The organism is Burkholderia sp. Tr-20390 (assembly GCF_017104595.1).
Classification (GTDB): domain Bacteria; phylum Pseudomonadota; class Gammaproteobacteria; order Burkholderiales; family Burkholderiaceae; genus Burkholderia.
The window spans coordinates 1-55492 of record NZ_JAAGPC010000020.1; the positions used below are offsets into that span (position 1 = coordinate 1).

At 64.2% G+C, this 55492-nt stretch carries 54 protein-coding genes and 1 pseudogene (1 of these 55 cut by a window edge); 26 read left to right on the top strand and 29 right to left on the bottom strand.

The features are described 5' to 3' along the window. Together G3N98_RS08410 and G3N98_RS08415 are read left to right on the top strand one after the other, a co-directional pair. The coding region (locus G3N98_RS08410; protein WP_206147893.1) for an FAD-binding oxidoreductase at positions 1-1407 on the top strand (1407 nt) is incomplete at its 5' end. A gap of 32 nt (positions 1408-1439) precedes the next feature. Beyond that, complete coding sequence (locus tag G3N98_RS08415; RefSeq protein ID WP_206147894.1) at positions 1440-1682, top strand: hypothetical protein; 243 nt, start codon at positions 1440-1442, stop codon at positions 1680-1682. 108 nt (positions 1683-1790) lie between these two features. Here the strand turns inward: G3N98_RS08415 and G3N98_RS08420 are convergent, their stop codons facing one another. The 3 genes from G3N98_RS08420 to G3N98_RS08430 are packed head-to-tail and all read right to left on the bottom strand — an operon-like array spanning position 1791 to position 4703. Continuing rightward, the gene (locus tag G3N98_RS08420) at positions 1791-3143 is read right to left on the bottom strand and encodes a TRAP transporter large permease (RefSeq protein ID WP_089429834.1); all 1353 of its coding nucleotides are present in this window, start codon (positions 3141-3143) and stop codon (positions 1791-1793) included. 4 nt (positions 3144-3147) lie between these two features. After that, positions 3148-3720, bottom strand: coding sequence for a TRAP transporter small permease (locus G3N98_RS08425; protein ID WP_089476301.1), 573 nt, complete (start codon positions 3718-3720; stop codon positions 3148-3150). Next, on the bottom strand, positions 3717-4703 hold the full coding sequence (locus G3N98_RS08430; protein WP_206147895.1) for a TRAP transporter substrate-binding protein: 987 nt from the start codon (positions 4701-4703) through the stop codon (positions 3717-3719). Before G3N98_RS08430 ends, G3N98_RS08425 begins: the two co-directional genes overlap by 4 nt. Positions 4704-5714: 1011 nt before the next feature. On the opposite strand from G3N98_RS08430, the gene G3N98_RS08435 reads away from it, so the two are divergent. Then, complete coding sequence (locus G3N98_RS08435; protein WP_089459536.1) at positions 5715-6794, top strand: linear amide C-N hydrolase; 1080 nt, start codon at positions 5715-5717, stop codon at positions 6792-6794. A gap of 459 nt (positions 6795-7253) precedes the next feature. Beyond that, positions 7254-7832, top strand: coding sequence for a DUF4337 domain-containing protein (locus G3N98_RS08440; RefSeq protein ID WP_089464134.1), 579 nt, complete (start codon positions 7254-7256; stop codon positions 7830-7832). Between the two features lie 132 nt (positions 7833-7964). Here G3N98_RS08440 and G3N98_RS08445 read toward each other — a convergent pair whose 3' ends face one another. Then, complete coding sequence (locus tag G3N98_RS08445) at positions 7965-8771, bottom strand: alpha/beta hydrolase (protein WP_206147896.1); 807 nt, start codon at positions 8769-8771, stop codon at positions 7965-7967. Positions 8772-8961: 190 nt separating this feature from the next. Beyond that, positions 8962-10047, bottom strand: coding sequence for a helix-turn-helix transcriptional regulator (locus G3N98_RS08450; protein ID WP_241025811.1), 1086 nt, complete (start codon positions 10045-10047; stop codon positions 8962-8964). A gap of 347 nt (positions 10048-10394) precedes the next feature. Here G3N98_RS08450 and G3N98_RS08455 point away from each other — a divergent pair, with 347 nt between their 5' ends. Beyond that, positions 10395-11570, top strand: a complete 1176-nt coding sequence (locus G3N98_RS08455; RefSeq protein ID WP_241025812.1) for a histidinol-phosphate transaminase — start codon at positions 10395-10397, stop codon at positions 11568-11570. Positions 11571-11633: 63 nt separating this feature from the next. Here the strand turns inward: G3N98_RS08455 and G3N98_RS08460 are convergent, their stop codons facing one another. The 3 genes from G3N98_RS08460 to G3N98_RS08470 form a co-directional block, all read right to left on the bottom strand. Then, entirely contained in the window at positions 11634-11885 is a 252-nt protein-coding gene (locus G3N98_RS08460) for a hypothetical protein (RefSeq protein WP_089429842.1), read from the bottom strand. 291 nt (positions 11886-12176) lie between these two features. Further along, the gene (locus G3N98_RS08465; RefSeq protein WP_206147898.1) at positions 12177-12617 is read right to left on the bottom strand and encodes a hypothetical protein; all 441 of its coding nucleotides are present in this window, start codon (positions 12615-12617) and stop codon (positions 12177-12179) included. A 55-nt stretch (positions 12618-12672) separates the two neighbouring features. Next, complete coding sequence (locus G3N98_RS08470) at positions 12673-13161, bottom strand: RidA family protein (protein ID WP_089433828.1); 489 nt, start codon at positions 13159-13161, stop codon at positions 12673-12675. Between the two features lie 281 nt (positions 13162-13442). On the opposite strand from G3N98_RS08470, the gene G3N98_RS08475 reads away from it, so the two are divergent. Beyond that, complete coding sequence (locus tag G3N98_RS08475) at positions 13443-13742, top strand: H-NS histone family protein (RefSeq protein ID WP_011350136.1); 300 nt, start codon at positions 13443-13445, stop codon at positions 13740-13742. Positions 13743-13903: 161 nt separating this feature from the next. Here the strand turns inward: G3N98_RS08475 and G3N98_RS08480 are convergent, their stop codons facing one another. The 6 genes from G3N98_RS08480 to G3N98_RS08505 all read right to left on the bottom strand — a co-directional run bounded on the left by G3N98_RS08480 (position 13904) and on the right by G3N98_RS08505 (position 18319). Continuing rightward, positions 13904-14236 (bottom strand): cupin domain-containing protein, encoded by a 333-nt coding sequence (locus G3N98_RS08480; RefSeq protein WP_206147899.1) that lies wholly within the window; start codon positions 14234-14236, stop codon positions 13904-13906. 222 nt (positions 14237-14458) lie between these two features. Next, a complete protein-coding gene (gene aroE / locus G3N98_RS08485) occupies positions 14459-15298 on the bottom strand; it encodes a shikimate dehydrogenase (protein WP_206147900.1) in 840 nt (279 codons plus the stop codon). 7 nt (positions 15299-15305) lie between these two features. Continuing rightward, complete coding sequence (locus tag G3N98_RS08490) at positions 15306-16520, bottom strand: CoA transferase (protein WP_206147901.1); 1215 nt, start codon at positions 16518-16520, stop codon at positions 15306-15308. Next, entirely contained in the window at positions 16517-16978 is a 462-nt protein-coding gene (locus G3N98_RS08495; RefSeq protein WP_206147902.1) for a MaoC family dehydratase, read from the bottom strand. The genes G3N98_RS08490 and G3N98_RS08495 overlap by 4 nt, the downstream gene beginning before the upstream one ends. A 1-nt stretch (position 16979) precedes the next feature. Then, positions 16980-17372: a VOC family protein gene (locus G3N98_RS08500; protein ID WP_089433831.1), complete on the bottom strand. Its 393-nt coding sequence runs from the start codon at positions 17370-17372 to the stop codon at positions 16980-16982. Then, complete coding sequence (locus G3N98_RS08505) at positions 17369-18319, bottom strand: 2-dehydropantoate 2-reductase (RefSeq protein ID WP_206147939.1); 951 nt, start codon at positions 18317-18319, stop codon at positions 17369-17371. The genes G3N98_RS08500 and G3N98_RS08505 overlap by 4 nt, the downstream gene beginning before the upstream one ends. 104 nt (positions 18320-18423) lie before the next feature. On the opposite strand from G3N98_RS08505, the gene G3N98_RS08510 reads away from it, so the two are divergent. Both G3N98_RS08510 and G3N98_RS08515 read left to right on the top strand, forming a co-directional pair. After that, positions 18424-19344, top strand: a complete 921-nt coding sequence (locus G3N98_RS08510; RefSeq protein WP_206147903.1) for a LysR family transcriptional regulator — start codon at positions 18424-18426, stop codon at positions 19342-19344. Positions 19345-19699: 355 nt separating this feature from the next. Continuing rightward, positions 19700-20239 (top strand): cytochrome b/b6 domain-containing protein, encoded by a 540-nt coding sequence (locus tag G3N98_RS08515; RefSeq protein ID WP_089429851.1) that lies wholly within the window; start codon positions 19700-19702, stop codon positions 20237-20239. Between the two features lie 257 nt (positions 20240-20496). On the opposite strand, the gene G3N98_RS08520 is transcribed toward G3N98_RS08515, so the two are convergent. Continuing rightward, positions 20497-21663: a porin gene (locus G3N98_RS08520; protein WP_089429852.1), complete on the bottom strand. Its 1167-nt coding sequence runs from the start codon at positions 21661-21663 to the stop codon at positions 20497-20499. A gap of 169 nt (positions 21664-21832) precedes the next feature. On the opposite strand from G3N98_RS08520, the gene G3N98_RS08525 reads away from it, so the two are divergent. From G3N98_RS08525 to G3N98_RS39725, 3 genes and pseudogenes are all read left to right on the top strand, one after another. After that, complete coding sequence (locus G3N98_RS08525; protein WP_206147904.1) at positions 21833-22249, top strand: hypothetical protein; 417 nt, start codon at positions 21833-21835, stop codon at positions 22247-22249. Positions 22250-23270: 1021 nt separating this feature from the next. Then, the gene (locus tag G3N98_RS08530; protein ID WP_206147905.1) at positions 23271-25490 is read left to right on the top strand and encodes a hypothetical protein; all 2220 of its coding nucleotides are present in this window, start codon (positions 23271-23273) and stop codon (positions 25488-25490) included. A 111-nt stretch (positions 25491-25601) separates the two neighbouring features. Further along, positions 25602-25763: pseudogene (locus tag G3N98_RS39725) on the top strand (fumarylacetoacetase); the annotation flags it as partial. A 203-nt stretch (positions 25764-25966) separates the two neighbouring features. Here G3N98_RS39725 and G3N98_RS08535 read toward each other — a convergent pair. Continuing rightward, positions 25967-27058: a porin gene (locus tag G3N98_RS08535; protein WP_206147906.1), complete on the bottom strand. Its 1092-nt coding sequence runs from the start codon at positions 27056-27058 to the stop codon at positions 25967-25969. A gap of 369 nt (positions 27059-27427) precedes the next feature. After that, positions 27428-28141 carry a hypothetical protein gene (locus G3N98_RS08540; RefSeq protein WP_346779079.1) on the bottom strand — a complete coding sequence of 238 codons (714 nt, stop codon included), beginning with the start codon at positions 28139-28141 and terminating at the stop codon, positions 27428-27430. A gap of 253 nt (positions 28142-28394) precedes the next feature. Between G3N98_RS08540 and G3N98_RS08545 the strand changes: the two genes are divergently transcribed. After that, positions 28395-28919: a TetR/AcrR family transcriptional regulator gene (locus tag G3N98_RS08545; RefSeq protein ID WP_346779080.1), complete on the top strand. Its 525-nt coding sequence runs from the start codon at positions 28395-28397 to the stop codon at positions 28917-28919. 238 nt (positions 28920-29157) lie between these two features. Here G3N98_RS08545 and G3N98_RS08550 read toward each other — a convergent pair whose 3' ends face one another. Then, on the bottom strand, positions 29158-30561 hold the full coding sequence (locus tag G3N98_RS08550) for an MFS transporter (protein WP_206147909.1): 1404 nt from the start codon (positions 30559-30561) through the stop codon (positions 29158-29160). A gap of 96 nt (positions 30562-30657) precedes the next feature. On the opposite strand from G3N98_RS08550, the gene G3N98_RS08555 reads away from it, so the two are divergent. Next, a complete protein-coding gene (locus tag G3N98_RS08555) occupies positions 30658-31530 on the top strand; it encodes a LysR family transcriptional regulator (protein ID WP_206147910.1) in 873 nt (290 codons plus the stop codon). 127 nt (positions 31531-31657) lie between these two features. On the opposite strand, the gene G3N98_RS08560 is transcribed toward G3N98_RS08555, so the two are convergent. Then, complete coding sequence (locus tag G3N98_RS08560; protein ID WP_206147911.1) at positions 31658-32581, bottom strand: LysR family transcriptional regulator; 924 nt, start codon at positions 32579-32581, stop codon at positions 31658-31660. A gap of 67 nt (positions 32582-32648) precedes the next feature. Between G3N98_RS08560 and G3N98_RS08565 the strand changes: the two genes are divergently transcribed. Next, on the top strand, positions 32649-33266 hold the full coding sequence (locus tag G3N98_RS08565) for a LysE family transporter (RefSeq protein ID WP_089476533.1): 618 nt from the start codon (positions 32649-32651) through the stop codon (positions 33264-33266). Positions 33267-33361: 95 nt separating this feature from the next. On the opposite strand, the gene G3N98_RS08570 is transcribed toward G3N98_RS08565, so the two are convergent. Further along, positions 33362-33994, bottom strand: a complete 633-nt coding sequence (locus G3N98_RS08570) for an NAD(P)H-dependent oxidoreductase (RefSeq protein ID WP_089476316.1) — start codon at positions 33992-33994, stop codon at positions 33362-33364. Positions 33995-34126: 132 nt separating this feature from the next. Here G3N98_RS08570 and G3N98_RS08575 point away from each other — a divergent pair, with 132 nt between their 5' ends. Beyond that, positions 34127-35005 (top strand): LysR substrate-binding domain-containing protein, encoded by an 879-nt coding sequence (locus G3N98_RS08575; RefSeq protein WP_206147912.1) that lies wholly within the window; start codon positions 34127-34129, stop codon positions 35003-35005. Between the two features lie 119 nt (positions 35006-35124). Here G3N98_RS08575 and G3N98_RS08580 read toward each other — a convergent pair whose 3' ends face one another. Further along, positions 35125-36600 carry a coniferyl aldehyde dehydrogenase gene (locus G3N98_RS08580; RefSeq protein ID WP_206147913.1) on the bottom strand — a complete coding sequence of 492 codons (1476 nt, stop codon included), beginning with the start codon at positions 36598-36600 and terminating at the stop codon, positions 35125-35127. 99 nt (positions 36601-36699) lie between these two features. Here G3N98_RS08580 and G3N98_RS08585 point away from each other — a divergent pair, with 99 nt between their 5' ends. Continuing rightward, entirely contained in the window at positions 36700-37353 is a 654-nt protein-coding gene (locus G3N98_RS08585; protein WP_206147914.1) for a TetR/AcrR family transcriptional regulator, read from the top strand. Positions 37354-37484: 131 nt separating this feature from the next. Beyond that, entirely contained in the window at positions 37485-38168 is a 684-nt protein-coding gene (locus G3N98_RS08590; protein ID WP_206147915.1) for a type 1 glutamine amidotransferase domain-containing protein, read from the top strand. Between the two features lie 23 nt (positions 38169-38191). On the opposite strand, the gene G3N98_RS08595 is transcribed toward G3N98_RS08590, so the two are convergent. The 4 genes from G3N98_RS08595 to G3N98_RS08610 form a co-directional block, all read right to left on the bottom strand. Further along, positions 38192-38683 carry a MerR family transcriptional regulator gene (locus tag G3N98_RS08595; protein WP_206147916.1) on the bottom strand — a complete coding sequence of 164 codons (492 nt, stop codon included), beginning with the start codon at positions 38681-38683 and terminating at the stop codon, positions 38192-38194. 129 nt (positions 38684-38812) lie between these two features. Then, complete coding sequence (locus G3N98_RS08600) at positions 38813-40057, bottom strand: saccharopine dehydrogenase NADP-binding domain-containing protein (RefSeq protein WP_206147917.1); 1245 nt, start codon at positions 40055-40057, stop codon at positions 38813-38815. A gap of 43 nt (positions 40058-40100) precedes the next feature. Further along, positions 40101-41018, bottom strand: coding sequence for an acetoacetate decarboxylase (locus G3N98_RS08605; protein WP_206147918.1), 918 nt, complete (start codon positions 41016-41018; stop codon positions 40101-40103). Positions 41019-41194: 176 nt separating this feature from the next. Then, complete coding sequence (locus tag G3N98_RS08610) at positions 41195-41644, bottom strand: MerR family transcriptional regulator (RefSeq protein ID WP_175238974.1); 450 nt, start codon at positions 41642-41644, stop codon at positions 41195-41197. Between the two features lie 168 nt (positions 41645-41812). On the opposite strand from G3N98_RS08610, the gene G3N98_RS08615 reads away from it, so the two are divergent. After that, positions 41813-42643, top strand: coding sequence for an alpha/beta hydrolase (locus G3N98_RS08615; protein ID WP_089464154.1), 831 nt, complete (start codon positions 41813-41815; stop codon positions 42641-42643). A gap of 74 nt (positions 42644-42717) precedes the next feature. Here G3N98_RS08615 and G3N98_RS08620 read toward each other — a convergent pair whose 3' ends face one another. Beyond that, on the bottom strand, positions 42718-43380 hold the full coding sequence (locus G3N98_RS08620) for a glutathione S-transferase family protein (RefSeq protein WP_206147919.1): 663 nt from the start codon (positions 43378-43380) through the stop codon (positions 42718-42720). A 123-nt stretch (positions 43381-43503) separates the two neighbouring features. Between G3N98_RS08620 and G3N98_RS08625 the strand changes: the two genes are divergently transcribed. Both G3N98_RS08625 and G3N98_RS08630 read left to right on the top strand, forming a co-directional pair. Next, positions 43504-44484, top strand: a complete 981-nt coding sequence (locus G3N98_RS08625; RefSeq protein WP_206147920.1) for a YafY family protein — start codon at positions 43504-43506, stop codon at positions 44482-44484. 329 nt (positions 44485-44813) lie between these two features. Continuing rightward, entirely contained in the window at positions 44814-45521 is a 708-nt protein-coding gene (locus tag G3N98_RS08630) for an Imm50 family immunity protein (protein WP_089476325.1), read from the top strand. A 17-nt stretch (positions 45522-45538) separates the two neighbouring features. Here the strand turns inward: G3N98_RS08630 and G3N98_RS08635 are convergent, their stop codons facing one another. Then, on the bottom strand, positions 45539-46183 hold the full coding sequence (locus tag G3N98_RS08635) for an HD domain-containing protein (protein WP_206147921.1): 645 nt from the start codon (positions 46181-46183) through the stop codon (positions 45539-45541). A 168-nt stretch (positions 46184-46351) separates the two neighbouring features. Here G3N98_RS08635 and G3N98_RS08640 point away from each other — a divergent pair, with 168 nt between their 5' ends. Then, positions 46352-46759 (top strand): DUF3224 domain-containing protein, encoded by a 408-nt coding sequence (locus G3N98_RS08640; RefSeq protein WP_206147922.1) that lies wholly within the window; start codon positions 46352-46354, stop codon positions 46757-46759. Positions 46760-46964: 205 nt separating this feature from the next. On the opposite strand, the gene G3N98_RS08645 is transcribed toward G3N98_RS08640, so the two are convergent. Further along, entirely contained in the window at positions 46965-48203 is a 1239-nt protein-coding gene (locus G3N98_RS08645) for an SfnB family sulfur acquisition oxidoreductase (protein WP_174975318.1), read from the bottom strand. A gap of 292 nt (positions 48204-48495) precedes the next feature. On the opposite strand from G3N98_RS08645, the gene G3N98_RS08650 reads away from it, so the two are divergent. Continuing rightward, entirely contained in the window at positions 48496-49773 is a 1278-nt protein-coding gene (locus tag G3N98_RS08650) for an acyl-CoA dehydrogenase family protein (RefSeq protein WP_206147923.1), read from the top strand. Further along, complete coding sequence (locus G3N98_RS08655; protein ID WP_206147924.1) at positions 49770-51164, top strand: LLM class flavin-dependent oxidoreductase; 1395 nt, start codon at positions 49770-49772, stop codon at positions 51162-51164. The genes G3N98_RS08650 and G3N98_RS08655 overlap by 4 nt, the downstream gene beginning before the upstream one ends. A gap of 262 nt (positions 51165-51426) precedes the next feature. On the opposite strand, the gene G3N98_RS08660 is transcribed toward G3N98_RS08655, so the two are convergent. After that, the gene (locus tag G3N98_RS08660; RefSeq protein ID WP_206147925.1) at positions 51427-52854 is read right to left on the bottom strand and encodes an MFS transporter; all 1428 of its coding nucleotides are present in this window, start codon (positions 52852-52854) and stop codon (positions 51427-51429) included. 347 nt (positions 52855-53201) lie between these two features. On the opposite strand from G3N98_RS08660, the gene G3N98_RS08665 reads away from it, so the two are divergent. The 3 genes in view from G3N98_RS08665 to G3N98_RS08675 are tightly spaced (at most 11 nt apart) and all read left to right on the top strand, a layout consistent with a single transcriptional unit that may run on beyond the window. Next, a complete protein-coding gene (locus G3N98_RS08665; RefSeq protein ID WP_206147926.1) occupies positions 53202-54194 on the top strand; it encodes an aliphatic sulfonate ABC transporter substrate-binding protein in 993 nt (330 codons plus the stop codon). 11 nt (positions 54195-54205) lie between these two features. Beyond that, a complete protein-coding gene (locus G3N98_RS08670; protein ID WP_206147927.1) occupies positions 54206-55060 on the top strand; it encodes an ABC transporter permease in 855 nt (284 codons plus the stop codon). Beyond that, positions 55057-55492 carry the 5' portion of an ABC transporter ATP-binding protein gene (locus tag G3N98_RS08675; protein WP_206147928.1) on the top strand. The gene runs 386 nt beyond the window's last position, so only the first 436 of its 822 coding nucleotides appear in the window; the start codon lies at positions 55057-55059; its stop codon lies off the right edge, out of view. Before G3N98_RS08670 ends, G3N98_RS08675 begins: the two co-directional genes overlap by 4 nt.

Genomic DNA, 55492 nt, shown 5'->3' on the forward strand with positions numbered 1-55492 from the left:
TCCGACCGCGCCGCGCAGCGGCACGCGCTCGCCGCGACGCTCGGTGACGGCTGGCACGACGGGGCCTCTTCCGACGAGTGTTCATCGTATGTAACGGATGTGACGCTCCACGGCGGTATCGCGCTCGGCGTCGCACGGCCGGGCTCGACCGCCGACACGAGCGCGCTCGCCCGAGTCGCCGTCGCGCACCGCATCGCGATGGTCGCGCAAGGCGCGCGCACCGGCCTCGTCGGCGCCGCCGTGCCCGATCGCAGCGGTACGCAATGCGTGGTGTCGTTCGACCGGATGCGCGCGGTGCGTGCGTTCGACGCGGCGAATCGCAGCATCACGGTCGAGGCCGGCGTGCGGTTGTCGGACATCAACCGCATGGCGGCCGAAGCCGGCCTCTGCCTGCCGATCGACCTCGGCAGCGATCCCACGGCCGGCGGCCTCGTCGGCGCGAACGCGGGCGGCAGCCGCCTGATCAAGTATGGCGACGTGCGCCGCAACGTGCTCGGCGTCGAAGTCGTGCTCGCCGACGCGGCGGGCACCGTGATCGACGCGCTCGCGCCGCTACGCAAGCGCAACGCGGGCTTCGATGTCACGCAGTGCTTCATCGGCGCGAACGGCGCCAACGGGCTCGTGACGGCCGTGTCGTTCGCGCTCGCGCCTGTAGAACGATCGTCGTGCGCCGCGTTCGTCGCGTTCGCGTCGTACGACGCGGCGCTCGCCGGCCTGCTCGCGTTCGAGCGCGCGTTCGGCGAGATGCTGTCGGCATTCGAATTCATGTCGGCTGCCGCCGTCGGCTGTGTCGCGAACGCGTATCCGGCGTCGCGTATTCCTTTCGAAGCCGACGCTGCCGCGTGCTATGCACTCGTCGAGATCGCGACCGGCATGCCGGGGCTCGATGCGCTGCTCGAGGAACGCACGATCGCGACGCTCGACGCGCTCGCGGGCGAACACGTGGTGCTCGACGCGGCCTGCGCGCCGGCCGAACGGTTCTGGCGAATCCGCGATGCGCTGCCGGCCGCGGTGGCGCAGGACGGCATGCCGCTGTCGTTCGACGTGTCGTTTCCGCGCGGCGCGCTGGCCGCGTTCGTCGCCGACGCCGAGCAGTGGATCGCGGCCGCGCATCCGTCGCTGCGCTGTCACACGTTCGGGCATTTCGGCGACGGCGGCTGCCATCTCGTCGTGTCGATCCCGCACGCCTGTGCGGACCGCTACGGGCCGCTGCAGCAGGTGGCGCTGCGCGGCACGCTGTACGAGCGCGTCGTGCGGGCCGGCGGCTGCTTCAGCGCCGAGCATGGCGTCGGGCCGGTCAACGTCGCGTACTACCGCAAGCATGTGCCGGTCGCTCAACGGCAAGTCGCCGCCGCCATCCAGCACGCCGTCGACCCGCTGGGTCTGATCGGGCGTGTCCGCTATTGATGCGCCGACAAGCGGCGCCACGGAGAATTCGCATGGTCCTTCGACACCCGCCCGGCCCGGGTACCGTTTCCGAACCGGGTGACGAACCGACGTTCACCGGCATTCCAGCCACGCTGCCCGACTCGGGGGTCGTGGTCAACGTGCGAGGGGTGGCGTACGTGATCAAGCTGCCGCCGCGCGATCATGCGCGCCCGGCGCTGTGGCGCGAGCTTGAAGATTGGCGAGGCGACCGGTCCGCGGGCGGTAACGGCGAGCCGGACGCGCGGCAGGATTGAGCGTTGATGTGCGCTCCGGTGCCTTGAAAGGCCACCGCAGAAACGACCACGGCGCCGGACAACCTCGGTCGTCCGGCGCCGCGTCAAGAGCAGCATGCGATCAGAGAATCAGAACACCGCGTGCCCGCTGATCAGGCTCGGCAGCCAGGTCGAGAAGAACGGCAGGTACGTGACGATGTTGATCGCACTGAAGATCGCGAGGTAGTACGGCCACGCCATCTTCGTGGTCTCGCCGATCGATACGTTGCCGATCGCGCAGCCGACGAACTGCACCGAGCCGATCGGCGGATGCACGAGGCCGAGCGAGCAGTTCAGCAGCAGCATGATCCCGAACTGCACCGGCCCGACGCCGCACGCCATCGCGATCGGCAGGAACAGCGGCGTCGTGATCAGGATGTGCGCGGCCATGTCGACGAACGTGCCGAGGAACACCTGGATGATGTTGATGTACAGCAGCATCAGCCACGGCGCGGCGGTCGACTGCTTCAGCAGCCCTTCGATCGCATCCGGGATCTCCAGGTACGACATCTGGAAGCGCAGCATGTTGGACACCGCGATCAGCAGCAGCACGACGCCCGTCGTGCGCGCCGCATGCGACAGCGCACGGCGCAGCTTCTCGGCCGTCAGCGTCCGGTAGACCACCGCGGTCAGCACGAGCGAATACACGACGGCGATCGCGGCCGCTTCGGTCGCGGTCGCAATCCCCTTCGCGACGCACACGAGGATGATCGCGATCACCATCAGCCCGGGCACCGCGCCGACGAAGCTGCGCAGCACCGCATACCAGCCGGGGAACGCGGGCAGCGCGGACGAACCGTCTTCACGGCGCGGATAGCCGTGACGCACGGCCTGCCAGTACGCGGCGGCCAGCACGAAGCCCATCACCCACAACACCGGCAGCAGCCCCGAGAACAGCAGGTCGCCGATCGACACGCCGCTCACCGGCTGGCCGTGCAGCATCCCGGTGATGCCCTGCGCGGCGAACGCGTAGATGATCATGTTGGTCGACGTCGGCATCAGCGCGCCGGCGAGCGACGCATGCGTCGTCACGTTGACCGCGTACGCGGCGCTGTAGCCTTCGCGCTTCATCAGCGGAATCACCACGCCGCCCATCGCCGACGTATCGGCGGTCGGCGAGCCCGACACACCGCCGAACAGCGTACAGGCGACGACGTTCGCCATCCCGAGGCCGCCGCGGAAGTGGCCGACGGTCGCCTGCGCGAAGCGCAGGATCCGGTCCGCGATGCCGCCATGCAGCATCAGTTCGCCGGAGAAGATGAAGAACGGCACCGCGAGAAACGAGAATGCATTCATTCCCGAGATCATCGCCTGCATCGCGGTCGCGATCGGCAAGCCTTCGACCAGATAGGTCAGCACGCAGGCGATGCCGAGCGCGAACGACACGGGCACGCCCAGCACGAGGAAAATCAGAAAACTGACGGACAGGATCGCGAGTTCCATGGCGTTATTGTCCCGGCGAAGAACGACGAAGCGCGAGCAGGTGCTCGAGCGAGAAGAGGATGATGGCGATCGCCGCGGGCATCGCGATCAGGTAGCGCACGCCTTCGGGCAACCCGATGATCGGGATGCGGTCGCCCATCGTCTCGGCGGCCATGCTGCCGCAGCCGATCATGATCATGATCGCGAACGCGATCAGGCTCAGGTGCTGGATCGCGATGACGACCGTGCGCGCCTTCGGCGACAGCCGGCGCACGAGCGAATCGAGGCCGATATGGCCGCCGTCGCGCACCTTCATCGCCGCCCCGAACATCGCGATCACGATCACGAGCAGCAGCGCGATCGGCTCCACGAAATCCGGCGCGTTCTCGAACACGTAGCGCATCACGACCGCATAGAACACCAGCACCGTCAGCACCGCGAGGCACGCCGACGCGATCACGGCCAGCACGCGGAACAGCACGTCGTTCACGCAGCGCAACAGCGGCGCGGCATGCGGGCGTGGCGCTGTTGCGCCGTCCGGGGCGGCGGCCCCGCCGCCCGCGGTGGTTGCGCCGTTCAGGGAAGTGCGACGTGTCACTTGGTGGCCTCGATCTCGTCGACGATCTGCTTCATCTGCGGCGTCTTCTCATACTTCGTCCACAGCGGCTGCATCGCCTTCACGAACGCCGCGCGGTCGATCTGCGCGGCCGGCAGGATCTTCGCGCCGCCCTTCGTCACCAGCTGCTGCGCGGACGCTTCGCGTGCCGTCCAAAGCTTCTGGTAGTACGGCACCGAATCGGCCGCCGCCTTCCTGATCGCCGCCTGCTCCTGCGGCGACAGCGTGTCCCAGACCTTCTTCGAGAACACCAGCACTTCCGGCGTCATCGCGTGCTGCGTCTCCGAGTAGTCGGGCGCCACTTCGTAGTGCTTGGTTTCCTCGTACGACGGCAGGTTGTTTTCGGCTGCGTCGACGAGACCCGTCTTCAGGCCCGTGTACACCTCGGCGAACGGCATCGGCGTTGGCGTGCCGCCCATCGCCTTGATCTCGTCGACCATCAGGTCAGACGGTTGCACGCGCACCTTCAGCCCTTTCATGTCGGCCGGCGAGCGCACCGGGCGCTTCGCGTAGATCGAGCGCGCGCCGCTCTCGTAGAACGTCAGCGCGATCATCCCCTTCGCGGTGAACGCGTCGAGGATCTTCTGGCCGGCCGGCCCGTACATCGCCTTGCGGAAATGATCGACGTCGCGGAACAGGAACGGGAACGACGGGATCAGCGATTCCGGCACGATCTCGTTGAACGACGCGCCGTTCACGCGCGCCATGTCGATCGCGCCGATCCGCACCTGGTCGACCGTGTCCTTCTCCGAACCGAGCGCGCTGTTGCCGAACACCTTGATCGAATCCTTGCCGCCCGTCTGCTTCGACAGCTCGTCGCCCATGAACTTCACGGCCATGTTGGTCGGGAAGTTGTCGCCGTGCACGTCCGCCGAGCGGAATACGCGCGCCTGGGCGGACATCGCGAAGCCGGCCAGCAGCGCGACGGCCAGGGCGATACGGGAGCGGTTGAATCGGTGCTTCATCTCAGTCTCCTTGATGGTTGTGCTCTTTGTGGCGCGGCGATCCGTCGGTGTGCGCATGCTTCGGCGCCGTGCTCGCTGACCGCTGAGTCATACGTCGTATGACGTGTTGACGCGAATGTACGTCGGTTAATCGTTTAACTCACTTGGTGCATACCCGTAGAGCGGCTGGCGTGGCGGGTTTTGGGTATGTTTCAGGGAATCGTTTTCTCTGTTTAGATGAGTTTGGGCGAAACGTTTTCTGGGAAGGGGGGCGTGTTCGAGCTGGATGGTCGGCTGGCCGTTTCCACCGGCACTGGAAACCAAACTTTCGCTTCGTTTTCAGTTGTCGTAGGATGACTGATCACGAAATTCGCAGGCCGACGCGATGTCAGGAGCGCACGCCGGCCATGCACCGCCGCGAGCGGCACGACCGGAAGAAACGAAAAGGAATCCGGGCAGCGGCGGGCGCCCTCGTCTACCCCGCCGTAGGGCGCCGTAGTACGCGTGACTTGCGCCACGGGTTCGCGACTCTGCGTGCCCAAGTTACTGCGACTGCCCTACGCATTGCCGACAACACCTCGCGATGTCGACGTCCGGAGTCGTACCTAATAGGTCGCATGTTCGCGTAGGGCGCACGGCCAACACCATGCTTTTGCGACTTTCGACCCAGTCGATGTAGCCGGCGTGGCTCGCAACGCCGGGGGCGGCGCACGGCCGGGAAGCGACATTCACTGCGCGATCCAGAATGGCCGTTAGTCGGCGCTGAGGAGCCGATCGCACTCCGCTGAAAGCGATAACGAAATTGCACCGCAAGGAGAGAACGGACAACCCAGCGTGCGCTCCGATCTCACACTTGACTGCAACGGCCCAGTTGACAACTGCATTACCGAAATCCAATACTTCCCTTTCCTCAGACGTTGTCGACGCGATATTGCCGGGTAATCAATGTGCAGCAGGCGTACGCGAGTCGCCTTCGCAGCGAGCGTCCGCGTCGAGCGATCTCCAATCACCAATACAGCGCGAGGAATTGCCATGCGCCGCCTCATTTGCGTCGTTCTGACCTGTCTCGCAGCAGCATCGACGCTCCTTGTCGATCCGGCCGAATCGCTAGCCTGCACACGCGTCGTCTATCTCGGCAACAACGACGACGTCATCACCGCCCGATCGATGGACTGGAAACTCGACGTCGCCACCAATCTTTACATCCTGCCGCGTGGCATCGCTCGCACCGGTGAATCCGGTCCTAACTCCATTAAATGGACCGCCAAATACGGTAGCGTCGTGGCGACGGGTTATGACGTCTCCACCACCGATGGCATGAACGAAAAGGGGCTAGCCGCTGAACTGCTCTGGCTTGTCGAGTCGCAATATCCCCCCTTCGACAAAAACTCGAAACCGGGACTCACTATCGCCGCATGGGCGCAGTACGTGCTGGACAATTTTGCGACCGTCGCGGAAGCCGTCGCTGCGCTCGAGAAAGAGCCGTTCACAATCGTGACCGACAACGTCCCCGGAGAACAGCGCCTCACCACATTGCATCTCGCCATGTCGGACGCGACGGGCGACAGCGCCATCGTCGAGTACATCGGCGGAAAACAGATCATCCATCATGGTCGTCAGTATCAGGTCATGACCAACTCACCGACCTTCGACGAACAGCTTGCACTGAATGAATATTGGAAGCGGATAGGCGGCACCGTCTGGCTGCCCGGCACCAATCGCTCTGCCGACCGGTTCGCGCGCGCCTCGTTCTACGTCAACGCTATCCCCAAGAGTGAAGACCCCGCCATTGCACTTGCCAGCGTTTTCAGCGTGATCCGTAACGTGTCGGTGCCGTTCGGGATCACCACCCCGGGGGAGCCGAATATATCGTCCACACGCTGGCGCACTGTTGCCGATCATAAGCGCATGCTTTACTTCTTCGAATCGGCCGTCACGCCGAGTACTTTCTGGGTTGATCTCAACAAGGTCGACTTCTCCGCCGGCGCACCCGTCAAACGTCTCGACCTCGGCAAGGATCAGCGCAATTCATTCGGCGGCGAAGTCTCGAAGGATTTTCAACGCGCACCCGCGTTCCCCTTCCTCGGCCCCGGCGCGAGCAAGTCCCTCTGAGGCGGGGTGTCACGGCTTCATCGTGGACGCATTCTGTAGGCGCGATGACTCGCTCCGGCCGGATGCCTGCCGCCGGCACGTTACACCTCGCGGAGATATCGCCGGCGTTGAGGCGGTAACTTGGCCCTGTGGCGCCCTTTGGGTTCCGTTGGCGGGTAGCCTCTGGAAACGGACATCGAGAGTGGAGGCAACCAACGGCTGCTCTGGGTCGACTGCTGTCGACCCATACTGGGGAAGTGGCAATTCATGCACAATGTCGAACCATCGCCCTTTTGGCGGGAGTCGGCGTTCAAATCGCGTGAGGTTCCGCAGACCATGGTCCGTTCGTTCGCACTTTCGCACGAACGGACTGCCCCAGTTCAGCTGCGACCCAGCGATAGTGCCACCACTTGTGCTACACGCTCCTCACGTGCGTGGGAACCGCGTACAAGCCCTTCAACTCATGCGAACGTTCTTGTCATGCCAGAAGATTTCGAAGTTCACGGCCCGCACGATCATGCAGTAGAGCACCCTGCGGCGCATGAAGAAAGCCACGGAGCGGCGCGCATCGCCGTGACGACTGCTGTCCTCGCCTGCGTCGGCGCGATTTCCGCATATCAGAGCGGGGCGGAAGAGAATTTAGCGTTGCTGCACAAGAACGAGGCCGCGATCCAGAAAACCGAGGCAGCTAACCTGTGGGGCTATTACCAGGCAAAGGGCGAGAAGCAGAATCTAGCCGAGCTCGGAGCGGCGTTGAGCCAGGAAGCGTCGCCGCAAAGAAAGCGTTTCGAAGCAGACGCGGCGCGGTATCGCGAAGAGAAGGAGCCGATCCGCAAGCGCGCCGAAGCGCTCGAGCAAGAAGTCGTGAAGAGCAACGCTGCAAGCGAGGAGCGGCTACACCGGCATCATCGTTGGGCGCAGGCCACTACCATCATCCAGATCTCGATCGCGCTTGCTGCGATTACGATTCTCACGCGGCGGAAATGGATGCAACACCTGTCGATGGGGGCTGCCGCGATCGGCGTCGTACTGACAGGGTTGGCGCTCTTCGGTGTGTAAGCGGCCCGACGAGGGGGCGCTTGTGGGCCATCAACAGTCAATCGATAAAACTATCTAGCTCATCGAAAATCGCTTCATACGCCTCCGGAAATTCTTCGTTGGCGTTTTCGCTGCCCCCGCTCTTGCCGGCCTCTACAATTGATCGATGAAACCCGCGATCATGCTCGTGACTTCCTGTGGCCATTCGAGGGACGGCAAATGCGCGGTCCCTGATATTTGGTGGAACGTCCCGCAGGCTACGTTAGCCGCGACGTAACGACTTCTTTCCTGAATACCGACCAGGTCCAGATCCCCACACGCCACCAACGTCGGCACTGATATTTCGCCTAACCGCCCGTAAGCGATCGGTACATCGGTGTTCGTACCCGTTGGCGGCAAACCGAGCGCAACAACGTTCATCTCATCAAACAATTTGCGAGCTTCACCCGTCACGCGCCCCTCAGGTTGAAGTGGACCATCAAGCCAGAGCGTCCGGCGAATCGCGATGGCCTCTTTAATATCATGCTTCGCTTCAGCCGCCGCGAGACGCGTGACCAACTCTTCAACCCGCGCTGCATGAGTGATTTTCGGCGCACCGGTGACGTTCGGTGCGATAAGAACGAGACCGCGGACATGCGACGGATACCGAAGCGCCGCATCGAGCGCAATGCCTCCGCCTTGAGAACAGGCAACAAGTATCGCAGGGAACCCGCGTGCGACCGACTCCAGAACCGCGATCAAATCTCCAACAGCAGAGTGGTCCTCTGCTTCGGCAACTGTTTCTCCAAATCCGCGTCGATCATAGGCGATAGCTTGGTGGCTAGCGCCAATTTCGCGCATCTGGTGGGCCCACATCCGGCGATCCGCGACGCGAGCGTGCAAAAACACAATCGGTTCTCCGCTACCGATGACTTGCGTCGACAGCGTGGCACGGCCTGAACTCGTTATAAGGCTTTCCATCGCGACCCGTCCTGTGTCCACGAACGTGCATGGTACACGCTGCGCTGCCCTGGAGTTTTCGCCGATGCATGGCCGCTTCGCAAGAAACCGACGACCGCAAGGGGGTCGGCTGCAGTCAACCGCGTACAACGAAATACCACTACGTTGGCGCCGTAGCAAACCGATAGCACGAAATCCGACGCCCGCCCCCTCACGTCTGCATAACCAGCGACGTCAACTGCGCCGCCCGCGCCACCGCCGTCTTCGCATAGATCGATTTGATCTGCGTGCGGATCGTCCCGATCGACACGCCGCGCAACCCGGCGCATTCCTGCGGCGACAGCCCGTCGCAACACAGCAGCACCGCAAGATCAGCCTCGGCCGACGACAGCCCGTAGAACACGCGCAGCCGCTGCGCACGGGCCGACGGCGAACGCAGGTCGGCGGCCGTCATCAGCGTCGCGACGCCCGGCCGCTCGCGCATCAGGCGCGATTGCTCGGGCACCGGCATCAGCGCCAGCGGCAACGGTTCGCCCGATGTGCGCCGTAACAACAGCCCACCGCGCGCGTGCGCTTGCCGCCATTGCGCATCGTCGACGCAGCCTTCCGGCGCGAATCGCCCGTTCACGACCCGCAGCGCCGGTTCCGCCGCGATCAGCTGATCGGCCGCGCGATTCGTGTAGCGCAACTCACGCTGCGCGCCGAGCAGGAACACCGGCACCGGAAGCGCATCGAGCGCCGATTCGGCGGCGGCCACGCGCGCCTCGAGCTCGCCGATCCGCGCCTGGATCTGCAGCGCGCGGCTGATGTGCATCCCCATGTTTTCGATCGCGTGGCGCTGATCGTCGGACAGCCCCTGCGATTCGAGGCCGCCCTGGACGCTGAGGAATGCGCCGGAGCCCTCGCTGCGATGGATGTACAGGCCCGAGATGCTGCCGAGCCCGAAAGGGTGAAGGAATTCCTGATAGAACGCGCTGTGCGCGCGCTGATCCGCGGAAAGGTGCTTGACGTCCTCGAACCAGCGGCCCGCCGGCCAGTCGGCGGCGACCGGCACGACCGGGTCGTACCGATAGAACTCGGTGTTGTAGGTGTGATAACACGCGGCAACCCATGACGCGTCGTCACCCGCCGCCTGCTCGATCGCCGGCACCCGCGCCGCGTCGTCGAAAGACAGCAGCGTGACCATGCGCACGCCGACGCACGATCGCAGCCCGTCCAGCACCGTTTCCCATCGCTGATCGCCCAGCGCCGCAGCGTAGACGTCATCGATCCATGCGGATGGAATCAACCCGTTCATTTGCATCTGGCCACCCCGCGCCGTGCGTTTTTGTCGAACGTCTTCTGCGCATCTTAGTCAATCGGCGCCCACGTTTAAATCACTCGTTCGCGTTTGATCGAAATACCACGTTTGTTACCGCTTATCGTCAGACGTAATGGCCGTTATTCCGGCCCGCACGGTGTCGCCGCCTTTTCATCCGGATCACGGTATGCCATGATGCAGCGCATGACGATTCGAAACACCACGCTCTCGCCGCACCATCACCACGGACGCCCGCTGTTGCGCCGTGGCTCGTTTCGCATCTAGCAATTGCATCGGGTGAATGCCCGATCAAGACGACAACCAAGGCGCCTCCGGCGCCTTTTTTGTTTTTTGCCGCCTTGAAAGCGGACTGCGCCGATCAATCGAACCCGTATGGAGTGTTTTCAATGCAACAGCCCTGGAAAGACATCGCCTTGTCGGATTTACCGCTCCGCGAGGATCTCAAGTTGCGGCACGCGTACGGGGCGCCGCAGCTCGATGTGCCGGTCTGCCTGAACGTCAACGAGAACCCCTATCCGCCGTCGCCCGCGCTCGTCGCGCGCATCGCGACCGCGGTGGCCGACGCCGCGCGCGCGGCGAACCGCTATCCCGACCGCGACTTTGCCGAGCTGCGGGCGCATCTGGCGGCGTATCTGATGCACGACACCGGCGTGGCGGTCGACGCATCGAGCGTTTGGGCGGCCAACGGCTCGAATGAAGTGATCCAGCAGATCCTGCAGGCATTCGGCGGCCCCGGGCGATCGGCGCTGGCCTTTACGCCCGCGTATCCCATGTATGACGAATACTGCCGCACGACTTTCACGCGCCTGCACACATTGCCGCGCACCCGGGATTTCGCGCTGGATCTGGATCAGGCCCTCGACAGCATCCGCGAGCACCAGCCGAGCGTCGTCCTGCTGACGTCGCCGAACAACCCGACCGGCACCGCGCTGCCGGTCGACGATATCCGCGCGATACTCGACGTCGCGCCGGGCGTGGTGGTCGTCGACGAAGCCTATGCGGAATTCCGGCGTCACGGCGTCCCCAGCGCGGTGACGCTGCTGCCGGAGCATCCCCGGCTCATCGTCACCCGCACGTTGAGCAAGGCGTTCAAGTTCGCGGGCGGCCGCGTCGGGTATTGCGCGTGCGCGCCTGCGATCGTCGAAGGGCTGAAGCGGGTTCGATTGCCCTACCACCTGTCCGCGTTCACCCAGGCGGCGGCCTGTGCAGCGCTGGTCGCGCGTGACGAGATGCTGTCGCAAGTCGAGGCGATCAAGGCCGAGCGCGATTCGACCGTCGACTGGCTGCGTGGCCTGGGCCTCACGGTGGCTGATTCCGATGCCAACTTCGTGATGTTCGGCGAGTTTGCTGATCGGCACCGGATCTGGAGCGGCCTCCTGCGTCACGGGGTCCTGATTCGGGAGTCCGGCCCGCCGGCGTATCTTCGCGTGTCGATCGGCACCGGCGCGGAGATGGCCGCGTTTCGTGCGGCGCTGCTTGACGTGATGTCGCCCGAATAAGCGACCGGCCATCCGGTCGACAACGCGATGAGGCCCATGCGTGGGCCGTATCCGACGATGTACTTACTTCATCGTCGCGAACCGCATTTCCATCGTGTGGATCTTCGCGAGCACCGCTTCGCTGAGCTTTCTGACGTGGCGCGGCACATCGGGCGCCGACAGCAGCTCCTCGATTCGCCCGCGCCAGTAGCTTGGATGCCGCACGCGCCCCGCACCCGACATCGACACATCGTCAGCGTTCGTCTCGCTGTCCAGGAGAGCCACCATTCGCTGAATGTGTGAGAGCTCTCGTTCTGCAAAGTCTCGTGCCAGCATATTGATTGAAATTCCCCGAAATACGACAGCAGGCCTTCCGTCATCAACGCGCCATCGTGTTGCGGTGTAAGGCATTCACCGCACACGTCAGTCGCCATCGTACGCAGAAGCTGTGTCAGTAAACCGCGTGGGCATTTGCTGATTTCGATACGGAATGGGGAGCCTGTCCGATTGTTCCGACGACTTCCGGCCCCGATGCCCTGGGGTCAATCGTAGGCTGAGTGTCGGGCGATGGCATCTCCCAAAGTGGGGATGCGGGGCGATATTGGCGGGGCGGTGTTTCCGGTATTTTCAGGTCGTCGGGCGGTGCGCGGAAGGCATGCGGTTGTCGGCCGAAGACAAAACCGCGATCAGTTGACTATCTCGACGACACGCGTCGGGAGTATGGCTGACCGGCAGGCACGAGGCGAGCATGTGCAGTGTGCATGCGGGTAGCGCATAGGCACGCACAGCGTGCGGACGCGAACATGCAGCGCTGCGCCGTGGACCGCGGGCGACCTGCGCGCCCTGCTCAACAAATCGGCGCGCGAGATTGCCTGGACACGGGGCGAGCGACAACACAGCCCATTCGCCCAATTCGCCGCGCACCTTCAAATCGCAGATATCGAACGCCGCCTGACGCTTCGCGAGATCCTCATCGGCGAGCAGGCTGTCGAAGTCCTTTGGCAGTAATTGCGTGCTTTGCTTTCCGTATTGCTGGCGCGTACTTTCACCAGCAGGCGCGTCGTGCATCGGCTATAGGAATGTTTCGCGCAACTACACACTCGCGAGACAAGGTCCGCTGAAATCAGATACCGACATCGCCCTGCTTCAGCCCGAAAATGAAATCGACTTCCACCGACGCCCCTTTGGGCAATTGCAGCACGCCGACCGACGTACGCGTATGAACGCCTGCATCGCCAAGTACCGCGTACAGCATGTCGGATGCGCCGTCGGCGACTTCGCTTTGCATCGTGAAGCCGGGTGCGCTTCGCACATACACGGTGATGCGCGGCACTGTCGCGATCGCGTCGAGCGTGCCGCGGTGCTTCCTGATCAGCGACAGCGCACGCAGCACCGATACGCCGGCGGCCCGGCGACCTTCATCGAGCGAAACGGATTCCCCCACTACGCCCACGAAATGCACCACGTCGCCGATCCGCGGAATCTGGCCGGCAATGTAGGCCGTGTTCCCGTCCACCAGAATGGGCGTGTACTTTCCGCCGATCCTGATTTCCTCGTCCGGATTGAAGCCGAATTCGGCCGCGACCTGCGTCAGCTTATCGTCTCTGTTCATTAGTGAATTCCCCGATACTTCAGAAAAATGTAAAGAATAATTAAGTCTCGTGCGGATGTCTCGACGAAAAAATCCGGCCGCGACCGATCAAAGCGACGTGCGGCCGCCGTTAAAAGTTTCCGGGTAATCCTCTACGCTTTCTCATACATGACACACTTTTCAGGTGTTCGAAGCAGTCATGCATTGCTTTATCGATGACAAATCTCGTAGTCGAAGAGAATTTCCTCAAAACTTTCCGCCGAAACCGCTATCATATGTGTACTCAACCTGAAGAGTGATACATGGCAACGTACAAGGAACTGAAAGCCCAAATGGAAGCTTTGGCCGAGAAAGCCGAAGCTGCACGTGCCGCGGAATTCCAGGCGATCGTCGACGACATCCGCACCAAAGTTGCGGAATTCGGCATTACCGAGAAAGACATTTTCGGTACGCGTCGTGGTCGACCGGCCAAGCAAGCGGCCGCCCCCGTGCAGGCAAAGTATCGCGACCCGAAGACCGGGGCAACCTGGTCGGGCCGCGGTCGCGCGCCCGCATGGATCAAGGACGCGAAGAATCGCAATCGATTCCTGATCCAGGAATAAGATTCTCGACGCGCACCGGCGCGCGCTAGCGCGCCGCCCTGCTATTTGGGCATCGATACCGGCGGTATTTAAAGGCCGCTCCGGTGTGGTGACGGTTTGCGCCATCCGGCGCGTGGTTGCACGCTACGCGCCGGATTTCATGCTGCCCAATATTTCCTGATTCAACGTTCGTAATAAATCGCAAGCCAGACGGATTGCGTTGCTTCGTGCGTCCACGCAACGCGATGACGGCAATGCGGCTCGATCAGCACGTAGTCGCCGGGATGCATTTCATGGCGCGTCGGGCCTTCTTCGAATTCGAGTACGGCTGCGCCCGACAGCAGCATGACCCATTCGGCGCGCGAGTCGTCATACCAAAAGCCATCGGGGCTCGTGTGCCCCATCGACACGATTCGCTCTACGTCCAGACGCTGCCCGGTGACGAGGCGGTCGATTTGTTCATCTTCACCGCGCTCGCCATCGGTGGTGAAAAGATTGCCGGTTTGAAGTTGCATGGGGTGGCCTCGTCGATGATCGTCGGGGGAAAGAATCGCGCGTCGAGTGACGCGGACTTTCACCGCAGTCTAACGATCGCCATTGACGCTGACTCGTTTCATCGGAAACAGCATCATAGCGTTCCACATGCCTGAAATCGGCCGCGGATTCAACCCGTCGACACATCGAATTGATGAACGCGCTCAGCGGATGTATCGAAGTCCCGTATCGCTCGCGGACGTTCACACTCGATCCAGCGGAACGGTAAGCAGGTCGATCACCGCTTGCGTCTCGGGGCGCACGCCGCGCCACCACGCAAAGGCTTCCGCCGCCTGCTCCACCAGCATGCCGACACCATCCGCTACACCGGCGACCCCTGCATTGCGCGCCAGTCGCAAGAACGGCGTGAGGTGCTTGCCATAGGCCAGTTCATAGGCTGTGCCATGCGGGCTGAACACGCCGGGCGGCACGGGCGGCAAATCGCCTGTCAGACTCGCGGACGTCGCGTTGACCACCAGATCGAAGCGCCCCATGCGCTCGAGTTCCCCGTAAGCGCATGCCGTTATCGGCCCATACGAAGCCAATTGCACTGCCAGCGCTTGCGCTTTCTCGACGTGACGATTTGCCACCACCAGTTGTGCGGGGCGCGCGCCCAGGAAGGGAAGCAACGCGCCGCGGGCCGCGCCGCCGGCACCCAGCAGCAACACACGCTTGCCCGCGAACGGCGTGTGAAGATTCACCTCGATATCACGCAGCAGGCCGATGCCGTCGAAGTTGTCTGCGAGAATCCGGCCGCCGTCGAACTTGAACGCGTTCGCCGCGCCTGCGAGCGTCGCGCGCTCGCTGCGCTCATCGGCCATGTCGAATGCCGCAAGCTTGAACGGCGCCGTGATGTTCATGCCCTTGCCGCCGGCCGCGATAAATTTCCGCACCGTTGCCGCGAACGCGTCATCCGGTTCGCACGGCCCCTCGATGGCCGTGTAGTGCATCGCCTGCTGCGTCGCTTCGGCGAAAAGCCCATGAATCAGCGGGGATTTCGTATGGCCGATCGGATTGCCGATCACCGCATAGGTATCGCTCATCGTCGCCTCACTTGTCGAACAGCACGCCATCGGTTTGCATCGCATCGATCTCGGCGGGCGTGAAACCCAGCGATTGCGCGACTTCGGCATTGTGCTGCCCCAGATCGGGGGCAACCTCGCGGATCGTGGTATCGCATGCGGAAAACCGGAACGGCAGATTCGGCAGGCGCAGCGTGCCGTAACGCGGATGCTCCTGTTCGACGATCATGCCGCGTGCCTGAATTTGCGGATCGGCGATCACTTCGTCGATACGTTGCACCTTCGCGCAAGGCACATCGATGCCGTCGAGCAGTTCGAGAATCTGCGTCACCGTGCGCGCGGCGACCCACGGCTCGACCACGCCGAGAATGTCCAGCCGATGCGTATTGCGACCCACGCTATGGTGAAACCGCTCGTCGGTGCCAAAGCCGCGCGGGGCGCCGCTCGCTTCGATCAGCGACGCGAAGCGCTTCCACGCATCGTCCACCTGCGCGGCGATCACGAGATCGCCATCGATCGCGCGAAACACACCATAAAGCGTCGAGCCGGGCATGTCGTGCCCGGTCTGTTCGGGCAGCACATCTGCAAGCGTGTAGCACTGGACCGCATATTCGTGCATCGAGACGAGCGTGTCGTAAAGCGCCATGTCGATGTGCTGCCCGCGCCCGCTTTTCACGCGGCCGAGCAGTGCCGCATTGATGGCCGCGACCGCATGAATGCCCGTGTACATGTCCCCGAGCGAAATACGCAGCAGCGGTGGGCGGTCGCCGGGCGTGCCGACCATCTGCATGATGCCGCTCTTGGCCTCGGCGATCAGTCCGAAACCCGCGCGATGGGCGTCCGGCCCCGTGTGGCCATACGCGGAAATGGAGCAGTAGACCAGCCCTGGATTGCGCGCGGAAAGCGCTTCGTAGCCGAGCCCAAGCTTGTCGAGCGCGCCGGGCCGATAATTCTCCACGAATACGTCGGCCGAATCGCAGAGCCGCTCCATGAAGGCCTTTCCGCGCGGGTCCTTCATGTTCACGCTGACGCCGCGCTTGCCCATATTGAGCTGCAGAAAATAACCGCTCGAGCGATCGTCAAGCACGGTCGCGTGCTGGCGTCCCGCATCGCCGCTGCCCGGTCGCTCGACCTTGATCACTTCCGCGCCCAGCGCCGCGAGGCAGCGCCCCACATACGGACCCGCGAGAAAGTGGCTGTAGTCGACGACACGAATCCCTTCCAGTGGACGCGCCTGTTTCATCGTTCAGCTCCCGGCCGGCGCGGCACCATCAGACGATGCTCACCTCGCTGCACGACTTCGCCGTGCTGATTGATCAGCTCCGACGGAATCGTCACGATGCCCCAATCCGGGCGGCTCTTGCTCGGGCGCATCGCACCGATGCGAAACTTCACATGCAGCACGTCATCGACCTTGATCGGCAGAACGAAGTCCCAGCTCCAGCCCAGCGACATGCCCGGCACAAAGCGATAATCGCTCCGGGTCTTCAGGCCATCGGCAATCGAAAGACCAAACAATCCATGCGCAACGAGGCAGCCAAAGTGGCTCGCGTTCGCATACGCTTCGTCGACGTGCACAGGTGTGTGATCGCCGGTGAGATCGGCGTACGCGAGAATGCGTTCCTTCGTGACGGTGTAGCTCGGGCTCACGCATTCGTCGCCTTCGCGTGCGTCGTCCCAGTATTTTTCGACGATGGTCATGTCATGCCTCCGCGCGCGGATTGATGGCGAGCGCCTGGCCCACGCAGCGCGCGGGTTTCGCCTGAATGAATTCGATGGCGAGACCATCGGGCAATCGCAGCCAGTTCGCACCTTGCGGCATGGGCTGCACGTCGTAGCGGCGGGCGGCGGCGAGCGAGGCTTCCACGTCCTCACACATGATGCCGAGGTGGCCAAGCCTTCCTTCGGGGCCCGAAAAATCCGGCTGGTGGATGAACTGCATGCCGCCGAGCGTCCAGTACTGGCGCGGCGCTTCGGTCGTGCCGTCGACCTCGCGCATCGTCATGCCGAACACCTCCTCGAAAAAGCGGATGTGCCAGTGGATGTCGCGCACGAAGACGGCGACGTGTTCGAGATAGGCTTTCGGTTGGCTCATGCTTGCGCCTCCGCTTTCCGGCGGTCGGCCATCGCGCGCTCGATGCCCTTGATGCACGCAACCAACGTGGCGTTGACGGGCGTCGGCACACCGTAACGCGCGCCCCAGCGCACGACCGAGCCGTTGATGAAGTCGATTTCGGTCATGGAACCTTTTTCGAGGCTTTGCAGCATCGACGTCTTGAACGCAGCGGGCAAGCCCTCGGCGGCAAGCGACCACGCCTGCTCCGGATCGTTCATCGACAGTGTGACGCCTGCCGCCTTCGCGGCCGCGATCGCTTCCGCGACGGCCGCCAGCGAAGTGGCCTTGAGCAGCGGCTCGTCATAAAGCTGGCCGTAAGTCAGCGACGTGATGCCGGTCAGCGCGCCCGTCGCGACATTCACGAGCAGCTTGTCCCACATGGTGCCGACGATGTTGTCGCTCACCTGCGTGTCGAGGCCCGCGTGACTGAATGCGTCGGCAATACGTCGAACGCGATCCGTCACGCGTCCGTCCAGTTCGCCGATGATGGTGTGCTTGCCCACGACGCCCGACTCGATGTGCCCCATGCCGCGCAGTACGCCCCCCACATAGGTCTTGCCCGCGAGCACGCGTTCGCGACCCACGGCGTCGGCAAGAATGTCTTCGTGACCGAGGCCGTTTTGCAGTGACAGCACCAGCGTTTCAGGCCCCACCAGCGCTTGCGCGCCGCGAATCGCCGCATCGGTGTGAAACGATTTGACGAGCACGATCACGACTTCGGCCACCCCCGCTTCGTCCGGCCGGGTGGTCGCGCGGACTTGCACCTGGCGCGTGCCGCTTGCGTCGTCGACGCGCAGGCCGTGGGCGCGCATCGCATTGACATGATCGGGCGAGCGGTCGATCAGCCAGGTCTCATGACCGCCTTCGGTGAGCGTCGCGCCAATCGCGCAGCCCAGCGCGCCGGCACCCAGAATGGCAATTTTCAAGAGCGTCTCCTTAACGTGTGACGTCACGATAGGAGCCGCCGCATCATGTCGCAATACAATGGATACAATGTCGTCATTGCTACACGCAATAACACTGACCTGCGATGATTCCGACCGATCTGCCCGACCTCAAGCTGCTGCAATTGTTCGACCTGCTTTACGACACGCGCAGCGTTACGCGCGTGGCCGAACAACTCGGCCAGAGCCAGCCGACCGTCAGCATCTGGCTCGCGCGGTTGCGCGAGCATTTGCACGATCCCCTTTTTATCCGGACGCCCGGCGGCATGGCGCCCACACCGCAAGCGGATGCGCTGATCGGCCCATGTCGGGAGATTCTCGAATCGTTGCGGCGCTTCTCGGCGTGGGAAATCGCCTTCGATCCAGCGACCGCGCAGAGACGTTTTCGCATCTGCATGACCGATGCGAGTCACGTAACGCTGCTGCCGCGTCTGCTCGCCTACGTGCGCGCGCAAGCGCCACGCGTGCGCCTGGAAGCTGCGCGGATCGACGGCAACACGGAACGCGCGCTCGAATCGGGCGAGGCCGATCTTGCGATCGGATACGTGCCGTGGCTGAGCGGCGGCATCTATCAGCAACAGCTATACGAGCAGGATTGGGTGTGCCTGGCGAATCGCCATCATCCGCGTATTCACAAGCGGCTCGGCGTCAAGGCGTATCGCACCGAAGGCCATGTGGCGATCACGGGAGGAACGGGCACGGCGCTGCTCGAGCAGGCGCTCGTGCGGGAGCGCATTGAACGGCAGGTGGTGCTTGAATTGCCCGGTTTTCTGGGGCTCGGCGCCATTGTGCAGACCACCGATCTGATCACGACCTTGCCGCGCCATATCGGCGAGACGCTGGCTCAGGCCAGCGATCTCTCGGTACATCCCTGCCCCATTCCCGTCGAGGGCTTCGCCGTTCGGCAACACTGGCACGCGCGCTACCATCAGGAGGCCGGCAATCGCTGGCTGCGTTCGGTCGTTGCCCGGCTGTTCGGCATGTCTGGAGCGGACGTTACCGGCTGACGATTTGCCGTTACGGCATCGATGTCTGCGGGTTCATCGCAACGATCGCGCGCACGCTCGCGGCAGGATGGGCGCCGTGACGGAAAGCGATCGTTGGCATGCCCGTCGAACATCAGCGATGGTCGCGCCGGCACAAGCCGCACCTCAGACGTCGCAAGTATTGCGGCCGGTGCAATGCCGCCAAGGGCACTCGATTCCTTTCAACACATATCGATTGCCTTCCACATGAAAGGAATGGCGACCGATCCGTGCCGCGGGAATAAAACCATGCCGGCTCCGGTATATCGGGGCGTCAGGCCGCTCACCACGCCGAGCGAGCCGGTGCACGACGCCCAACCGAACCGGAGAGACCGCAATGTCACACCCCAACCACGTCGCCTACACACGCTTCGCGATCGCCATGCACTGGTCGATCGCCATCTTGATCCTGTTGAACCTGATGATCGGGATCTACATGGATACCTTTCCGCACAACTCGTCTCAGTTCAACGGCATCCTGTTCTATCACGCGTCGATCGGCAGCCTGATCTTCATGCTGACCGTGCCACGCCTCGCGTGGCGTGCGACACATACGCCGCCGCCGCTGCCGGCCAGTGTTCCGGCATGGCAGGCGCGGATCGCCGGTGCACTGCACGGCGTGCTGTACCTGCTGCTGTGTCTCGTGCCGCTGACCGGCTACGTGCACCGCCTCGCTGGCGCCCATCCGGTCAGTTTCTTCGGCATCACGGAATTGCCGGTGCTGGTTGGCCGCGACGAACCGCTGCGACTCCTGACCGATTCGCTGCATCGCGCGCTGGTGCTGACGCTGGGCTTGCTGCTGGTCATGCACGTCGCGGCCGGACTGAAACACAAGTTCGTCGATCGGGACGGTGTCGCGGAGCGGATGGGAATCTGAGCGCGACCTGGCGGTTGATGTTCGCCCGAAACGGCCACCCGAACATCGGGATCCCAAGCAGCCGACATTCGTCGCTGTACGCAATGTGGATGTGGGGTGATCGTCCCGCCATGCAGCAACTTCGTCACTGCCTGCAGAACGAACGATCGACGAGGGGAATTTTCAGCTCACGACACTCGCTCGAGGTGGGGTGCTGCCGGAAGAGTGCTGCTTTGCCGGAGTAGTGCAGCCACTACTCCGGACTTCCACGCCGGCGATCAGAAGCCGTGGTACATGCCGATGTTGACTTGAACCTGGTTGCCGCCCGATGCGGTGTTGCCAAAGTCCGCAACCGACGCCTGAGCGCCCTTGGCATGAACGTACCCGCCCATCGCGTACAGCGCGGTGCTCTTCGACAGCGAGTACGTCGCACCCAGCGACACCTGGTTGATCGACGCCATCGTGCGGCCCTCGGCAGCCAGCGCTGGTGTGGCCGCGGAGCCGTAGACATACGTGTACCCGGTCGCCAGCGACAGCGCCGGCGTTACCTGGTACTGCAGGAGCGCACCCAGCACGTTGAAGTGGATCGACGGCTGGCCAGCATTGCCCTGGTACTGCGCGTTCGAGTAGCGCAAGCCGGCCGTGTACGGACCGATCTGATATTGCGTGGCGACTTGCGCGATGCCCGCGCTCTTGAATGCATTGCCGCCGTTGTAACCCGAACTCGGATAGCCCAGCGCACCACCGAAACTCGGCTGCGCCGTTGCGTTCATCCACCCGTTCTCACCCTGGTTTGCCGCATGGAAATAGCCGCCGGCGACCGTCAGACCGCCCTGAGCGTAGTTCGCCGCCACCGACCACGACTGGCCCGAACCCATCGAACCGGCCACGCCGCCGAACGAGTACGCGCCTTCGGCCTGGAAGCCGTGGATGAGCGGCGAAATGTACTTCACGGCGCTGTTCTGGTTCGTCGTGTTGTCGTTGTTGTCCACGTCGCCCGGGGTCGAGAACGTCGACGCCGAAATGGCGTCGCCCGTCAGGACCTGAACCATTTCCGTCACGGCGTCGAGCTGGCGTCCCAGACGCACGGTACCGTACTGATCGGAAGCGAGGGATACGTATGCCTGGCGGTTGAACAACGAGCGCGTGGAACCGATGGGCCCCTGGCCGCCTATGCCGCCCGTCCCAATGTTGAAGCCGTTTTCGATCTTGAAGATCGCCTTGAGGCCGCCACCGAGATCCTCCGTCCCCCTGAGGCCCCACTTGTTCGAACCTGCGGCACCCCCATCGAGGCCGAACCGCTTGTGGCCATTGATGTTCGACGTGTAGCCGATACCTGCATCGAGCATGCCGTACAGGGTGATCGACGACTGTGCCATTGCTGCCGACGATGCTGCGAAGGCGGCAACAGCGATAACGCTGACCTTGATTTTCTTGTTTTTCATCTGTATTTCACTGTCAGGAGTGGTTGCGGGATTGTTTGAAACGGGTTTTGTTGTATTCGAAGGCAGATGACGGCGCACGGCCTACGCGTCGTCTCAGGTTGCAACAGCCGGCTTCATGTTCTCCAGATCGGCATATTCGTCTCGATCATTTCGTTATCCTCAAAATTTCATGCAGGAAGGCGCCTCGCATCTCGACCTGTCCGGCATTCCATCGATTGGAACCATCGCGGCGTCCCGCCTGGACGAAAGCCGCTGCGTTGCTTTTGTTGTCGCTCGAGCCATGCGGCACCGTGGATGGGTCATGTGCCGATTCCACGAAGCCGAAAAACTCGAGCAGATCACCGCGCTAAGCCGAACGTTTCTCCGATGGCATTTCGAAGAAGTACTCCATTGTCATGGTCCAAGCCCACGCACTACCCGCGACGACAAACGGCCTGGGCATACCCGCCTCGACCGCCAGTCGATCAATCGGCCGGTCAGCCGCTGGCGACGGGCACGAACCGTTTCGCCAAGCGACACCGCAGCCGGGGCGCGCTTTGCAGGTGCGAAAAACCATATCAGGAACATAAATCGTCGTCAAAATTAGTTTGATATAAGTTAATCGCGTCTGATAACCCTTAGCTTTATCGGGATTTCCCTAATAGGAACCGGCGCCAAGGCAAAGCATTGGGGGGATCCGCGCGGCCACTCTGATGCACGCCCAGGAAAAGATCTGGTGTCGCACGAGAGCCCCTACGCAACGACTGCAGACGATCTCTGCCCTGACGTTCGAAGCGCGCGAAATAGGTGCGAGAAGCCGGTATTCTGGTTGGCATCGCGGGGGCCAATGCGTTGGGACCGAAACGCACTCCGCTCTATCGAAGCGTTCGCAGATGTCGAGGCTTCGTTTGGCTCCTGAAGAGTCGAAAAGCCGGATGCATGCTTCTTCGGACACATGTCACTATCGATGCAAGTGGAATCAACCGGCCGAAGTAGCCTATGTTGGCGATCGACTCGACGACGGCTTAGTGTCCGGACGACAGGCGGACCTGGTGGCCGTATTGTTGCAGCGCGGTGCTAGCGATCGTCCGGCCCGCTCCGAACGGCCCCGCAATTCGGTCACGCCGGTCCATGTGCATTTTCCAAATTTTTTTCGGCACCTGCGCGGATGATTACCCGAAAGTCGTTGGATATTGTTCGTATCGTTGCCGCGGTGGCAACAACACTCCAACCTCAGAAAGGGCAAATCATGGCTAAATCACACGCAAAATCTGCTACTCCGTCGACCCAAACGGGGCGGGCTCCGATGTCTCAGGCCGCAGCATCACGTATTCAGAGCGCCACGGCGCGTGCGCATCGCGGCATAGTCCCCGCTGGGTCGTTCTCGGCACGAGCGAGCAGCGCCGCGGCAGCTCATACCCAATCGGAATCGGGTGGCGAGAAGTAAGGCCATGTGCTTTTCCAACCTCTCCCGCGCCAAGGGCTCCCGGCAGCGTCAGCAAGGGTAAAGATCGCGAGGGAATCGCGCGCGCCCCACGGGTACTCCGAGGTAGTGCGCGCGCCTACCGGCGCGACGGCAAATGTAAAGAAGAAAGCGCTGTTCGACGCATACCAACCGAGAATCCAGCATGATCACAAAAAAGAAGACAGCTCAGCCTCCCTTTCCTCGCCTCGGCGAGGTGTACCGTGCGATGGCCGTGGCGCTCGGCACGAAAGACAGCCATCAACGGGTTGACGAACTCGCCAGCCGCGGCGACTTCGACTGGTCCTTGTTTCCATCACTTGCCGAGGAGCTATTTGTCGCGCCGCTGACGAAGTATGTTGACTCAGACTTCGTCGAACTTGTTCGGCCGTGGTTTGAGCACATGCACATCAGCTACGTCGGCATGGTCTCAAGATGCGCGATCGAGAACCTGACGCGCGAGGAGGCCCTGCCAATTCTCATCAAACACTATTTCGTGCCACACGGCCTGAACGTAATCTACGCGATTCAGCGGGAACTGGGCGGTCCAGAACCGATGACGTTCCTTGACCCGGACCGACACCCGGTCGCAGCGGTGATGGAATGGTTAGAGACGGGCGAAACGAATCCACTCGCTCGGCTCGCATACGATCCGACGAAAAGCGACATTGATCGGAACGAAATCGAGAAATGCAGAAAGTGGAGTAAAGGCCTCGACCTACCCGATCCGCAAAGCATCGTCCGGCTAGCCGCGGCGCTGAAGGAACAAGGGAACATGCATGAAGAGAAAATCAAGCATGTCCGCAGATGGCTGTTGCTTGCGCGTGCGGTCTCATATTTTGAACGCGCCTCGGGGATGCCGATCCGGAACATAATGCGACGGCATCTCCTGCTTGGGATGCCGGACGGCGGGATCCTAGAAGCCCTGCAGGCCGCGGTTGTCGCAGGTTTTGATCGTTTTTCGGCATCGGTCGAATTGGGGCAGCGCTTACACGATCAGCTTTTGCGAACATCCTCGAAGAAACCCGGTGAGAAGGAAAAAGCGAAGGCTGACCTCGATCGACTCGAGCAGATGGTTTGCGCGTCTGCGGGAGACGACCGATTGGACTTTCAGGTCGACTGGTTGAAGGCCAGGTGGTACATGCTCTCGGCGGACTTCGAATCAGCGCTTTCTCACTACGAGGCTGCAGTGCGGGGGGCAAGTTATCGAGCCGGAGAAAAACAACGGGTGCTAGTAGAGGAGGTGCTTGCCGTCGCAGCGCACTTGGGAAGGAGGACTGCACTTAAGAGGCATAAGCACAGCGGAGTGGTCTTTGGATTATTTTCGGACCCTCGCGAGGACGTTCTTGAAGACTGGGAGATCGAGCAGTTTCGTCAACAGTTCTGCCTGTTGTTTCCTGCAGCCGGCAGGTTCCCGGAAGCCCCGAGAGAAGAAAAAGTTATTCTTCCATTTTTGGCACTGGATGCTAGTGAGACGAAAAAGCCGGACCTTCGCAATCCAGACCGGATCGTCACGATTCGGGCGGCGGATGGACAGATCAGGCGTTGGACGCAACTTCGACGTTTTGTTTCCGAGAATCAGTACGACTCAGTCGAAAGCCTGCTCAATGCGGGAGCGTCGGTCGATCTCATCGATGAAAGTGGCGTGTCCGCTTTGCTGGTCGCAATCCAGCGTGCAATGACCAGCGCGGACCGACGCGTGTTGAACGCGCTCCTAAGGCGCCCGCATTCGGCTACTACGATCAACAGCGTTACCGCGAAGAAGCGACTCACGCCTCTTTTGTGCGCTGTCGATTTGGGTGAGCCTGTCGTCGTCGAGACACTTTTATCGATGGGTGCAGCGGCCGACTTGAGAGCTGACATCTCCGACCAGACTCCCCTGTACTACGCGCTCTCCAGGGTCGCGATAGTAAAGAACCCGAATGTCCTACGCGCCACGCTGCTGCAGTCTTTCTTAGAATCTCCGGACGAAATGCAACGCGAGGTTTTCCGACGATACAACGTCAGCTTAGCCGGCGTCTTCGGCGATGGAAACGATATTAGGACTCTGCGTGATCAGCCTCGCTACGCGGAGATATTCGAGAGATGTGCAAACGTACAAGTCGGAGAACAGTCAGGGCGGCATACACTGCCCAAGCTACTACGCATCATTGAATCGTTGCTGGTACATAAGGCCGACCCCAACGCACCTCACCGCTATCCCGCGCCTGGCCGAACACCGCTCATGCTCGCCGCGGAGAGCGATTGCAAGGAAGCCTTCGAACTGATGTATCGATTTGGAGGAGAACCGCTCCAGTGCGATGCGATGGGGATGAATTGCCTGAACATTGCTATCGCCTTTGGTTCGGCGAACGTAGCAGCGAGTGTGCGGGCCGCATCGCAATGAGTCGGGGCCTGCGTATCGGGCGTCGAGTCTGAGCTTGACAGATGGTCGGTAAGGTTTGCTGACCAGTCCCGCGAGTTCCTACGGTCGATCGGCTGTTATAGGTTTCGGATTCAACCCGTCGATATCGGCAATGGCGAAAGCCGCGCGTTCCTCGACGACGGCGATACCGTCATTTTCCGGGGCTGGTGCGAACGCGATGGTTTTGCACGAATCGGCTTCGGCACCAACTATGGAATCGTATTGCCGGTGCCGGCCGCAGAAAGCGCTCATTGACCGCCGGTCATTTCGCAATCGACCGCCGAGACGATGCGAGGACCCTATGCGTGGTCCTCGCGCGTCGAAGCACCCCATCAATCGACTCGCGGTGCCCGCACACCGTGCTTGAACGCCGCACCGCATTGCCAGGACGCGTACGTGAAGTCGCCGCCAGCAAACAGCGCTGGCGGCGACTTCACTGCATGTGTTTTTCGGATGCGCTAGAAGAGGTGACGAACACCCACGATGATGCCCACACTGCTGCCGGTCGGCTCATACAGTGCGCCATTCACCGTAAATCCGGTGTGCATCAACCCGTGGTTGTTCACGCATGCGGCGGAGCCATACAAGGTCGTTCGTTTCGACAGAAAGTAGTCGAGCCCGGCAGACGCCAGCAAAGAATGGTTCGCCGAATCGTTGCTGTCCCGCATGTACCAAACGCCCAGGTCGGCGGACAGTGTCGGCGTGATGAGATATTCGCCACCCGCTGCGTACACTTTCTCATTGAAGGAGCCGGCGATCTTGTAGCTTGTGTACGATCCCTTCAGTGTCGCGCTTCCCCACGTATAGCTCGCGCCGATCGTTCGCCCGCTGAATTCGATCGTTGATGGAAATGGCGTGGAAACGCTGGCCGACCCGCCGGGATTGCCACTGAAGAGGGCCGCGTTCACGACCAGGTCTTTCCATTCGTATCTGACGCGTGCCGCGTATTGGCGCCCCGACTGAAATCCGTTTGGATCGCCACCCAGCGCCAGCAATGCACTCGCTTGTATGCCGGCGATCGTCGGGCTCGTATAGGACACGGCGTTCGCGACGAAAATCCCGGTCGCGAAAAAATTGCCCATGTAAATGCCGGCCTGACTCCCGAAGAACGACGCATGCCGCGCGTCCGTGTCGACGATCGCGAGTCCGAACGGCGAATACTGCAGGCCGGCCTTGACGGTACCGAACCGTCCGGACAGACCAACGAAGGCTTGCCGTCCGAAGACATTCCCGTTCGAGTTGCCCAGCGCCCCGTTGTTCGTCGTAAAGCCGCTTTCCAGTATGAAGATTGCCTTCGTACCGGCTCCCAACTCCTCGACACCGGTGATACCGAAGTGCGACCCCGACATCCCGCCATCCGTTGCCGATACCTGATGCGGACCACTGGCACCCGTCCCGGCGTCGACGGTACGACTCGTGTACATCACACCGGAATCCACGACACCATACAGCGTGACATGACTCTGCGCATGCGCTGTTGACGTCAGCCCCAGTACGGCGATCGAGATGGGGATCAGCAGCATCGGACGGAATCTTTGCATCTTTCTCATGTTGTTATGTCTCCTCCATTCATGCAGGACTGCAAAACAACCAACAGGGATCGACCTCCATGCAGCGCTCGGCGTATGGCGATCAAATGAAGTCGGACCGATAGCCGCTTCGGCTTCTGTCCTCAGTGCTGCCAGGCATGCGCGCTGGACCGTCGGCTTTGCTTGAACTCTGCCGAGTCCGGAATCGATGCCGCTCGCGACGCCGCCACGAGACCGGATCGTAAATGGCGAGCGCGCATCGGCCGCAATCGGTTCACGGCATCGATGACGCGATGAAAAGCGTCAGCGTGTTTCCGTTGCTGCACGATGCCGCGCACCAGCAGCCCGCGCCGCCCTTGCCCGCTCGAAGTAAACGAGCCGATGGGATGGTCAGGTATTCACGGAAAGCGCCAGCGGCATCAAGTCGTTGGCTTGCGTCCGCGAGAGGGCGTACAGCTCGAACCAGTTGCACCACTCGACCATCAGGTGGTCCGAGTGGCCGTCAACGAGTTCTTCCGGTGCGGTCGACGGCCAGAAGATCTCGAGCCGCGCATCGAACCCCGGAAGCGTGTCCCTGAATTGATGCAGCAAGTAACCCACGGTCACACCATCGGGTGTCTCGACGCGCCCCATCATGCGATGCGGCATGTCAGGCGCCAGTTCGATCGGGATACCACGCCAGTCATCCAGATGGCGGAGCTTCAGGAGGGCCGGCGATTTTGTATGGCCCGGTACCTCCAGAATGCCGACCCGCCCGTCCGGGAGTGGCAGCGCACCGAGATGCTCAGGGTGAGCGCGGAGCATTGCCGGGCGGTTCGGCCCGCCATACCCGTCCCAGAACCAGGTCACGAATTCAGCACTGGTTCCCACCGCGACATGCGCTTCGGCAACGGACGAACTGAAGCGACCATTCGCACGCAACAACCAATCCTTCTCGTTCGATTCGTGCTCCGCGATCTCCGTCGCAAACAGACCGACCATGCCATCCGCCCCCAGTTTCTCCATGAGCAACGCCATCATGTAGCGAGCCCTTTTCACCTCCATTCTGAGGATGTCCTCGCAGGCCACCTCTTTACCCGACTTGAAAAACGACACTGCTTTCACTTGAACCTCCGTGGCACTTGAACGAGTTGCCATGTTTCCCGACTCGTGCCACTAACGCAAGTAAACTTGCGTTAGTGTTTACCGCATGCCTGTCGGCCGTCGCCCAGGGTCGTGCCCGTGGTCGGGCTGCTGCGACGACGCGGGCGGTCGATGCAACGATGTGTAAAATCCGCTCATGCCAAAGTCAGCCGAACAAGAACCGCCGTCGCCCCGTCGCCGCCTGGGCGGCCGTAGCGCACGCGTCCGTGAAGCGGTGATCTCCGCAACGATTGCCCAATTGCAGGCGTCAGGTTTCGAGGGGCTCAACATCGGCGCCATCGCTGCACTCGCGGGCGTGCATGAGAGTTCGATCTATCGCCGCTGGAAGAGCAAGGAAGGGCTGATGATGGAGGCCGTCTTCGAGCTTTTCGCCGAACACATCGCGATACCGGATCGGGGCTCGCTGCACGCGGATCTCGTCGCGCTGCTGTCGGCAACCGCGCGCTACTTGAGAACGGGCGTGGGCAGGTCTGCCATTCAGTTCGTGCTGGCCACGTACAACGATGCGGCCGTGGCGGGCGAACTGCGCAGGTTGTGGACGAACCGCTTTTCGGCGGTTCAGCAGATTTTCGATCGCGCGGCAAAAATGGGCGAGTGGCCGCAGGGGGCGGACCCGATGCCCCTGCTTCATTGCCTGATCGGCGCCGTTTATCTACGCACGCTGATCCTGCACGAGCGCGTCACGACCGATCAGATTCGAGAACTGACGCACTGGATCCTTCGCGAGCGAGACGCCTGAGCATCGGGAATCTCAAAGGTCAGGCCATCAGGGCCAGGCGAGCGCTTTACGACGCGCTGTCCAGATCGATCGAGCGGGAATCGGCTGCCGAAGGTTCACCCAACGCCCCCGGCACGCCGAAGCCTGCCGCAGCGGTCACGCCGCATTGAATGGCCGAATCGCGTCGTCTACCGTCCTGGTGCAGGACGTAGGGCAGTCGATCGACGCCACGGCAGCCCCGACAACTGCAGAGCCACCCCTAGCGGGCCTTGGTCGATGTTCGCCCCTGAAAAGTCGTCTCCCCCGCCCGCCCCAGATTCCACCAAGCCATCACCGCCCCCACCCCCAACAGCAGAACCGAAACGATCAACGCCCGCTCCATCCCATGGACAAACGCCACGCCCCCTGTCTCACGAACGAAGAAGCCAAACAACGCGACGCCCATCACGCCGCCCACCTGTCGCGCCGTATTCAACAACCCCGACGCCACACCCGACTGCGCGCCGCTCACCGCCGCGAGCGCCGCGTCCGTGATGGTCGGTATCGTCAACGCGATGCCGCCGCCTGCCAGCAGCATCGGTATCGCGAGCAACCCGTTGGATTGCGTAGCGATCGCCGGCCACATCGCCAGATAACCGACCGCTGAAATCGACAACCCGGCCGTCGCCAGCGTGCGCGCACCCAGCCTGCCGGTCAGTCGTCCGGCGACGATGCTCATGACCATCAGCACCCCCATCATCGGCAGAAACGCGACACCCGCGCGCACCGGCGTCATATGCCAGACCGACTGAAACAGCAGGCTCAACGTAAAGACGATGCCGTAGAAGACCAGATTCGCGATCGCACCGATCACGATCGAGCTGCGGACGATCCGATCCTGCCACAACCCGGCCGGCAGCATCGCGTCCGGATTGCGCGCCTCCAGCCGGACGAACGCAATGCCCAACGCGACGCACAACGTGAACGGACTCACGATGACCGGACTGCGCCACCCCAGCGCACTGATCTCGGTCGACGCGAACGTGAGCGCTGCCAGCGCAAACGCACCGGTCAGTTGCGCCGGAAGATCGAGACGCCGGCCGCCCTGCGCTTTCGTGTCGGGCGCAAACCGCCACGTCATCCAGATACCGGCAATGCCGACCGGCACGTTGACCAGGAAAATGCTGCGCCAGCCGACTGCAGCGATGAGCAACCCGCCGGCCAGCGGCCCCGCGGCCAGCGCAATGCCGCCGCCGGCACCCCACCAGCCGATCGCGCGGCTACGCGCTGCCGCGTCGTCGAATGCGAGACGCAGCACGGCCAGCGAGTTCGGCACCAGCAGTGCGGCGCCGATCCCCTGAACGAGACGCCAGGCGATCAACGCGCCGATGGCATGCGCGAGGCCGCAGCCGATCGATGACAGCGTGAAGATCGCGTAGCCGGCAATGAACACGCGCTTTGCACCCAGCCGGTCGCCGAGCGCGCCCGCCATCAGCAGGGTCGCCGCGAACACGAGCGCATACGCGTTGACGACCCATTGCAGGTCGGTGAGCGCAGCGCCAAACGCCGTTCGCAATGCATCGAGCGCAACGTTGACGACGCTGACGTCGATCAGGACGACCGCATAACCGAGGCACGCCGCCGTTTGAACCAGCCGCGGGTGAGGTGTGGATGAGGTCTGCATCGGCAATTCTTCGCATTCGGAGGATTGAAGCGTAGAGGATCGCCTTCTGTGCGAATATTCCGCAAAACAGCACAGCAGCCTGGAGAAAATGCACCGATGTTCGACTGGGAAAACCTGCGTTACTTCGTTGCCGTCGCACAAGCGGGGAGTCTTTCCTCGGCCGCCCGGCGATTGAACGTCGACCACGCGACAGTCAGCCGTCGCCTGGCCGCACTCGAATCGGAATTGAAGATGCGCTTGATCGACAGGTTGCCGCGCGCGTGCCGGCCGACCGCCGCCGGCCGGCAGATTCTCGAGTTCGCCGGGAAAATGGAGGAGCACGCGTTTGCGATCGAGCGCCTCGCGCTCACGGAACATCTGCCGATGCACGGCACCGTGACGATCAGCGTGCCGCCCGTGCTCGCCAACAATTTCTACGCGAATCATCTGTATGCGTTCGCGCAAATGCATCCGGGCATTCGGCTGTCGATGGCCAGCCAGGCGCAAAGCGTATCGCTCGCCCGTCGTGAAGCGGATATCGCCGTGCGCCTGTTCCGCCCCGACGAGCCGCAAAACGTGACGCGCAAGCTGGGCGAGATGGCTTTCGGGCTCTATGCGAGTCGCGACTATGCGCACGCGTCGACGCCTGACGATTGGGCCTTCATCTGCTACGACGCGCAATTCGCGGAAATGCCGCATCAGAAGTGGCTCGAATCGATCGCTCGAGGTCGCCGCATCGCGTGCGAAGTCAGCGATATCACGACGCAGCAGGTCGCGGCCCGTACCGGAATCGGCGTCGCGGGCCTGCCCGTGTTCATGGGCGATGACGATCCGGGGTTGCAGCGCTTGCCGTTCGACGGGGAACCGTACGCCCGCGACATCTGGCTGGTCGTGCATGCCGATCTCAGGCATTCCCCGTCGATTCGCGCGGCGATCGACTTCATCGCCGACGTGACGGGAAAGACCTTCGCGCCGGATTCGAGGCAGTAGCGACGTCCATCACCGCGGCGTGCGATACCGGGCGCCGGGATCGATTGCGATGCCTGCGCCGAGCTTCACCACGCCCCTTCTTGCGGGCGCGTGGCGTCAACACCCATCTGCACACACACGCGCCCCATCAAACCACCGCCCTCAACCACCCCAGCACATCCTCCTGCGCACTCTCCGCCACCACCGGTTCCGGCGTCAACAAGCAGTAATCCGAACCATCCTCGACGAACCCCATCGGCGCGACGAGCACACCGCTTTCGATGTCATCGCGAACGAGGTGCCACGGGCCGATCGCGACACCGAGCCCCGCAACCGCCGCCTGCAGACTGAAATAGAAATGGTCGAACGTCTGCCCGCGCCCGCCTGCGGCCGGCTGGTTCGCCGCCACCGCCCATTCCTTCCACGCGTGCGGCCGTGTCCGCGTGTGCAGTCGCGGAACATCCGCCTTCAACGAGCGACTGCCACGACGCGCGGAAAACCACGCATCGACCTTATCCGGCCGGCAGACCGGCCCCACCTTCTCCGCGAACAGCCGCTCCGCGTGATAACCCGCCGGCCATGCAAAGTCATTGCGTCGAATTGCCATGTCGATGCCGCTGTCGAATGAGAACGGACCGCCCGCGGCAGCCAGATGAATGTCGACACCCGCATGCCGCGCCTGAAAATCCGGCCAGCGCGGAATCAGCCAGCGCATCAGAAGCGTCGGTTCGCACGACAGCACCCAGCGCCGCGCCCGGGCAGCCTCGGTACGCAATTCCTGCGCGGCGTGACGCATCAGCCCCAACCCGTCATGGACGGCCTGCGCCAGCTTGCGGCCCGCATCGGTCAGGAACACGCGACGGCTGCGCCGCTGGAACAGCGCGACGCCCAGGTCGTCCTCGAGCAATCGCACCGCGCGGCTGACCGCGCCATGGGTCAGGCACAGCTCGTCGGCCGCACGGCTGAAATTCTCGTGACGCGCCGCCGCCTCGAAGCAACGCAGCGCCATCAGCGATGGCAGGTTCGTGCGAACGGACTGTGAGTCAATTTCACCATTCTGGTCAGAAATCATCGCTTTTTCCGATGGAACATAACCCATAAGATTGCGCCATCAAGCCATCAATCGCAAGGACAAGACGATGACCGAACTGATAGTTGTAGTCACCATCACGCTGCTGGCCGTGATCAGCCCGGGGCCGGACTTCGCGATGGTCACGCGCAACAGCCTGATGCTGTCGCGCCGCTCGGGCGTGCTCACCGCGCTGGGGATCGGGCTCGGCGTGACGGTTCACGTGAGCTATACGCTGCTGGGCGTCGGCCTGCTGATCCGCCAGTCGCTGTGGCTCTTCAATGCGGTCAAGCTGGTCGGCGCGATCTATCTGATCTACCTCGGCGTGAAGATGCTCATGACGAAGGCCGGCAACGGGCAGGCGGATGCACCGGCCGCACCGCTGTCCGACCTGGCCGCGCTGCGCACCGGCTTCCTGACCAATGCGCTGAACCCCAAGACCACGGTGTTCATCGTCAGCCTGTTCATGCAGGCCGTGCGGCCCGACACGCCGTTGATCGTGCAGATCGGCTACGGCGCGTTCATCGCCGTCGCGCATGCCGGCTGGTTCAGCCTGGTGGCCCTGTGCTTCTCCGCGACGGCCGTCCGCGATCGCCTGCTGGCGCTACGGCACTGGATCGACCGCACCTTCGGCTGCCTGCTCGTGGGCTTCGGCGTCGCGCTCGCCATCGCGCGCGGCGGGCGCTGATTCGAAACGGCGCGCCACCCGTCGATGCAACCGACCGGCGCGCTTCGCCGGCGCGCCGGATGCGCCGGATGCGCCGGATGCGCCACGCGGTCGCTTTAGAACGTACGCGCGATCGTGCGGGCTTCGTCGATCGCGCGACTGCGATCGACCGCTCCGTCGGGACCAAACAAGGTGCGCTCGACGACGATCCCGGTGACGTCCTTCACGCCCACGAACTTGAGCCAGGTCTCCATGTACGGGCGTTGCAGATCGAATTCGGCCGCCGGGGTAAATGAGCCCGGCGACTGATAACCGAGCCCGCGCGCGTAGACCACCGCCGCCTTTTTCCCGGCCAGCTTGCCGGCGAAACCTGTGCCGTCGAACGTGAACAGCACGTCCTTCTGCGAGATCACGTCGATCAGGTGCTTGAGTTTGTACGGAATACTGAAATTCCACAGCGGCACGCCGAACAGGAGCTTGTCCGCTTCGTGAAACGGCGCCGCGAGCTGCTCGATCCGTTGCCATGCCGCCGCCTGAGCCGGCGTCAACACCTTGCCGCTCAGTCCCGCATATTTCGCGGCCAGCGCGGCTTCGTCGAATTCGGGTATCGCCAGATTCCAGATGTCGAGCGTCTGTATCTCGTGATCGGGATGCGTGTGTCGGTAAGCATCGAGAAAGGCATTGCACACGTCGATGGACGCCGAATAGTCCTTGTTGGGTGAGCCTTCGATATAGAGCACGCGTGTCATGAAACCGGTCCTTGCCGAAAGTGACGGCGACGCGCGGGATGCGCGATCGCCCACTGCGCTTCGCAGCCTATCGGATCGACCTATAATCCGGAAACGATATGAATTGATCGAATTAACCCGAATTGGTGATCAATGAACACGCCGCTCGACACCTCACTGCTTCATACGTTCGTCGCCATCGCCGACGTACGGAGCTTTACCGGCGCAGGTCGCAGGCTGCATCTCAGCCAGTCCGCGGTCAGCGCGCAGATCGCTCGTCTCGAGGAGCAGGTCGGCCGGGCGCTGCTCGCCCGCAATACGCGCAGCGTCACGCTCACCGAGCATGGCCGGATGCTGCTCGGCTACGCGCGCGCGATGCTCAACCTGAGCGAGGAAGCGAAGGCGAAACTAGGCAGCGGCAACGCAGTCGATGTCACGCTGCGCATCGGCGCATCGGAGGATGTGGCGGGAGGCTGGCTGCCCGACGTGATGCGCCGCCACGGCGCCGCGCGGCGCGGCTTGCGGCTGAATCTGACGGTCGACATCGGCGACAGCCTGTTTCAACGGCACGCCGACGGCGAATTCGATCTCGTGATCGGCAGCCGGTGCGCGCACACGGGCCAGGGCGCGACGTTGTGGCGAGAGCCGCTCGTCTGGGCGTTTGCGCGCCACGAGCCGCTGCCGGAAGGCGATGTGCCGCTCGCGTGCTTCCCCGATCCGTGCCCGTACCGGGGCGCTGCCATCAAGGCGCTCGCGCTGGCCGGCATGCCCTATTTCATCGCATGCGAAAGCCCGAGCGTCACGGGCATCCGCACGTTCGCTCGCGCCGGCATCGCGATTGCGCCGGTGCCGCGCAGCGCGATCGACGACACGCTCCGCGAGCTGGGCGTATCAGAAGGCTTGCCGGCGCTGCCGGACATGGAATTCGTGATGATGCACGACGCGGGAATGCCGGCCGCCGTCGAATTCGCCGCGACGCTTGTCGATGAAACCGCCATTCGCAACGGGGCCGGCGTGCGCAACCGGCCCTAGCGTGCCGTTCGGTCACGGCCGAGGTTCGATCACATGCACTTACCGATGCATGCGCGCTCGACCACTATGGCGCGCCGCGTGCGAAGCAGCCGTGCGCCGGTCGCGGTGTGGCGGCGGTCTCAGCGCTTCGCGCTCAATCCCGCCCGCACGCCCGCCGGTTCCCGGCTGCGCCCGAGCAGCGCCGCCAGCGACAGATCCGCGAGCTTGCCGAACGGCGCACGCAGCAGGCTCGGCAGGTTCCAGCGCCCCAGCACGAACACGCCCTTCGCATGGCTCATCGCGCGGAATCCCTCGATGCCGTGATACGCGCCCATCCCGCTCGGGCCGACGCCGCCGAACGGCAAGTCTTCCTGCGCGACATGCAGGAGCGTGTTGTTGATGCCGACATTGCCCGACGTGGTGCGCTTGAGCAACGACTCGCAGTCGCTGTCCTGCGCGCCGAAGTAGTACAGCGCGAGCGGCCGCGGACGCGCATTCACGTAGTCGACGACTTCGTCGATCGTGCGATACGTGCGCACCGGCAGGATCGGCCCGAAGATCTCTTCCTGCATGACGGTCGTATCGTCACCGGCCCCGACGATCAGCGTGGGCGCGAGCGTCCGCTTGCGGGTGGCCGCCTGCTGCGGATTCACGCCCGCCTCGATCACGCGCGCGCCCTTGCTGCGCGCTTCGTCGATGAGACCTTTCAGGCGATCGAAATGCCGGTCGCTGACGATCGACGTGTAGTCGGCACTGGTCGGCCCGCCCGGATAGAAGCGCGCGACGGCCGCATCGTATTGCGCGACGAACGCGTCGAGATCGTCTTCATGCACCAGCGCATAGTCGGGCGCGACGCAGGTCTGCCCGCCATTCGACAGCTTGCCGAACACGATGCTGGACATCGTCCGGCCGTCGACATGCCCTCTCGCGACGATCGCCGGGCTCTTGCCGCCGAGTTCGAGCGTCACCGGCACCAGGTTGTCGCTGGCCGCCTTCATGACCTTGCGGCCCACCTGCGTGCTGCCGGTGAACAGCAGATGATCGAACGGCAAGCCGCTGAAGGCAGCGCCGACTTCCGGGCCGCCGAGCACGACCGAGACTTCCTCGCTCGGGAAGGTTTCCGCGAGCATCCGGCGCATCACCTCGCTGGTGCGCGGCGTCAGTTCCGACGGCTTGAGCATCGCGCGGTTGCCCGCGGCCAGCGCGGTGGCCAGCGGAATGAACGTGAGCGCGAACGGGTAATTCCACGGCGCCATCACGCCGATGACACCCAGCGGCTGGTACTCCACGCGCGCGTGCCCGGCCCGGTAAAAGATCCCGACGTGCCGGCGCTGCGGCTTCGTGAAGCGGCGCAGGTTGCGCGTCAGATAGTCGATCGCCTGGATCACGCCGACCAGTTCCATGATCGCGGTTTCGTGGCGCGAGCGGTGCCCGAAATCGGCGCTGACCGCCTCCTCCACTTCGCTGCGATACGCGAGCACCACCGCGCGCAGCCGCGCGAGCCGCGCCTTGCGCTGCTGCACGCTCGGCGGCCCCTCGCTGACGAATGCGTTGCGCTGGCGGGCCAGCAACGCCGCCGGGTCGAAGCTCGAGCTGGATTCTGCGGAAATGGCCATGGTGCACCTCACGAGGTTGCGTCGATGTAGACACTGTCAACTTGCATGCGGCGGATCATAGGCTCACAATGTGTTCCCTGTCAACATAGGAGCAACGCGATGTCGTCGGATGAGGCTGCGGACGCCGGGCAAAAGGCTTATCACCACGGGGATCTGCGGCGCGCGATCATCGACACGGCGCTCGACACGCTGCAGGAGCAACAGGGCTGGCAGTTCACGCTGCGCGAAATCGCGCGGCGCGCGAACGTCAGCCACTCGGCGCCGTACCGGCATTTCCCGGACAAGGCCGCATTGCTGCACGAGCTCGCGCTGATCGGCTTCGATCGGCTGAACGAAGACCTCGCCGCGTCCGTCGATCCCGCGGCGGGTGCACCGGACGTGCTGCGCGCGCTCGCTTACGCCCATCTCGCGTTCGGGCAGCGCAACCCGGATCTCTATCGACTGATGTTTGCCGCGGATGCCGGCGAGCCCACGGACATCCATCTCGATCCGCGCGTGCAGGCGCCGTTCCTGCTGGTCGTCGACATCCTGGAACACGGCCAGCGCGCCGGCACGATCCGTCCGCGCCCGGCGCTCGGCCAGGCGACCGGCTGCTGGGCGCATCTGCATGGGCTGACGATGCTGGCGATCGACGGGCGGCTGGTGCGCGAGAAGGTTGGCGATCACGCGATCGAGGATGCACTGACCACCTTGCTGGACGGTCTCGTGCTGCCCGTCAGCCCCGCGCGGCCAGCGAAGACGAAAAGGCCTTGACCTTCAACTTTGCTTGAAGGTTAAGGTTTGCCTCGGCAGCGTATCGAGGCCATGGGTATGGGTACTGCCATCCGACAATCCGGCGGCGCGTCGACGACGTCCGCCCGTGGCCGATGAAAGGGAACCGCATCATGAGCAAGCGCATCCTTCACGTCGTGAGTAACGTCGCGCACTACGCCGATCCGTCGCAACCGACCGGCCTGTGGCTGTCCGAGCTGACCCATGCCCATCAGATCTTCGCGGCGAAAGGCTATGAGCAGCGGCTGGTGAGCCCCAAGGGCGGCGTGTCGCCGCTCGAGCCGCGCTCGCTCAAATGGCCGCACGCCGACGCCGCCGCGAAAGCGTGGCGCGCCGACAAGGCCAATGAAGCGCTGCTGGCCACCACCGCGCGCCCCGACGAGATCGATCCGCCCGATTTCGATGCGATCTACTTCACCGGCGGCCATGCGGTGATGTGGGACTACCCGGACGATGTGGGGCTGCAGCGGCTCACGCGCGAGATCTACGAGCGCGGCGGTATCGTGTCGTCGGTCTGTCACGGCTACTGCGGGCTGCTGAATACCAAGCTGTCGGACGGCTCGCTGCTGGTTGCCGGACGCCGGATCACCGGCTACTCGTGGGTCGAGGAAATCCTGGCAGGCGTCGCGAAGAAGGTGCCCTACAACGTCGAGGAGCAGATGCAGCAGCGTGGCGCGCGCTACGAGAAGGCGCTGCTGCCGTTCACGTCGTACGTCGTCGTCGACGGCCGGCTCGTGACCGGCCAGAATCCGCAATCGGCGAAGGCGACCGCGGAACAGGTCGTCGCGTTGCTGTGATGGGATGCGCCGGCGTGCTGCCGCTAAGAGCGGGGCGACCGGCGGCGCACGACCGGTTCGTCGCGATCGGCGGCGGCAGTCGTAGCCTCGCCGCCACTGTCCTCCGCCGCATGCCCCGGCGGGATGCGCGACAGCAATCGCTTCGCATGGGTTGCACAATCGACCGGCTCCGGTTTCGCGGCAATGTCGGCGATCAGCGACACGATCTGCGCCTTGCTTTGCGCGAGCCGCGCCTCCAGCGCCTCGATGTCCCGCACCTTGCCGCACAGCGCATCCAGCAACGAAGCGCAGGGCCACTGCGCGAGGTCGGCCGGCATCAGCGTGCGAATCTCGTCGAGACTGAAATCCGCCTTCTGCGCGGCCGTGATCAGGTCGAGCACCGTCACCGCTTCCTGCGGATAGGTGCGATAGCCGTTCGCTTCACGCTCGACGAGCGTCAACAGACCGATGCGTTCGTAAAAGCGGATGCGCGAAGAGGTCAGGCCGGTGCGTTCCGCCAGTTCCCCGATCTTCATGTTCCGATACTCCCCGGCCGGATCGCGTCCGGCCATCTGCCCCGTCGTGACTGTCTTTTGTCTCCCGATGTTGTTTCGCAATCCGATCTTTATCGGCTTCCTGTCGAATGGCGACCTGACGGCGCGCGCTCAAATCACTTCAAAACGCAGCCCCGCATGGCAAACCAGGCGCTCGATGTAGCGCGCGTCGAACATCGTCGCGGGCGTCCAGAAGCCGCCGCCGCGTCCGGTCTTGACGCCGTCGTCGACGCAATCCAGCGCGAGACTGATCGCGGCCTGGCCGAGCATCTTGCCGGTGGAACCGTAGCCGGGATCGCGATCGCCGGTGACTTTCACGCGCAAGGTCTTCCCGTCGTCGGTGCGGCCGAAGAAGCGCAGATCGTAGCGGCCGGCCAGCTGCGCCGCGGCGCTCGGCCCCTCGCCGGGTTTCGGTAGCAGGAAGCGCTCCATCAGGCTGCGCACCGGCTTGATGACGACACCCACCATGAACGCGCCGAGACCGGCCACCATCGTCACCGCGGTCAGCCGGCCCTTGAGGCCCGTGCCCGTCATCACCGCTTCGTCATACGTGAAGCGGCTGCCGTACGCGTTGCCGGCAAGCGCATTGGAGCGATGCACGACACGCTCGTTGATCGCGGCCATCACGAACGGCGCGACCCACGCGTCGAAGTCGCGATCGAATGCGGCGGATCGCACCGCATGCTGGCGCATCGTGAAGCCATGCCCCTGCGGGCACAGCGAGTACGGATCGAGCAGTTCCCGGCGCAAGGCCGGATCGGCCGCCGCTTCCCGGACGACGTTGATCACGCTCGCCACCGTGCCGCCCGACGCGCCGCCCTTCAGCGTTTTCACCCGCATCTTCACCTGCGCGGCCGGCACGCCCCACCGCTGCCGCGCCTGCTGCTGCAGGAAGAACACGCCCATGTCCGACGGCACCGAATCGAAGCCGCAGCAATGGACGATGCGCGCGCCGGACTGACGCGCAGCAGGCTCGTACCTGTCGATCATCCGCTTGATCCATTGCGTCTCGCCCGTGAGGTCGCAGTAGTCGGTGCCGGTTTCCGCACAGACCCTGACCAGCGGCTCCCCGTAAAGCGCATAGGGGCCGACGGTGGACACGACCACCCGCGTCTGCGCGCAGAGCGCGCGAAGCTGCGCTTCGTCGGCCGCGTCGGCGACGATGATCGGCACCGACTGCCCGGCCGCACCCAGCGTATCCCTGACCTGCCTGAGCTTCGCTTCGGAACGGCCGGCGATGGCCCAGCGCAGCGTCTCGCCGCTGCCTGACAGGTACTCGGCCAGGTAGCGGGCGAGGATCTGCCCGACGAAACTGGTGGCGCCGAATACGACGAGATCGTGGGTCGGACGGGTCATGGGCGATTCCTTCGGCGCGGGCGTGCCGCGAAGTGGCGTGGCGTCAGCGTGGCTTTCCGGGTTCATCGAGGGCCTTCAACGGGGTCGGCAGGTTCAGCACCAGCTGCGCGTCCTTCACCACGTCCAGACGCAGGATGGTGGATGCGCCCAGCCCGTCGAGCAACTGGCTCAGCGGGCCGCCGTGCCGCACGAGCTCGACGTTGCGCGGCAGCAGGCGCTGAGCGAACGATAGCGCATTCGTCTGCACGAATGTCTGGTGCCATTCGCCGTCGATGCGGTTGATCATCGTCGACGTGCCCATGTGCGACTGCGACGCGACGTTCGTCAGCTCGGGCATCGGCACGCTCAGGCTCAGGTCCGGCCGGCCGCCGGGGCCGGCAATGCGGGCGCTGGCGGTGGCGTCGAGTTTCACGTCGATATCGGCGAGCCACTTGGGCAGCTGATAGCCGTGCACGCCGCGCACCCGCGCGATTTCCGTGGTGACCGGCAGCGCGAGCACGTGCGCGAAGAAGCTCCGGCGCCGCATCGAATCGAGCAGCTCGAGCGCGTGCGATCCGGTCGAGCCGGGCCGCCGGATCACCACCGCGACCGACACTTCGTCATACGGATCGTTGTCGCACACCGAATACGAGAAGAAGGTCAGCGCGACCAGCCCGTACCCGGGAAGCGCGCGCAGCGGCTCGAGCGGCACCGGCAGCGTGGTCCGCAGGCGTTCGAGCGGCGCAAGGAACAGCAGCTGAATGCTGCTGGAACGGTAGTAGAAATTCGGCGCCCAGGTCGGGCCGACCCGCGACGCGACCTGACGCTTCGGAATCCGACGGAAAAAATCGATGTTCCCCGCCGCGGGATCGCGCGCCACCTCGTCGAGGTCAGGATTCATCCGGAACCGGTCGTAGTACCCGCCTTCGGGCACGTCGACCTTGTGTGGGCCGAATTCGACCTGTGTAAACCGCCTGTCCATGTTCGTCGCCTCTCGTCGATGATCGACCGTGGCAGGCAACACCCGATGCCCGCTGACTCACCGCCGTCAGCAAGCACTCTAAGATTTAAGTCAACTTTAAGGTCAAGGCCCCGAGTAGAGGGGCACGTCGGATTGCGTTTGAGCGACTGGCCGGCGCTCGCCGTGCCCGCGCCGGATCATTTGGCGGTCGTGCGACGGCCCTTGCCGGGTGTCGATACCTCGCCCGGATTGCGCAACCGGTCCATCACCCAGCGCGTACGCTCCGAGCAGGTCAGTTCGGCCGGCCGGTTCTTGATGCTGTCGATCGCGACGCGCAGTTGCGCCTTGTTCTCCTCGAGGCGCTTCTGCATCGCGTCGATCTCGGCGACTTTCCGTTCGAGCGCCTCCACCAGCCCGTCATGCTGCCAGTTGCCGGCTTTCAACGGCAGCAGATGGCGGATCTGCTCCAGCGAGAATCCGGCGCTCTGTGCGCCGGCGATGATCTCGAGCATCCACACCGCGTCGTCGCCGTATTCGCGATAACCATTCGTGCCGCGCTCCACGGCCGTGAGCAGCCCCTCAGCCTCGTAGAAACGGATCCGCGAGGCCGTCAGGCCACTGAGCTTCGCGAGCTCGCCGATTCTCATCCCTGCCTCTCCAGCGTGTTGACATTAAACCTAACTTTAAACCTAGAGTGAACGCATCGCCAAGGCAGGCGGGCAGCGGATGCCACCGCATGCGCCGCGCCGGCCTGGCGACCCTCGCGAACGGCAGGACCGTCACGGATCGATATCGCCCACCGAACAGGAGCAGACATGGGATACGTCACAACGCAGGATGGCGTCGACATCTTCTACAAGGACTGGGGGCCGCGCGACGCGCAGGTCATCTTCTTTCATCATGGCTGGCCGCTCAGCGCCGACGACTGGGATGCGCAAATGCTCTTCTTCCTGGCACAGGGCTATCGCGTGATCGCGCACGACCGTCGCGGCCATGGGCGCTCCAGCCAGGTGTGGGACGGTCATGACATGGATCACTACGCGGACGACGTCGCCGCGGTCGTGAATCACCTCGGCGTGCAAGGCGCCGTTCATGTCGGCCATTCGACCGGCGGCGGCGAGGTGATCCACTACGTCGCCCGTCACGGCGAAGACCGCGTCGCCAAGGCCGTGCTGATCAGCGCCGTTCCGCCGCTGATGGTCAAGACGGACAGCAATCCGGGCGGCCTACCGAAGGACGTGTTCGACAACCTCCAGGCGCAACTCGCGGCGAACCGTGCGCAGTTCTACTACGACGTGCCCGCCGGCCCGTTCTACGGCTATAACCGCGACGGCGCGAAGCCGTCGCAAGGCGTCATCTGGAACTGGTGGCGGCAGGGCATGATGGGCAGCGCGAAGGCGCACTACGACGGCATCGTCGCGTTCTCGCAGACCGACTTCACCGAAGACCTGAAAAGCACCACGATCCCCGTTCTCGTGATGCATGGCGACGACGACCAGATCGTCCCATATGCGGATTCCGGGCTCCTGTCGGCGAAGCTGGCGAGGAACAGCACGCTGAAGACGTATGCGGGCTTCCCGCATGGCATGCCCACGTCCAACGCCGAAACGATCAACGCCGATCTGCTCGCGTTCATCCGCGGCTGAAAATCGACGAGGCCACTGCGGCCTTCAGTTGCCCTTGCGGCTGAAGGCCGTCTCCTGCCCGCTCTCGAACGCAGCTAGTCGAGCCCGCGAAGAAAATCGGGAACCGCTTCTCCGATCGAGGCAAGATAGCCGGCCATCGCGCCGGCGACCTTGCGCACGGCGGGGCGTGCCGTCATCCGCTCACGCCACGCGAGCAGGCGGGGCGTCTCGTCCGTCATCGGTGCGCCCTTGCGCGCGCCGAACAACTGCGCCATGTAGAACGCGATGTCGGCATAGGAATACGTTCCGGCCAGAAACGCGCGATCCGCCAGCACGTGCTCCATACGCCGATAGTATTGCGCCGCCGCGGCGCGTGCAGCCTGTGCCGCCGGATCGTCCGGTGTCTCCTCCAGCCCCATCAGCCTGACGACATGCGGAAAATAGATTTCGTCGCTGCAGTGCTCGAGCTGACGCGCGATCGCGCGCGCCGCCGGATGCGCCGGCCATAGGGCGGGATCGGGCTTCAGGTCTTCAAGATATTCGAAGATTTGCGTGGAATCGAAGAGCTCCAGATCGCCGTCGATCAGCACCGGCACCTGCCGCTTCGGGTTGATCCGCAACACGTCCGGATGCTTGGGATCGTAGCCGCGACGCTGGCTGAACGGCACCATCACCAGTTCGAAGTCGATGCCCTTCTCGTGCACGGCCATCTCGACCTTCGCACCAAACATGCTTAGCGGCCCGGAAATGATCTTCATTGTTTGATCCCTCGTGATGTCATGCTGCGTCGCCCGCGTCGATGAAACGAATCGGGAATGCGGGACAGCATAAGCCCGATAACATGACACCTCATGTCAGGTATTTGAGGTAACGTGTCGCTCATGAAAGCGAGCCGCCTGTTGTCGATCATGATGATGCTGCAAGCGCGCGGCCGGATGACCGCACCGGCGCTCGCCGCAGCATTGGAAGTATCCGAGCGCACGATCCTGCGCGACATCGACCAGCTCTCCACGGCCGGCGTGCCGATCTGGGGCGATCGCGGCCGCAACGGCGGCTTTCAGTTGAGCGACGGCTGGCGTACCGATCTCACCGGGCTCACCGAGCATGAAGCGCACGCGCTGATTCTGGCGGGCTTGCCCGGGCCGGCGCGAGAATTGGGCCTCGACGGCATGGCGACTTCCGCGCGGCTGAAGATGATCGCAAGCCTGCCGCCCGGCCCGCGCGAGCATGCCGATCGCGTCGCCAGCCGGCTGCACGTCGACACCGTCGACTGGTATCGCGCGCAGGAAACGCCGGCCTTCCTGCGTGACGTGGCCGATGCGGTGTGGGGTTCGTATCGTATCGACGTGAAATACCAGAGCTGGCGCGGCGTGTCCCGCCGCGCACTCGAACCGCTCGGCCTGGTGCTCAAGGGTGGCGCGTGGTACCTGGTTGCCAAGGTGGTCGGCAAGCCCGGCGCACTCACGTTCCGTCTCGCGAATATCCTCGAACTCGATGCATCGCGCCGCCGCTTCAAGCGGCCCGCGCGATTCGACCTCGCGACGCACTGGCGCGACGCGATGAGCCGGTACGAAGCCGACCTCAATCGGCTGACCGCCCATATCGCCGTATCGCCGCGCGGTGAAACCTGGCTGGCCAACGCGCGGATCAAGGCCGAGCCGGTCGCGCCGGAACAAGGCAGCACGGAGGTGCCGCCGGGATGGAAGGCGTTCCTGATGCCGATCGAATCGATCGAGCACGGCGCGCGGAAATTGCTGGGGCTCGGCGCGCACGTGAAGATCCTCGGGCCGCAGGCGCTCAAGGATCAGTTCATCAACGAGTTGGCGCAGGTGCAGGCGCTTTATCAGGTCGGTGACGATTGAAGCATCGCGTTGCGCGCCGACGTGGTCGCCGCGATTCGAAACAATGGAGCCGTTGAGTCTTCGTCAAGTTTGACGTCGGGCTTTTCAAGGTGGTACTGCCGGCCACGCCGGTCGATCATCGCGCTTCCCCTCAACCCCGACCTGTTCCGCCACCGGCCCTCGATGGACGATTGACAGCCGCCGGCAGAGCGCCGACAGTTCCGGCATCGCCGCTCGATCGTGCGGGCCGGCATACCGGGGATCGGCCACCGCGAGCGCAAGCGCACGTGCCGCGCCTGTCGCAAGCAAGGCGCCCATGGACTGCTAGCCAACCATACCGAGAGAACAGCATGCCGCTTCAGTCGAACTACCCCAACACGCTCCACTACGTTCGGCAGAATGCGCGCCGGCTGACCTATGACATCGGCTACTACCTGAGCCCGCACAGCGACGGAGCGATCACCGTCGGCTACGAGATCGTGCAGGCGGCGCACCACGGCCGCATCGGCTGCGCGGCGACCACGCTCGATTTCCGGGGCTCGCTCGAAGAAGCGGAACGGTATCTGGTCAAGCAGCTCGAAGCGATGGTCGAGGACTTGCCCGAGTCGTGGGAATCGGATCAATACAGAAACCGCAAGGAGACGGACGAGAGCGCGGTCGAGCATGCGTGGCTGATACGCAGCGTCTATGGCTACTGGCCGAAATTTCATGACGCCGGGGTACTGGCCATCGCACTGCGCCGGGTCAACGTGAACGGGGGATGGCAAACGGATATGGAACTCACGATCCGTCATGCCGGGCAAGACAATCCGGCATGGAAGGGGCCGCAAACGCCTTGTCGGATTACGTTCCTGTTCGAGGACGTAGAGGGAACCGAGTTCGCGACGGAAAATGTCGCGCTCCCGTCGTGGATTTACGATCTGCGGTTTTCTCATTGCGACGATGGCCGCATCCAGATCGACCTGTATCCGTCGACCGGCTTCGGGATCCTGCTCTACTGTCGTGCCGCGACCGTCATCCGCATCGAGCCCTGCGCTGCAGACGACGTCGGCACCTGAAAGCCACATCGGCACAGTCAGATTTCGTCGGAGAACTCGTCGAGAAAGCGCTGCAATCGATCGCGGCGAACGATCGCCATACGCGTACCGGTGACGGTCTGAAAACCGGTTGAAAGCCTCAGCAGTTTCGTGCGGAAGTGATCGATCGCGAATCGCGTGTCGTCGAGCGCCCGTGCCGATGCGTGCGGATCCGCCGGGTCGTACAACGCGCTGCCCATCCGGCCCGCGACATAAAAGCACCGCGCGACGCCCACCATGCCGATCGCATCGAGCCGGTCGGCGTCCTGCAGCACCTTGGCTTCGATCGTCTTCGGCGCGACACCGGCCGAAAAACTGTGCGCCTCGACCGCGTGTGCAACCGCGTCGATCTTCGCATCCGGCCAGTCCAGCGACTTCAGCACCTGCCGGGCCTTTTCCGCCGACAGCCGCGATGCCTGCGCGCGAAGTGGCGAATCCTTCTCCACCGCCACGCAGTCGTGCAGCAGCGTCGCCGCCAACAGCACCTCCGCGTCGCCACCCTCCTGCGCGTGGATCGCGGCCGCGTTCTTCCACACGCGTTGCAGATGCGACGTGTCGTGCGAGCCGTCGCCATTGGCATCCCGCCAGTGCGCCAGCAAGGTGTTGGCCAGATCCTGAAAGGGTGCGAACGCAGGGAAAGTCATCGGGGAAAGCGGTCGAGATCGGGACGCCGATTATCGCCGCAAGCGCCGCGCGGCATACGATCCGCAATCCGATCCGCCCTTGATTCCGGTATATCAAGCGAACTACAACCTCCAGCAGAACCCGGTTGGCTTATAGTGCGGGTTGCCAATTCGACGAGGAGTGCTGCAATGACACTGCTGGCCAATGGTCCGTTTGAAGTGAAGCTGAATCCGGAATCCCTGAGTGCCGTCGCGGAACAGACCGGGCTCGGCCGCATGTCGCTGGACAAGCAGTATCACGGCGACCTGGAAGCCGTCAGCCAGGGAGAGATGCTAGCGTTTCGAAGCAGCATCCCGGGCTCCGCCGGCTATGTGGCAATGGAAACCGTGCAAGGCGCGCTGGGCGGCCGCCACGGCAGTTTCGTCCTGCAGCACAGCTCCACCATGGCTCGCGGGCAGCCGCAGCAGTCGATCACCGTCGTGCCCGATTCCGGCACGGGAGAATTGCTGGGGCTCGCCGGCTCGATGATCATCACCATCGACAACGGCCTGCATTCGTACCGCTTCGACTACACGTTGCCGGAATCGCCTCGGTAAGCCGGCTCATGCAGCCGATACGGCTGCTTCGTGTGGTCGCCGCGCCGGGGCAATGACGCCCTCCATGCAGCATTCATCTGCCCGATACCCGGCAATTGCGCTTCGACGAACGCATTGCCGGTTTCGCACGTGAACACGCGGATGCGTTCGACCGCGATGACGCACTCATCCGTCACCGAGCCATGACACCACGATCGCCACGCGTTCAATTCCACGCATGGCGCGCCGGTCGCACGCCGTTCAGGTAGTAGTTGCCGACGAGGTGATATTTCCAGCGCACCGGATCGTGCAGCGTATGCGTGCGTGCATTGCGCCAGTGCCGGTCGAGGTTGTGCTCGGCCAGCGTCGACTGCGTCCCCGCCAGCTCGAACAGCTTCTCGCCCGCCAGCAGCGCGATTTCCGTCGTCAGCACCTTCGCCTCGCCCACCGCCACCGATGCGCGTGCGACGTCGTCCTCGGTCACGTCGCCGCGCGCCGCGATCTCGTCGAGCGTACGCGCCGCGCGCTCGAGCAGCGCCTCCGCCGCATGCAGCTGGATGTGCAGATGGCCGACCTCGCGAATCGTCAACGGATCGTCGGCCGCCCGCTCGACGCCGCTGTCGACCCACGGCCGCGTGCGCGAGCGCACGAACGCCAGCGTATCGTCGAGCGCGGCCTTCGCGATGCCCGCGTCGATCGCGGCCTGGATGATCTGCGACAGCGGGCCGTTCAGCGTCGGCAGGTCGGACACGCGCTGCGCCGGTAGCACGTGCGACGCCGGCACGCGCACGTTGTCGAGCACGACGGTGCCGCTCGCGGTGGTCCGTTGCCCGAACCCCGACCAGTCGTCGATCACGGTCAGCCCCGACGCGGGCTGGCGAATGTACGCGAGCCACGCTTGCCCCGTGTCGTCGAGGCCGAGCACCGGCACGTAATGCGCGAACAGCGCGCCGGTCGAATAGAACTTGGTGCCGTCGACGACGTAATCGTCGCCGTCCCGCCGCACGCGTGTCTTCAGGTCGAGCACGTGCTTCGTGCCTTTCTCCGAAAAGCCGTTGCCGAACCGCTTGCCGCTCAGCACTTCCGAGAACAAGTGGCGCTTCTGCGCGTCGGTGCCGGTCAGCGCGATCACGTCGACCAGCCCGAAATGATTCTGCGGCAACTGCCCGAGCGACGGATCGGCCGCCGCGACGATCTTCACCACCTCGGTCAGCGTCACGTGCGACACGCCCGCGCCGCCGTAAGCCTTCGGCACGGTGATGGCCCACAGCCCCGACTGCGAGAACCATTCGATCTCGTCACGGGGCAGCCGGCGCTCCCGGTCACGCTCGGCCGCGCCTTCCGCGAGCCGCTGCGCAAGCGCGTGCGCGGCCGCGATGGCCTGCGCGTCGTCGGCGATCACGCGGGCCGCTTGCGGTTGTGTATCGGCCGGCCGTTCCTGGATCGTGGCGCTCGTCTCTGACATCGGGTTCTCCTGCGGATTGACGGAAACATTCAATCTAGCAGCGCCGCGCACGCCGGCAAACCGAGCGATTCGCACAACGATATTCCTTCGCATGACAAACGATGCAATGCGCGGCCCGCAATGCACCACGCGTCAGCGACGATATCGACGCCCCCGCATCGATGCCACGCCGCCTCGCCCGCGTAATGCCCGGTGACGATAACGATGTACGAATCCGTTATTGGATCGTCAGCAGCGTGCTTCCTATACTGGCCTGCCGGCATCGACGGCCCCGCCTTTCAAGGATCACCGCATGACTTCGTCTCCCGCAGCAACCGAACTTTCCACCGGCACTGACTATGACGCGCTTGCCAGCCGCTTCAGGCCGATCTTCGAACGCATCGCGGCCGGCACCGCGGAACGCGAACGGCGCCGCGAGCTGCCGCACGAGGCGATCGGCTGGCTGAAGGCCGCAGGCTTCGGCGCCGTGCGGCTGCCGGTGCGCGATGGCGGCGCCGGCGCGTCGCTGCCGCAGCTGTTCCGGCTGCTGACCGAGCTCGCGACCGCCGATTCCAATCTGCCGCAGGCATTGCGCGGGCACTTCGCGTTCGTCGAGGACTGGCTGAACGCGCCGCCCGGCGCCGATCGCCAGACCTGGTTCGACCGCTTCGCGAGCGGCCAGCTCGTCGGCAATGCATGGACGGAAACCGGCGACGTGGCGCTCGGCCAGACCATCACGAAGGTGTCGGAAAAGAATGGCCGGCTCATGCTGAACGGCCGGAAGTTCTACAGCACCGGCAGCCTGTTCGCCGACTGGATCGACGTGTTCGCGCAACGCGCGGACGACGGCCGTGACGTGATCGTCGCCGTCTCGACCGCGCAGCCCGGCGTAATTCGCGAAGACGACTGGGACGGCTTCGGCCAGACGACGACCGGCAGCGGCACCACGCGCTTCGAGGACGCGGCGGTGGACGCGCGGGACGTGATCGACTTCGCGCGACGCTTCAAGTACCAGACGGCGTTCTACCAGCTCTTCCACGTCGCGACGCTGGCCGGCATCGGCCACGCGATCGTGCGCGACGCGGGCGACCTGGTGCGCCGCCGCACCCGCGTGTACAGCCACGGCAACGCCCCGCGCGCGGCCGATGACGCGCAGCTGCAGCAGGTGATCGGCGAGATCGCGTCGTGGGCCTATGCGGCCGACGCGCTCGCGCTGCGCGCCGCGCAGCCGCTTCAACGGGCCTACGAGGCGCACTTCGGCGGCGACGAGGCGGCCGAGCACGATGCGAACGTCGCGGCCGAGATCGAATCCGCGCAAAGTCAGCTCGTCGTGTCGGACCTCGTGCTGCGCGCGGCGACGCGCCTGTTCGACGCGCTCGGCGCGTCGGCGACCCGCAGCACGACGGCGCTCGATCGTCACTGGCGCAACGCGCGCACCGTGTCGTCGCACAATCCGCTCGTCTACAAGGCGCGGATCGTCGGCGACTGGGTCATCAACGGGCGCACGCCGCCGTTCGTCTGGCAGATCGGCAACGGCCCGGGTGCGAGTTCAAACACGAGCACGCACGCAGAAACAGGAGCCGCCCAATGAGCAAGACCATCCGCTTCAATGCGTTCGAGATGAACTGCGTCGGCCATCAGTCGCCCGGGCTGTGGGCCCATCCGCGCGACCGGTCGTGGCAATACAAGGATCTCGACTACTGGACCGACCTCGCCCGTGTGCTCGAACGCGGGATTTTCGATGCGATCTTCATCGCGGACGTGATCGGCTACTACGACGTCTACAAGGGCAGCAATTACCACGCGCTGCACCAGGCCGCGCAGATCCCCGTCAACGATCCGCTGCAGCTCGCCGCGCCGATCGCGATGGCGACCGAGCATCTCGGCATCGGCATCACCGCATCGACGACGTTCGAGCACCCGTACACGTTCGCACGCCGGCTGTCGACGGCGGACCATCACACGAAGGGCCGGCTCGCGTGGAACATCGTCACGTCCTACCTCGAAAGCGGCGCGAAGAACGTCGGCGATCACGGCCTGCGCACGCACGACGACCGCTATGCGGTCGCGGCCGAATACGTCGAGGTGCTGTACAAGCTGTTCGAGGGCAGCTGGGAAGACGGCGCGGTCGTGCGCGATCGCGACGGCCGCGTGTTCACGCATCCGGAGAAGGTGCACGAGATCGGCCACAAGGGCCGTTTCTTCGACGTGCCCGGCTACCACCTGTGCGAGCCGTCGCCGCAGCGCACGCCGGTGCTGTTCCAGGCCGGCGCGTCCGGCCCCGGCAAGGTGTTCGCCGCGCAGCATGCGGAATGCGTGTTCGTCGCCGCGCCGACCCGCCCGCAGCTCGCGCGCTACGTGGCCGACGTGCGCGCGCAGGCCACGGCCGCTGGGCGCGACGCGAGCAAGGTCCTGATCTACAACCTCGTCACCGTGATCGTCGACGAAACCGACGAGAAGGCGCAGGCCAAGTTCGACGAGTACCGCAAGTACGTGTCGTATGACGGCTCGCTGGTGTTCATGTCCGGCTGGACCGGCATCGACTTCGGCCAGTACGCACCGAACGATCCCGTCCGGCGCGTCGAAACGAATGCGATCGTGTCGGCGGTCGAGCACCTCGCGGGCGGTGACACCGCGTGGACGATCGAGGAACTGGCGGCCTGGGGCGGCATCGGCGGCCTGGGCCCGGTGTTCGTCGGCTCGGCCGAGACCGTCGCGGACATCCTGCAGGAATGGGTCGCCGCCACCGACGTGGACGGCTTCAACCTCGCGTATGCGGTGGCGCACGAAACCTTCGAGGACGTCGTGCGTTTTCTCGTGCCCGAGTTGCAGCGGCGTGGCGTGTATCCGACCGGCTATGCGCCGGGCACGCTGCGCGAGAAACTGTTCGGCGGGTCGGCGCGGTTGCCGGACGAGCATCCGGCCGCGCAGTATCGCGACATCGAGCAGGTCAAGCGCGATGCCGAGCGGGTAGCCGCCTGAGCGTGACGACCATTCGGCGGCTGGTCGGCCTGCTGTGTGCGGGCCGGCCGGCTTCACGATGAGCAACAACCGGTGCGTCGGGCCACCACGCGCCCGGCACGCCGCCACCTGATCACCCCTCTCCCCTCATTCGACACCCGATGCGGGCTGTGCTTCCGCGCTCGTCCATCGAGCGGGCGAAACGTGCGGCTGCGGCAACCCACGACGACGCGCGCACCCACCGTGCGCGCGTTTCCCTGACGATGAGCGACCTCGATCGCGTTCAAACAGCGCCGTCGTCATCGATATCACGCGCCGTCGGCTCATAACGCACGATCAACAGGAACACGATCGGCGTGGCGGCGCTGATCGCGACGACCCAGAACATGTCCGTGCCGAGCCGCGCCTGCAGGATCGGCAGCACGAACAGCGCGAGCGCCTGGCCGATGCCGCACAGCGAACGCCCGAAGCCGACGCCGGTGCCGCGGATCGCCGCCGGATACGACAGCGTCGGATAGATCATCATCTGCGCACCGGGCCCGAACCCTTCCGCGAACAGCCAGGTGCCGAGCATCAACAGCACGAAGCCGATCGCGAGTGCGCCATGCGGATGCCCTGCCAGCGCGAGCGCCACGAGCGCGACGAACTGCAGCGCGAAGCCCGCGATCGCGACATGGCGCGACGCATGGCGATGGGCAAGGCGCATGCCCAGCAAGCCGCCGGTGAACGCAAACAGCACGTTCAGCGCCAGCGACGCCGCGATCGTTTCGAACACGCCCGCGCCGAGAAACTGCGACAGGATCGACGGCAGGAAGAACGCGATCGCCGTGTATTCGAACGGGATGCACAGGTTCATCACGCTGGCGACGATCGTGCGCCCCAGGTACGGGCGCTGGAACAGCACACGAATGCGCACGGGCGGCTGGCTCGGCGCGCGTCGGGCGTCCTCTGCTTCGTGCGCATGAATCCCGTACGACTCGCGCAGGATCCGCGCGGCATTGGCCAGGTCACCCTGGTTCGCGGCCCACAGCGGCGACTCGTTCATGAACCGGTTCCTGAACAGGATGATGACGAGCGCCGGCACCGCACCGAAGATCAGCGATGCACGCCACAGCCATCCCGCATGCTCGGCGGGCAGCAGGAAATACAGCCCGAAGATCAGCAGGAAGCAGGCCGACGACGCCACGTACCACATCGGGCACCACGCCGCGAGCCGCGACGCCTTGTTGCCGCGGCCGTTGAACTTCGAGAATTCCGCGAGAAACGCCATCGCGACGGGCAGGTCGATGCCGACCCCGAGCCCCATCACGAAGCGCGCGCCGATCAGCACCCAGACGTTCGGCGCGAGCCCGGCCGCGATTGCCGCGACCACGAAAAACAGCATGTCGGCCATGAACACCTGATAGCGGCCGATCTTGTCGGTCAGCCATCCGCCGATCAGGCTGCCGAAGATCGTGCCGATCATGATCGCCGACCCGACCAGCCCGGTCAGCGCCGGTGTCAGGCCGAACTCGCGCGCCACGTCGTCGATTCCGTAGGACAGCGTCGTCAGGTCGTACGCGTCGAGAAAGACGCCGCCGAGCGCCAGCAGCACGATCATCCGGGCATGGCTGACCGAGCTGCCCACCGTGTTGATCAGGCGCGCGACGTCGCTTGCCGAGCGAATGGGTGAGGAAACCGGGGTGACGGCGTTCAGATCGATCGAACTCATCGTATTCCTTAGTTTTACGCCGAATGACCGGCGATGTCCGCATGGAGCCGGAAGTCGGGCATATTCATTCGCGATCGACAGAGACCATGCACGGCCAGACGCCGCTCGACACGCGACGCCATCACGTTCCGGCAGCACGCATTCTGTTCTCCCGGTTCCGTTATCCCAAGCGATATAAATCGATAAATTAATCGGCCCGCGTCATAAAGTTGCTCGTCATCCACGCTTAGCAGCAGCGTGCATGTTCAATCGCGAATTGCTTCGTTCACGGCGCGCCGATGCTTCGTTACATTGACCGGTCACCCTGCCTGTTCGCGGCGCCTTGCCGCCCTTCCGGAGAATCCCCGATGAAGCTGTCCTGGTCCCGCGCGTGGCAATCCGCGGCCCTCGTCGTTGCCGCGTTCGCCAGCCTCGTTTCGGTGCATGCACGCGCCGCGACGCCCGCGGAGATCCGCGTCGACTACGCGTACTACTCACCGGAGAGCCTGGTGATCCGCCACTTCGGCTGGCTCGAAGACGAATTCAAGGCCGACCGCACGTCGATTCGCTGGGTGCTGAGCCTGGGCAGCAATCGTGCGCTCGAATACCTGAACAGCGGTGCGGTCGATTTCGGTTCTGCAGCAGGCCTCGCGTCGGTGCTCGCGCGCGCGAACGGCAACCCGATCCATACGGTCTACGTGTTCTCGCGCCCCGAGTGGACCGCGCTGGTGGTCCGCAAGGATTCGCCGATCCGCTCGCTCGCCGACCTGAAGGGCAAGAAAATCGCCGCGACGCGCGGCACCGATCCGTTCCTGTTCACGCTACGCGCGCTGCACACGGTCGGCCTGACCCGCGACGACGTCGAAATCGTCAACCTGCAGCATCCGGACGGGCGCACCGCGCTCGCGAACGGCCAGGTCGATGCTTGGGCCGGCCTCGATCCACACATGGCCGCGGCGCAGCTCGACGACGGCGCGCGCCTGCTCTATCGCAATGTCGCGTTCAACACCTATGGCTTCCTGAACGTCCGCGACGCGTTCGCCAGCCAGTACCCGCAGGCGGTCACGCGCGTACTGAAGGTCTACGATCGCGCGCGCCAGTGGATCGTCGCGCATCCGGCCGACACCGCGCAGATCGTCGCCGACGAATCGAAGGTGTCGCTGCCGGTGGCGAAACTGCAGCTGCAGCGCAACGACTTCAGCGATCCCGTTCCCGGCGACACCCAGCGCGCGGCGCTGAAGGCCGCCGCCCCCGTATTGACGGCCGAACAGCTGACCAAGCCCGGCGTCGATCCCGCGAAGATCGTCGATACGCTGATCGATCCGTCGTTCGCACGGCCGGTCGTCGACGCATCGCGCTGAGGCTGCCGCCCATGACCGACACCGCCGCCCGCGACGACACGCTCGCGCCCCGCCGCCCCGCTTCGCCAGCCGCCGGCCGGCGCGATCCGCTTCGCCGGTGGCGAATCGCGGGCCTCGCGCTACCGTTCGCGGCGCTCGCGTTGCTGGAGGTCGTCGTGCGGCAGGGCTGGCTGCCGAATCATCTCGTCCCGGCGCCGAGCGAGATTCTCGACACGCTCGCCCGCCTCGGCGTCACGCGCGTGGCGCGCCACGTCGGCGCGAGTACGCTGCGGGTCGCGGCGGGGTTTGCGGCGGGCGCCGGACTCGCCCTCGTCGTTGGCGCGGCGATGGGCCTGAGCCGCCGGATCGACGCGCTGTTCGAACCGACGTTCCAGGCGCTGCGCGCGATTCCGTCGCTCGCATGGGTGCCGGTGTTGCTGCTGTGGCTCGGCATCGACGAAGCACCGAAGATCACGCTGATCGCCATCGGCGCCTTCTTCCCGGTCCACCTCGCGGTGGTCGCCGGCATACGCGACGTCGACCGCAAGCTCGTCGAACTCGGCGCGGTGTACCGGCTCGGCCCGTTCGCGCTGTTCCGCCGCATCCTGCTGCCGGCCGCGCTGCCGCAGATCGTCACCGGCTTGCGCACCGGCCTCAGCCTCGCGTGGATGTTCATGGTCGCCGCGGAACTGATCGCGGCCACGCGCGGGCTCGGCTTCCTGTTGAGCGACGGCCGCGAAACCGGGCGCCCCGATCTCGTGTTCGGGGCGATCCTGCTGCTGGCGTTGCTCGGCAAGCTGACCGACGGCGCGATGGCGCGCATCGAGTCGCGCTGGCTCGGCTGGCGCGATGCATTCGACCCCACGCCCCGTAAGAGGTCGCAATGAGCACACGTTCTTCCGCACACACGGCGGCGCGCACCGCGACACCGCTGCTCGACGTGCGCATCACCCGCAAGCTTTACGGCGATCGCACGATCCTCGCCGATGTCCCGCTGCAGGTCGCGCGCGGCGAGATCGTCTGCGTGGTCGGCCCGAGCGGTTGCGGCAAGAGCACGCTGCTGCGGATCGTCGCCGGCCTCGACACCGATTACCGCGGCAGCGTGAAGCTGGGCGGCGTCGCGCTCGACGGCCCGTCACCGCGCGCCGGCGTGATCTTCCAGGAGCCGCGGCTGCTGCCGTGGCTATCGATCGCGGACAACGTCGGCTTTGCGGCCGGCCCGCGCGGCGGGCGCGAGCCGGCCGTCGCACGGCTGCTCGACGAAGTCGGCCTGGCCGGGGTCGCGCGGCAACTGCCGGCCACGTTGTCGGGGGGAATGG

What these genes read in the sequence shown, in the direction of transcription:
- G3N98_RS08435 (WP_089459536.1), top strand. Translation starts at nt 5,715, where the DNA reads ATGCGCCGCCTCATTTGCGTCGTTCTGACCTGTCTCGCAGCAGCATCG.
- G3N98_RS08525 (WP_206147904.1), top strand. Translation starts at nt 21,833, where the DNA reads ATGCAGGAAGGCGCCTCGCATCTCGACCTGTCCGGCATTCCATCGATT.
- G3N98_RS08460 (WP_089429842.1), bottom strand. Translation starts at nt 11,885, where the DNA reads ATGCTGGCACGAGACTTTGCAGAACGAGAGCTCTCACACATTCAGCGA.
- G3N98_RS08445 (WP_206147896.1), bottom strand. Translation starts at nt 8,771, where the DNA reads ATGGAAAGCCTTATAACGAGTTCAGGCCGTGCCACGCTGTCGACGCAA.
- G3N98_RS08555 (WP_206147910.1), top strand. Translation starts at nt 30,658, where the DNA reads ATGTTCGACTGGGAAAACCTGCGTTACTTCGTTGCCGTCGCACAAGCG.
- G3N98_RS08575 (WP_206147912.1), top strand. Translation starts at nt 34,127, where the DNA reads ATGAACACGCCGCTCGACACCTCACTGCTTCATACGTTCGTCGCCATC.
- G3N98_RS08650 (WP_206147923.1), top strand. Translation starts at nt 48,496, where the DNA reads ATGACTTCGTCTCCCGCAGCAACCGAACTTTCCACCGGCACTGACTAT.
- G3N98_RS08510 (WP_206147903.1), top strand. Translation starts at nt 18,424, where the DNA reads ATGATTCCGACCGATCTGCCCGACCTCAAGCTGCTGCAATTGTTCGAC.
- G3N98_RS08450 (WP_241025811.1), bottom strand. Translation starts at nt 10,047, where the DNA reads ATGAACGGGTTGATTCCATCCGCATGGATCGATGACGTCTACGCTGCG.
- G3N98_RS08515 (WP_089429851.1), top strand. Translation starts at nt 19,700, where the DNA reads ATGTCACACCCCAACCACGTCGCCTACACACGCTTCGCGATCGCCATG.
- G3N98_RS08670 (WP_206147927.1), top strand. Translation starts at nt 54,206, where the DNA reads ATGACCGACACCGCCGCCCGCGACGACACGCTCGCGCCCCGCCGCCCC.
- G3N98_RS08630 (WP_089476325.1), top strand. Translation starts at nt 44,814, where the DNA reads ATGCCGCTTCAGTCGAACTACCCCAACACGCTCCACTACGTTCGGCAG.
- G3N98_RS08580 (WP_206147913.1), bottom strand. Translation starts at nt 36,600, where the DNA reads ATGGCCATTTCCGCAGAATCCAGCTCGAGCTTCGACCCGGCGGCGTTG.
- G3N98_RS08590 (WP_206147915.1), top strand. Translation starts at nt 37,485, where the DNA reads ATGAGCAAGCGCATCCTTCACGTCGTGAGTAACGTCGCGCACTACGCC.
- G3N98_RS08610 (WP_175238974.1), bottom strand. Translation starts at nt 41,644, where the DNA reads ATGAGAATCGGCGAGCTCGCGAAGCTCAGTGGCCTGACGGCCTCGCGG.
- G3N98_RS08635 (WP_206147921.1), bottom strand. Translation starts at nt 46,183, where the DNA reads ATGACTTTCCCTGCGTTCGCACCCTTTCAGGATCTGGCCAACACCTTG.
- G3N98_RS08430 (WP_206147895.1), bottom strand. Translation starts at nt 4,703, where the DNA reads ATGAAGCACCGATTCAACCGCTCCCGTATCGCCCTGGCCGTCGCGCTG.
- G3N98_RS08535 (WP_206147906.1), bottom strand. Translation starts at nt 27,058, where the DNA reads ATGAGAAAGATGCAAAGATTCCGTCCGATGCTGCTGATCCCCATCTCG.
- G3N98_RS08620 (WP_206147919.1), bottom strand. Translation starts at nt 43,380, where the DNA reads ATGAAGATCATTTCCGGGCCGCTAAGCATGTTTGGTGCGAAGGTCGAG.
- G3N98_RS08640 (WP_206147922.1), top strand. Translation starts at nt 46,352, where the DNA reads ATGACACTGCTGGCCAATGGTCCGTTTGAAGTGAAGCTGAATCCGGAA.
- G3N98_RS08560 (WP_206147911.1), bottom strand. Translation starts at nt 32,581, where the DNA reads ATGATTTCTGACCAGAATGGTGAAATTGACTCACAGTCCGTTCGCACG.
- aroE (WP_206147900.1), bottom strand. Translation starts at nt 15,298, where the DNA reads ATGAGCGATACCTATGCGGTGATCGGCAATCCGATCGGCCATACGAAA.
- G3N98_RS08645 (WP_174975318.1), bottom strand. Translation starts at nt 48,203, where the DNA reads ATGTCAGAGACGAGCGCCACGATCCAGGAACGGCCGGCCGATACACAA.
- G3N98_RS08475 (WP_011350136.1), top strand. Translation starts at nt 13,443, where the DNA reads ATGGCAACGTACAAGGAACTGAAAGCCCAAATGGAAGCTTTGGCCGAG.
- G3N98_RS08655 (WP_206147924.1), top strand. Translation starts at nt 49,770, where the DNA reads ATGAGCAAGACCATCCGCTTCAATGCGTTCGAGATGAACTGCGTCGGC.
- G3N98_RS08595 (WP_206147916.1), bottom strand. Translation starts at nt 38,683, where the DNA reads ATGAAGATCGGGGAACTGGCGGAACGCACCGGCCTGACCTCTTCGCGC.
- G3N98_RS08605 (WP_206147918.1), bottom strand. Translation starts at nt 41,018, where the DNA reads ATGGACAGGCGGTTTACACAGGTCGAATTCGGCCCACACAAGGTCGAC.
- G3N98_RS08530 (WP_206147905.1), top strand. Translation starts at nt 23,271, where the DNA reads ATGATCACAAAAAAGAAGACAGCTCAGCCTCCCTTTCCTCGCCTCGGC.
- G3N98_RS08570 (WP_089476316.1), bottom strand. Translation starts at nt 33,994, where the DNA reads ATGACACGCGTGCTCTATATCGAAGGCTCACCCAACAAGGACTATTCG.
- G3N98_RS08490 (WP_206147901.1), bottom strand. Translation starts at nt 16,520, where the DNA reads ATGAAACAGGCGCGTCCACTGGAAGGGATTCGTGTCGTCGACTACAGC.
- G3N98_RS08615 (WP_089464154.1), top strand. Translation starts at nt 41,813, where the DNA reads ATGGGATACGTCACAACGCAGGATGGCGTCGACATCTTCTACAAGGAC.
- G3N98_RS08465 (WP_206147898.1), bottom strand. Translation starts at nt 12,617, where the DNA reads ATGCACGACGCGCCTGCTGGTGAAAGTACGCGCCAGCAATACGGAAAG.
- G3N98_RS08420 (WP_089429834.1), bottom strand. Translation starts at nt 3,143, where the DNA reads ATGGAACTCGCGATCCTGTCCGTCAGTTTTCTGATTTTCCTCGTGCTG.
- G3N98_RS08440 (WP_089464134.1), top strand. Translation starts at nt 7,254, where the DNA reads ATGCCAGAAGATTTCGAAGTTCACGGCCCGCACGATCATGCAGTAGAG.
- G3N98_RS08415 (WP_206147894.1), top strand. Translation starts at nt 1,440, where the DNA reads ATGGTCCTTCGACACCCGCCCGGCCCGGGTACCGTTTCCGAACCGGGT.
- G3N98_RS08550 (WP_206147909.1), bottom strand. Translation starts at nt 30,561, where the DNA reads ATGCAGACCTCATCCACACCTCACCCGCGGCTGGTTCAAACGGCGGCG.
- G3N98_RS08520 (WP_089429852.1), bottom strand. Translation starts at nt 21,663, where the DNA reads ATGAAAAACAAGAAAATCAAGGTCAGCGTTATCGCTGTTGCCGCCTTC.
- G3N98_RS08495 (WP_206147902.1), bottom strand. Translation starts at nt 16,978, where the DNA reads ATGACCATCGTCGAAAAATACTGGGACGACGCACGCGAAGGCGACGAA.
- G3N98_RS08565 (WP_089476533.1), top strand. Translation starts at nt 32,649, where the DNA reads ATGACCGAACTGATAGTTGTAGTCACCATCACGCTGCTGGCCGTGATC.
- G3N98_RS08470 (WP_089433828.1), bottom strand. Translation starts at nt 13,161, where the DNA reads ATGAACAGAGACGATAAGCTGACGCAGGTCGCGGCCGAATTCGGCTTC.
- G3N98_RS08480 (WP_206147899.1), bottom strand. Translation starts at nt 14,236, where the DNA reads ATGCAACTTCAAACCGGCAATCTTTTCACCACCGATGGCGAGCGCGGT.
- G3N98_RS08660 (WP_206147925.1), bottom strand. Translation starts at nt 52,854, where the DNA reads ATGAGTTCGATCGATCTGAACGCCGTCACCCCGGTTTCCTCACCCATT.
- G3N98_RS08665 (WP_206147926.1), top strand. Translation starts at nt 53,202, where the DNA reads ATGAAGCTGTCCTGGTCCCGCGCGTGGCAATCCGCGGCCCTCGTCGTT.
- G3N98_RS08500 (WP_089433831.1), bottom strand. Translation starts at nt 17,372, where the DNA reads ATGAGCCAACCGAAAGCCTATCTCGAACACGTCGCCGTCTTCGTGCGC.
- G3N98_RS08585 (WP_206147914.1), top strand. Translation starts at nt 36,700, where the DNA reads ATGTCGTCGGATGAGGCTGCGGACGCCGGGCAAAAGGCTTATCACCAC.
- G3N98_RS08625 (WP_206147920.1), top strand. Translation starts at nt 43,504, where the DNA reads ATGAAAGCGAGCCGCCTGTTGTCGATCATGATGATGCTGCAAGCGCGC.
- G3N98_RS08600 (WP_206147917.1), bottom strand. Translation starts at nt 40,057, where the DNA reads ATGACCCGTCCGACCCACGATCTCGTCGTATTCGGCGCCACCAGTTTC.